This window comes from Rhizobium leguminosarum (assembly GCF_019798305.1).
Classification (GTDB): domain Bacteria; phylum Pseudomonadota; class Alphaproteobacteria; order Rhizobiales; family Rhizobiaceae; genus Rhizobium; species Rhizobium leguminosarum_U.
Genome location: NZ_JAAXDD010000012.1, coordinates 57,011 through 114,681 on the forward strand (window position 1 = coordinate 57,011; position 57,671 = coordinate 114,681).

Consider the following 57,671-nt stretch of genomic DNA (forward strand, 5'->3'; position numbering starts at 1 on the left):
AGATGGGCAAGCTCGCCGGCGAGCGGCTTATCGCCCGCATCGAACGCGCGCCACTTGCCGTCGAACACCTGCGCGTCAGCACGAGCCTCGTGGTGCGCGGCTCCGTCGCGACGATCAGCCGGTGAGATCTCCTTTAGAACGGGATGATATTAGGCCCGGCTGGGCCTAATATCATCCCGTTCTAAATTAAATATTTGGAGCATGATGTCGTCCGAAAACCGCTCACACCTTTCGGCAGCATGCTCTAATCGTAGAGCTCGCCATGACCAATCTGCTCCCTGGCGGGTGCATCGCTGATTGAGGGGTCGTCGGCCGGATCGGGATCTCTCTTGTTGGCATCGCTCAGAAACTGCGCGGCCTTAAGCAGTGCCGCGGTGATTTCTTCAGTGCCCCATCCGGCTTCATTGGCGGCTGCGATCACCCTCTCCAAAGCGTCGCGTGCGGCAGCGGTCGCTTCTTCGAAGCGTTGCGCGGGAAATTCGGCCTTCGGTGGTGGAAAGGTCATCGGTGTTCCCTCCATGTGTCTGGCAGTTGGAGGATGAACGCAGGCCGCGGGAAATGGATGCACGACTATGGTGATTTAAGCCGCGGAAGCCAGTTCGGATTCGACCGAAAACGGTCGACGATGACTTTCCCGCATCAGATGACGGTCTGCAACAGAAACGGAGAGCGCTCCACTGGACGCTGGGCAAGAATCCTGAGCATTGCGGGGCCTTGTATGCCAGTCGTCGTGCGCGAACGACCATCGTGATAGACTACGGTCATGACCTGATTGAGAATATCGTACCTGATCTGTGCAATCGTTCGGGTGTGAACCGGAAAAATGAATTCGTCGGGGCCAATTTCCAGCCCGGTAGATTTCAAGGTCATCGCGATGCCTCAGCAACAATAGCAATTTCGGCCCGACCGATGGTCTGAGCCCAACGGCGCCTATCAAGCACATATTGCTGCGACGGTCGCGTGACATCGGCGTGACACGCAGAATCGAGATATTCAAATCCAGGCCGAGGGTCTCATAAGCCGTCGGTCGGAAGCCTGGCGATTAGCCGTCAGTGCAACGTTCCGCAGATTGCGTGCACGTGGGCACCTCTTAGCGAATATTCTGCCGAGCGGACCAGCGAGCGGACGGCCTCGTCCACGTTGAAAACAACGTCTCCGAGTCGCTCGATCTCATAGTCGAGCTCGTACACCTCTACCTCGTCAAACTCTTCACTCTGCAGCATCCGCCGCATCGCCTCGATCAGACGCTCCGTCTGCCTAACGATATCAAGTGCACTTCTCACGATAATATCGAACATGTAATGCCTCGCTGATGATGGAGCGTCGGGCATATCGATGATTCTCGCAATCCTGAAATCTTGCTAGAGCCGGTCGCGGACCGAGTCATAGAGGTCGCGCAAATCGTCCAGTGCCGACCGATAATGATAGCGCCGCGGCGGCTCTGCGCGACGTCCGGCGAGGATAAGCGCGAATGCGCCGCATACAGCCGCCACCGCGACCAATGTCGAGACTGGATGACGCTTCACCACCGCCCGCGTCTGGCGCATTGCGTCGTCGGCATTCCCCTTGGCCGATTGGGCGGCAGTGGCTACCCGCTGCTGGAGCGCGTCGATTTGTTTTCGCAACGCGCTCAGGTCTTCGTGCAGATCAGACTCTGCCTGCCGTGGAACGCCGACGGAGGCGGTATTTGTATCAATGATGGCCTTCGGCACGGGTTCGCCAATTTTGGCTCCCTTGGTGTCGAGTGTTTTCGTTTCCGTGTTTTTGCGGGGCGGCATAATCATTCTCCTTCCTAATCTCTCGAGCGGGAATGCTCGTTTAGTCGTCGTCGAGCGCGAAAACCGGGCGGTAATGGCGCTGCGCGATGACTAAGCTCCGGTCAGGCTGAATGACGTAGATTTCCTCAACCTCGCGTCCCCATTGATCGGTGAAGGTGTGGGGGAAGGACGAACCTGCGGGCGACTTCGTCAACTTGGTGCGGGGCTGGCCGCTATAAGTGATGCTGCCAGGAATGGGAGCGAGGCCTGACGACGAATAACCGCCTGCACTGGTCGTGCAGCTTGTCAGCACAAGCGCGAAAACCAGCGCAAATCCTATCCTTAGCTGCATCGGAACCTTCACTGCTTCCTGTCCCCCGAGTGTTGCTCGTCTTTCGCCAAGGTAACCAGGGTTGAGGGACTTTGTTCCAGAATTTGCCTGAGACATGAGACAGGCGAGGCTCCCGATTGAACCGGAACAACCACGTCATCGCGTAGCTTGGTCAGCAAAGGAGATACGCTGTTGCGGATCGCTGACTGGCGCAGCGCAATCGACGATCCGTAAGGGCGCCAAGGCGCCGGAACTTGTCAGCGGTGTTAAATCAGGAATCGCACTGATGAAAGAATAGGATTTGAACGAGGGACTCTGCAGGAAGAACAATCCGCACGCAGCATGAGCGCCCCGGCGGTGCTGGCGCCAGGACCGAGTCGGCAGCGGCATCCGCCGCAGCCGCTACAGCTCATCGCTGCGACGCTTCACGGCATGCTTCAGCGCAATCAGATGTTTGCGCCGCTCAAGCATATAGTCGGCATAACCGACGCAGATAAACAGCAACGTCGGGCCGGCGAAGATGACGATGAGAGCCAATGCAACAAGAATGAATGCGGTCGTCATGGTCTGTTTTCCATCATATTGGTCATGTGATGCGGAGGGACCACGCCTTCGGCTGATCAGGTTCCGCCGCTACGTCTGCCCCTCACTTTCGCTGCGGGTCGTGGCTGTGGTGGCGGTCATGCTCACCGCCACCGCCGGAGACCTTGCTTTGCGTGCGCCTGTCCGGCTCCGCCGGCGGCTTCGGTATTTCGAGCGGAGCCTTCGCGTTCTCATGCGACGCGCCGGGGCCGCCCTGACGGATGGTCGACGGGCTCTTCTTCGATGTAGACATCGGTGCCTCCTACCGGTCTTGCTGGTAACCCTGATGGGTCGTATTGATCTTGGTGTTTCCTTGCTGGCCGTTCTTGTCGGGATTCTCGCCGCCGCTTGCCGTCACGGCATGCTCTGCATTGGTCTTTGCCGGCTTGCCTGCACCCTTACTGCTGGCATTCTCGGCTGGAACAGGGGGTAACCTGCTGCTCATCGTGCCTCTCCTCAGTCTGGATCTCGGTTGGAGCTGTGATCCGAATATTGTTCGGTTTGAATTGTCTTGCCGTCGAGGCCGCGCTCCTTGGAGTGCTGCGCCTTGTCACGGTTCGAAAGGACCGCATTTTCGGGAACCTGCTCCTCGTTGAGGTCCGTCATCGCGCCGCTGCCATCGCGCTTTCCTTTCGCGCCGGCGCCAATATGTTTCCGGTCGGCATGTGCCATGGTCTTTCTCCCTTCGGTTATCAGGTCAAACAATCCAAACCCGCGGAGGTTCCGCCCGAAAGACAAATCCGCGACAGCGGAAGTGGAGGGCGCGCATCCTACGATTTGTCCAGATGCCGGCGAAGTTCGTCCTTGTGAACGAAGTGATCGGTTTTGCCGGGCTCATGATCGGGATGCGATACCTCCACATCGAGCTCATCGGGAAGCGCGAGCGCCTGTTTGGCGTTCATGATGCCCAGCGCAATACGCCCTTCTTCGGTATCTACGGCGACTTCGACCAGCTGTTTCTTAGAAATCATCTCGACGATCCTTATCCTTACCCATTCAGAATCCGCCCACCTTCCATTCGTTCCCTCCCCGCTCGATTTTGCGGCCTTTCTTCTCGCATCGCCGCCGTTACGCGCTTGAGTAGCGGGCTCGACGTCATATTCTCGAGCAACACCGACAGTTTCGGCCTCCAGTTCGGATAGCTGTCGCTCGTGCCTGGAATATTGGTCGGCTTTTTCTCGTCGGTGAGATCGGCAAGGCGCACTGCGACGAGCAGCGACGGAGTCCTGGCAATGAAGCGATAGGCGCTGACGGTCAGTTCCCGCAGCGTCTCGCGACTTGCCCGCGCGGTAAGCCCGGCGGGCAGGTCGAGGCCGGCGGCCTTGAGCGCCGCTTTCAGGTTCCCCCGCTCGCGCTCGCGGTCTTCGAGATGTTTTTCGGTGAGATCGGGCGGCACGATGCCGTGGTCGCACCGGGCCTGAATGTCTGCGCCGCGCCACCAGCCGGCAAGGGTCTGGTGGTCGTGCGTCGAAATGCAGGCCAAAGCCAGGACGGGATAGGCGTCAGCCGGCTTAAAACCCTGCTCGTCCTGTTCATAGGAAAGGATGCGATACGAGAGAATGCGGGCCGCCGCCAGATCGTCCTGCAATCCTTTGGGGATCAGCCCCAGATCTTCTCCGATGACGATGCATCGATGCTCTGCGGACAGTTCGGCGAGGATCTGCAGAAGCGCCTCCTCAGGATAGCGGACATAGGCGCCGCCGTCCGGCCTGCTGCCCAATGGCACCAGGAAGAGGCGGCGAAGTGCTGCGGCGTGGTCGATGCGGATGGCGCCCGCATATCGCATGGCAGCGCTCACCATGCGGCGGAAAGGTGACATTTCTCCCGCCGCGATCGCGGATGGCAGGTACCCGGCGAGGTGCCAGTTCTGCCCATCTGTGGCGAAGGGATCGGGAGGGCTGCCGATCGTGGCCTGCGAGAGATAGACATCCGGCTCGCTCCATGTCGCCGAGCCGTCGACCGCCTCCCCGACGGCAAGATCGAGATAGAGCCCGATCCGCAGGCCGGCCTTCCGCGCCCGGTCCGCTGCCTGCATCAGCTGCCGGTGGGCGAGCCATTGCAACCAAATGTGGAAGCGCACATCGTCTGCGTGTCCACGCTCGAATTCGGCGACGGAGGCGCTATCGAAGCGGTGGAAATCGGGCGGCCACCGTTGCCAGCCGGCGCCCGCCCCCCGCTCGACCATGGAAAACGACAGGCATTCGAAAAGCGCGTGCAGCCGCAGGCTGTTGCCGCCTTGCGCGACGAAGGCATCGAAATCGGCCGGATCATAGGCCTCTGCGATGACGCTGCGCCTTCGCCAGACCGGCCAGAGATCGCGAAGGGCCTTCAGCTTGATCTCTGCGACGCCGACGTAGTCGACGAGATCGGTTTGGCGAAGGCTTGCCAATTGCCGTTCGAGTTCCGGGTTACAGGTAAAACCCGGCAACCGGTCGACCGCGATATAGAGCGGATTGAGATGCTGGCGGCTCGAGGGCTCGTAGGGACTGCAACGCTCGGGATCGGCGAGAAATGGCGCGTGAAGCGGGGTAAGGCCGATGAAATCAGCGCCCAGCGATCCCGCGAGATCCGCCATATCGGACAGATCCTCGAAGTCTCCTATGCCCCAGTTACGTGCCGATCGGAGTTCGTAAAGCTGCAGGCTTATGCCCCAGACGCGGGTGTTGGAAAGGAAATCCGGCAGAAATGACCCGGCGATCTTCTTAGCCGCCAGCTCAGGCTCCCGCCGCGGCGCGCGGGTCACGCGATCGGCCGCTCCCGGCACCTCGATCTTCAGTGCCGAGAGGATCTTGCGTTTGGTCTCGCCTGAGATCGCCACCTCCCGATTGTCGGGACTGGGCCTGGTCAGGCTGATGCCGTGCCGGCGGGCGAACTTGTCGAGGTCAGCAGATTTCATCGTTCGATCGCCTTCCTGTCAGCATGCCGTCAAACCTCGCCGATGCTCCAGATCACTGTCCAGGGCGCGAGATTGCCACCGTCACTGCCGCCGAGACGGAAGATCGTCTCGCCGTCGTCTTGTTGCGAGACGAGCGGCGCCGCCTCGGCGCCGAGGTTGGCGTGCAGATGAAGACGGCGGCTTTGCGCCAGGCTCCAATCCACCGCGAGCGCGCTTCCCGCCGAGCGATAGACCGCGTTTCCAGCGCCGGCGCCTTTCAGCAAAGGCACGATCCTGCGGTGCCGGAGGTCGAGAAGCGCCCTATAAAAACCAAGGACCTCGGAAGAGGCGAGTTTCGACCAGTCGAGCTTGGCGGCGGCGAAGGTCGATGGCGCGGTCGGGTCGAGAAGATCGTCGGCGTCGAAGCCCGGCAGACGGGAGAGCTCCTCGCGACGGCCTTTCCTGACCTGCTCATTCAAGTCCTCGTCGAAATCGCAGAAGAAGGGGAAAGGCTCTTTGGCGCCCCATTCCTCGCCCATGAACAGCATCGGGATTTCGGGCGCCAGCAGATAGATGGCGGCGACGGCCTTGACGACATCGGCAGGGCTCGAAGCCAGAACCCGGTCCCCCTGCGCCCGATTGCCGATTTGATCATGGTTCTGGATGAAGGAGATGAAAGCGGTTGGCTGCAGATGGCCGCTCGGTCTCCCGCGGCTACCGCCGCGATAGGACATGTGTTCCCCCTGAAACACGAAACCTTCCGCCAGCGCTCGGCCGAGCTTGCCGGCGTCACCGGCGTAGTCGGCATAATAGCCGAAGGTTTCGCCGGTGGCGGTGATATGCAGCACATGGTGTACGTCGTCGTTCCACTGGGCGGTGAACAGCTTGACTTCCCCGTTTTCGTCACGCTTCAACAGGTCACTGTCGTTTTCCTCGTTCTCGACGATCAGATGAACATGCCGGCCACCGGCCGCGGCCCTGACGCGGCGGGCAAGCGCGTGAAGCAGATGCTCGGCGCTGTCGTCCTTGATGGCATGGACGGCATCGAAGCGGAAACCGTCGAGCCTGAATTCGGTGACCCAGTAGATGGCGTTCTCGATGATGAATTCGCGGATCATCTCCGATCCGTCGCCGTCGTAGTTGATGCCGTTGCCCCAGGGCGTCTTGTGATGGTCGGTAAAGAGCGGCGCATAGGAGGGGATATAGTTCCCGTCAGGCCCGAAGTGATTGTAGACCACATCCAGGAAAACCGAGATGCCGCGTTCATGTGCTGCATCCACCAGCGCCATGAAATCTTCCGGCCGGCCGTAGCTGCTGTCCGGAGCATAGGGAAGCACGCCATCATAACCCCAGCTGTAACGCCCGGGGAATTCACTCAGCGGCATGATCTGCAGCGCGGTAACACCCAGCGCTTGCAGATGGTCGAGCCGCTCGATCGCGGCCTTGAACGTACCCTCCGGCGTGAAGCAGCCGATATGCATCTCGTAGATGACCATCTCTTCCCAAGGTCGTCCCGTCCAGTCGCTCGTCTTCCAGCGATAGAAGGAAAGGTCGACCACTTCGCTCGGCCCGTGCACATCCTGCGGCTGAAACCGCGAGGCGGGATCGGGAATTTCGAGACCGTCCGGCAGGACGAAACGATAACGCGTGCCAATACGGGCGTCTGCGACCGTGCAACGATGCCAGCCGTCTTCGGCCGCCTGCATCGGCTGCGGGTCAGCACCTTCGATCTTCAATGACACGCTTTCCTGCAGAGGAGCCCAGAGGCGGAACAGGGTACCATCTTCGGTGAATGCGGGACCGAACGTCATTTTGGTCAAGGGAAAGCCTTCATGAAATAGGGATGGAATTTGGGTAACTTTTGCGGGAGCAAAAAGTTTCTCAGGCAGCGCGAGCGCAAAGCGGCGACCGTCGCTAGGTGCCCTCCAGCAGCCTGAGAAGTATGATTCCATCCTATCGGGAGTAGGATTTTATCCCATCGTGTGCGATAAGCTTGCAAAAAGCAGGAGTGTAATCGATGCGTACAACGCAACAGATGAGCATTACGTTGCCCGTGGAAATGGCGAAACGCATTAAACAGCGGGTGTCCAACGGTGATTACGCCTCCGAGAGCGAAGTCATACGCGAGGGACTGCGGGCTTTGCAGGAACGCGAAAATGCCGTCGAGCATTGGCTGCGAACAGAAGTTGCGGCCACCTATGATGCCCACAAGGCCGATCCCACCAAGGCCAAGCCCATCGATGAGGTCTGGAGGCGCCTCGAAGCGCGCATGGACGAAATCGATCGGGAAGAAGATTGATGAAGAGCTATAGTATCCGCCTCACTGATGAGGCGGAACTGGATTTGGCGAGTATCTATAGTTTCGTCCGCAAGACATCCGCATCTTCTACCGTCGCCCGCGATTACGTGGCACGCATCAAGGCCTTTGTGAGTGGATTAGAAACGTACCCCGAGCGCGGCAGCACCCGCGATCATGTCCGACCCGGGTTGCGCATTGTCGGTTTCGAGCGCCGGGCAAGCGTGGCGTTCATGGTTGAACCCACCGAGGTTGTTATCCTCCGCATCCTCTATGCCGGGCAGCGGCTTGAAAGCGATGAGAGTTAGAGCCGGCCGAGAACCCAACTTCGATTGTCAAGCCGCCGCGACTTTGCCCGAGAGCGCCTGATCCATCGCCGCCTGAAGCTGTTCCTGCGTGAATGGTTTCTTCATCCGCAGCATCCGGCCGAGGCCATGGTCTTCGGAAAACTCGGCATAGCCCGATGCCAGGATGATGGGCAGGCCTGGAAAGGAGGAGCGAAGGTGACGCGCAAGCTCGGCGCCCGTCATGCCCGGCATGGCATGATCGGTGATGACGAGATCGCAACCCTGTCCGTCGGCAAAAAACTCCAAAGCCTGGGAAGCGGAAGACGCCTCCTGCGGCAGGTGTCCGAGATCCTCCAGCATCGCCACGGTTCCCGTCCTGACAAGGGCATCGTCGTCGACGACCAGAATGGCAAGCGGCCGTGACGCCGGTTTCAAAGGCTCCGTCGCCGAAGGCTCAACAACCGGCTGCACCTTGACGAAGGTTTCGGCAACGGGCAGCCACAGGGAAACGGTCGTGCCCTTGCCCCTGGCGCTCGCTATCTGGATAGAGCCGCCGGATTGCGCCGCCAGGCCATGCACCATCGACAGGCCGAGACCGGTGCCCTTACCGACCCCCTTGGTGGTGAAAAACGGTTCGGCGGCACGCGAGACCGTTGCCTCGTCCATCCCCTCGCCATCGTCCGATACCGATATCCTGATGTAACTTCCGCCCGCGAGCCCGGTCGGCCGGGCTTCTCCGGCCGCCGCCGCGGCCACCGTCACGGCTCCGCCGCTTTCGAGCGCATCCCGGGCATTGACGAACAGGTTGAGCAACGCCAGTTCCAACTGGTTGCTGTCGACCAGAAGGGGTGCGAGATCCGCCGGGATGCTTTTGCGGATTTCGATGCGCGGCCCCACCGCCTTGGCGAGAAGATCCTCGATGTTTTCGAACAAGCGGAGGAAGTCGACTGCCTGCGGCTTGAGTTCCTGGCGGCGTGCGAAGGCAAGCAGGCGCTGGGTCAGCGCGGTGCCGCGCTCGGCCGCCTGGATCGCATTTGTCACCAGGCGTTCGCTGCGTTCATCGGCCGGAAGCCGCTTCTTCAGAAGGTTGAGGCTGCCGAGAACCGCCATCAGAAGGTTATTGAAGTCGTGGGCCACGCCACCGGTCAGGTGGCCGATCGTGTCGAGCTTCTGCGCCTCGAACAGCTGCGCAAGCGCCTCTTCGCGCTCCCGCGTCCGTTGATCGATCCGGTGCTCGAGTTCCTCATTAAGCTCACGCAACTGCGCTGCCGAGGCCTCGAGCTCGGCGGTGCGCTGGTGAACGCGGGCCTCCAGCTCGGCGTTCAGGCGTTCGAGTTCCCTCGTCTTCCTGTAGAGATCGGCAAAGACCCGCACCTTGGCTCTCAGCACCTCGGGGACGATCGGGACGGAGACATAGTCGACCGCGCCCACCGCATAGCCACGCAGCCGGTCCGGTTCCGCCAGCATTACGGCGGAAACGAAGATGATCGGCGTATTCTGATAGCGCGGATGCTGCCGGATTATGCTGACGAGCTCGAACCCATCCTGTTCGGGCATGCAGACATCAACGAGGATCACCGCGATTTCGGTGCGCAACAGATGTTCGAAAGCTTCGCGAGCGGATTGCGCCTTGATGAGGTTTTCTTCGAGCTCTTCGAGAATGACCTCGTAACTCAGGAGCTTGGCCGGTTGGTCGTCGACGAGGAGGATGTTGACGGGGTTCATGACCAGATCCTCAGCGATGCAGCCACATGCGAAGAGCCGACAGAAGCTGCTCGGTATTGACCGGCTTCGCCAGATAGTCGGATGCGCCCGCTTCCAGGCATTTCTCGCGGTCGCCCTTCATCGCCTTGGCCGTCAGCGCCACGATCGGCAACCGCCGGAACCGGGGCTCCGAACGGATGACCTGCATCGTCTCGTAGCCGTCCATTCCAGGCATCATGATGTCCATCAGCACGATCGCGACAGAAGGTTCGTTGTTGATGACGTCGATGGCTTCGCTGCCGGTCGTCGCGGTCAGCACTTTCATCCCCCGGCGTTCGAGAACACTGCTCAGCGCGAAAATGTTGCGGGCGTCATCGTCGACGAGCAGCACGGTCTCACCGACCAGATCCTCGTCCGAGCTGTGCAGCTCTTGCAGCGTCGCCTGTTTTGCGGCCGGCAGGTCGGCGACCACCCGGTGCAGGAACAGAGCCGTCTCATCCAGGAGACGTTCGGGCGACTCCACCCCTTTGACCACAACGCTGCGCGCCATGCTGTGCAGCGCCGCGTCTTCCTCGGCGGAAAGCTCCCGGCCGGTGAACACGACCACCGGCACCTCGCCGATCTCGGCGTCGTCGCGTATCTGCTCCAGCACGTCAAAGCCGGACATGTCGGGAAGAGAAAGGTCGAGCACCACGCAGTCGGCGGCATTCTGCCGAAGGGCGGCGAGAGCCTCCGATCCGGAGCCGACGCTGGTGATATCGATGTCGTCATGTCCGAGAAGGGCGGTGACACTCAGACGCTCGGCTTCGTTGTCTTCCACGAGCAGCAGATGCTTGCGGCGCGGCTGCGCATAGGCCTTCAATCGCGACAGTGCTTTTCCCAGGCCCTCCGGCGTCGTCGGCTTGCTCATGAAGGCGAAGGCGCCGCGGGTCAGCCCGTGCTGACGATCCTCGTCGAGGCTGATGATCTGGACCGGAATATGCCGCGTCTGCGGATTCTGCTTGAGCTGGCTCAGCACCGTCCAGCCGAGCATGTCGGGCAGAAAGATGTCGAGCGAGATCGCCGCCGGCCTGTAGTCCTGGGCGAGTGCGAGCGCATCGCTGCCGCGCATCGCCACCAGAACCTTGAATCCATTGTCTCGGGCAAGATCCACCAGGACGCGGGCGTAATGCGCATCGTCCTCGACGACGAGCAGCACCGAGTCGCCGGCCGCTATCTGATGGCGATCGTCTTCAACATGTTCGGTCGGCTTTTCGGCGCGGCGGTTTGCTGCCGCCTCGGCGAATTCCACGACATTTGCCGGCGGAACGGCCTTCGGCGCAACCGCGCCGGCGCCAACATAGGTGAGCGGCAGGTAGAGAACGAAGGTGCTGCCGACACCGGGGGTGCTGCGCAACTGGATCTCGCCACCGAGCAGGTTTGCCAGTTCGCGGCTGATCGCCAGGCCAAGGCCGGTGCCGCCATATTTGCGGCTTGTCGAGGCATCCGCCTGCTGGAACGCCTCGAAAATGATGCGCTGTTTTTCAGGTGGTATGCCGATGCCGGTATCGACGACTTCGAAGGCGATGACCGAAGGCGCGTGTTTGAGCGAGGGATGGTCGGACGACCAGCCGCTCGTTGCCGATGCGACGCGAAGCGTCACACCGCCCTGTGCGGTGAATTTGAAGGCGTTCGACAGCAGGTTCTTGAGGATCTGCTGCAGGCGCTTCGAATCCGTGATGATGCTCTTCGTGATATCGGCGCTGACCTCGACTGCGAACGACAGGTTGCGATTTTCGGCTTCATGCCGGAACGGCCGGGCCATGACTTCGAGCAGGTTGCTGACGGAGATCTCCTTGGCATCGACCGAGACCGTTCCGGACTCGATCTTCGACAGGTCGAGGATGTCGCTGATGAGGTTCAGCAGATCGGTGCCCGCGCCATGGATGGTCTTTGCGAACTCGACCTGTTTGCCCGAGAGATTGCCATCCGGGTTTTCTCCCAGCTGCTGGCCGAGAATAAGAATCGAATTCAAAGGCGTGCGCAGCTCGTGCGACATGTTGGCGAGGAATTCGGATTTGTACTTCGATGTCAGCGCCAGCTCGGTTGCCTTTTCTTCCAGCGCGCGCCGGGCCTGCTCGATCTCCTGGTTCTTCGCCTCGACTTCGACGTTGCGCTCCTCCAGCTGCTGCGCCTTCTGCCCCAGCTGCTCGTTGGTCTGCTGCAGCTCGCGCTGCTGCGTCTGAAGCTCGGCGGCGAGCTGCTGGGACTGTTTGAGCAGGCCTTCGGTCTGCATGGTCGCTTCGATCGAGTTGAGGACGATGCCGATCGATGTCGTCAACTGGTCGAGAAAGGACAGCTGCAATTCGGTGAATTCGCCTACGGAGGCAAGCTCGATCACCGCCTTCACCTGCCCCTCGAAATGCACCGGCAGCACGATGGCGCTTCTCGGCAGGGTCGTGAACACGCCGGAGCTTATCGGAACAACGTTGTCGGGAAGGTCGGTGACCAGGATACGGCGGGCGTCGCTGGCGCACTGCCCGACAAGGCCCTGGCCGAATTCGAGCCGGGCCGGATGCGCCGCCTCGCCGCCTTTCGCGTAGACGGACAGCAACGACAAGACCGGCTGCCGCTCGTCGGCATCCACCTGGTAGATGACCCCCTGATGGGCGCCGACCAGAGGCGCCAGCTCCGACAGCAGCATCTTCCCCACCAGCGTCAGGTCGCGCTGTCCCTGCAGCATGTTGGTAAAGCGCGCGAGGTTGGTCTTCAGCCAATCCTGCTCGGTGTTGCGCTCGGTGGTGAGCCTCAGGTTGTCGATCATCGTGTTGATGTTGTCCTTGAGCTCGGCCACTTCGCCGCGCGCATCGACCTTGATCGAGCGCGTCAGGTCACCCTTGGTGACGGCGGTCGCCACCTCCGCGATGGCGCGCACCTGCGTCGTCAGATTGGCGGCAAGCAGGTTGACGTTGCCGGTCAAATCTTTCCAGGTTCCCGCGGTGCCTGGAACATTCGCCTGGCCGCCGAGGCGGCCTTCCACGCCCACTTCACGCGCAACCGTGGTCACCTGATCGGCGAAGGTCGCGAGCGTGTTGGTCATGTTGTTGATGGTTTCGGCCAGCGCCGCCACCTCGCCCTTGGAGGCGACGGTGAGATTTTGCTTGAGGTCGCCGTTGGCCACCGCCGTCACCACTTTGACGATGCCGCGGACCTGCTCGGTCAGGTTAGCGGCCATGACGTTGACCGTGTCGGTCAGGTCCTTCCAGGTGCCGGCGACACCCGGCACCTGCGCCTGGCCGCCAAGCTTGCCTTCGGTGCCGACTTCGCGGGCAACGCGCGTCACTTCGCCGGCGAAGGCGTTGAGCTGGTCCACCATCGTGTTGATGGTGTTCTTCAGTTCGAGGATTTCCCCCTTCACGTCGACCGTGATCTTGCGCGACAGGTCGCCGCGCGCGACGGCCGTCGTCACTTCGGCGATGTTTCGAACCTGGGTCGTCAGATTGGCGGCGAGCAGGTTGACGTTGTCGGTCAGGTCCTTCCAGGTGCCGGCGACACCGGGAACGACGGCCTGGCCGCCGAGCCTGCCGTCGGTGCCGACTTCGCGGGCGACACGCGTCACTTCGCCGGCAAAGGAGCGAAGCTGATCGACCATGGTATTCAAAGTATCCTTCAAGAGCAGGATTTCGCCACGCACGTCGACCGTGATCTTGCGCGACAGGTCGCCGTTAGCGATGGCGGTGGCCACCTCGGCGATGTTGCGCACCTGCGCCGTCAGGTTCCCGGCCATGGAGTTGACGCTGTCGGTCAGGTCCTTCCAGGTGCCGGCAACACCGGAGACCTGCGCCTGGCCGCCGAGCTTGCCTTCGGTGCCGACTTCGCGGGCAACGCGCGTCACTTCGCCGGCGAAGGCGTTCAACTGGTCCACCATCGTGTTGATGGTGTTCTTCAGTTCGAGGATTTCCCCCTTCACGTCGACAGTGATCTTGCGCGACAGGTCGCCGCGCGCCACGGCCGTCGTCACTTCGGCAATATTGCGGACCTGGCCGGTGAGGTTGGAGGCCATGGAGTTGACGTTTTCGGTGAGGTCCTTCCAGGTGCCGGCAACCCCCGGCACCTGCGCCTGGCCGCCGAGCTTGCCCTCGGTACCGACCTCGCGGGCGACGCGCGTGACTTCGGAAGCGAAGCGGTTCAGCTGATCGACCATGGTGTTCAGCGTTTCCTTGAGCTCGAGGATTTCGCCCGAGACCGACACCGTGATTTTCTTCGATAGATCGCCATTGGCGATCGCGGTCGAAACTTCGGCGATGTTGCGCACCTGCGCCGTCAGATTGCCCGCCATGGAATTGACGCTGTCGGTCAAATCCTTCCAGGTGCCGGCGACGCCGAGCACGTTTGCCTGACCGCCGAGCCGCCCTTCGGTGCCGACCTCGCGCGCCACACGCGTCACCTCGCCGGCAAAGCCGTTGAGCTGGTCGACCATCGTGTTGATCGTTTCCTTCAGTTCGAGGATTTCGCCCGACACCGTGACGGTGATCTTCTTGGAAAGGTCTCCCTGGGCGACGGCGGTCGCGACTTCGGCGATATTGCGCACTTGCCCGGTCAGGTTGGAGGCCATGGAATTGACGCTGTCGGTCAGGTCCTTCCAGGTGCCGGCGACGCCGCGCACATTGGCCTGGCCGCCGAGCCGCCCTTCCGTGCCCACTTCGCGGGCGACGCGCGTCACTTCGGAGGCGAAGGCGTTCAACTGGTCCACCATCGTATTGATGGTTTCCTTCAGTTCGAGAATCTCGCCCTTCACGTCGACGGTGATTTTCTTCGACAGGTCGCCATTGGCGATGGCGGTCGAGACATCCGCGATATTGCGGACCTGCGCCGTTAGGTTGCCGGCCATCGAGTTGACATTCTCGGTCAGATCCTTCCAGGTGCCGGCGACACCGCGCACATTGGCCTGGCCGCCGAGCCGTCCTTCGGTGCCGACTTCACGGGCAACGCGGGTCACTTCCGACGCGAAGGCATTGAGCTGATCGACCATCGTGTTGATCGTTTCCTTCAGCTCGAGGATTTCTCCCGACACCGTCACGGTGATCTTCTTCGACAGGTCGCCATTGGCGATTGCGGTCGAGACCTCGGCGATGTTGCGCACCTGCGCGGTGAGGTTCGAGGCCATGGAATTGACGTTGTCAGTGAGGTCCTTCCAGGTGCCGGCGACACCCGGGACCTGCGCCTGGCCGCCGAGCCGCCCTTCGGTGCCCACTTCACGCGCCACGCGCGTCACCTCGCCGGCAAAGCCGTTCAGCTGGTCGACCATCGTGTTGATGGTTTCCTTGAGCTCCAGGATTTCACCCGAAACATCGACGGTGATCTTGCGCGACAGGTCGCCGCGTGCCACGGCCGTCGTCACCTGGGCGATATTGCGGACCTGGGCCGTGAGGTTGCCGCACATGGCGTTGACGGAATCGGTCAGGTCCTTCCAGGTGCCGGCGACGCCAGGCACCAGCGCCTGCCCGCCGAGCTTGCCTTCGGTGCCGACCTCGCGGGCGACGCGCGTCACTTCCGAGGCGAAGGACCTGAGCTGGTCGACCATGGTGTTGATCGCTTCCTTGAGCTGCAGGATTTCGCCGCGCACGTCGACGGTGATCTTCTTGGAAAGATCGCCATTCGCAACGGCAATCGTGACGTCGGCGATATTGCGCACCTGCGCCGTCAGGTTCGAGGCCATCGAGTTCACGCTTTCGGTGAGGTCCTTCCAGACGCCGGTCACCTCAGGCACCTGCGCCTGACCGCCGAGTTTTCCGTCCGTGCCGACCTCGCGCGCGACGCGCGTCACTTCCGATGTGAAGACGCTCAGCTGCTTGATCATCGTATTGACGATATCGGCCGAGCGCAGGAACTCACCTTTGAGCGCCCGCCCGTCAACGTCGAGCGGCACGGTCTGCAAGAGATCTCCCTTGGCGACCGCCGTGATCGTCCGCGTCACTGCCGTTGTCGGCCACAGGAGATCGTCGATCAGACCGTTGATCGATCCTTCCATTTCGGACCAGGAGCCGTCCGACAGGCCGAAGCGCACGCGCGTGCTCGTTCGCCCGTCCCGGCCGACCACCTGCCCGACGTGCTCGAGCTGCTGGGCCATGCGCTGATTGGCGGCAATGATGTCGTTGAGGGCATCGGCGACCTTGCCGGCGAGGCCTGTCAGGTCGGACCGCATCCGTACGGAAAAGTCGCCGCGCCTGACCGCGACAAGGACTTCCAGAAGTGCGCTGGCGTCGTCGAACGCCATTGTTTTGTGGTCATGCCCATTGAGGCTGTCTACCGCAACGCTGTCGCGCGCGAATTCGCTGGTTTGGTTGCTCACGAAAATCCCCCTCTTCGACGATCGGTAATTTAGCGCTCAACTCGGAAAATGGTATGGGATCCTGCATATATCCTAACACAATTCACCGCCTAAAATGAGCCGGATAGTTGCAGATATCGGAAATGCTCGCTTGAAAACACCTCGGTTGGATTTGCGGTTTTTCGTGCGCGGGGGAACACTTGCCTGCCGGCTATCGTTTCAGTCCTGACAATGGAGAGCGACATGTCGAACGTCTCGAGGACAGGCAAGGAAGAGATCAACAACGCGACTAGCCCGACCACCTTCGGAAAGTCGGTCGAGAGCCAGGCGCAAATTAAGGATGCGGCTGCGCAAGCGTCGCCCGACGCTGGCGGCGAGATGCTCAACATCTACCGGTTGGAGCCGATCGCCGCACCCGACGATCCGCGATGGGACAATTCCCCCGGACATGGCACCGTCGTCGTCGCCGCCAGAACGCCCGGTGACGCCAGGATCGTCGCAGCGGCGGGCGAACTCGACTTCATGGAAGTGGATGCGGCTCCCGCCGAGGATGTGACGACGGTCCATGCCAGCGCCTTTCGGGACGACAAGCTCTACACCGTCATCGAGATTGATCGGAACAGGCGAGATGTCACGCGCGGGATCGTCGACGGTGTGGTCACCATCGACACGATCCGACCGGTTCAAACGGACTGACGTAGCAATATCCCCGGCGCGATCGGCGAGGCGCCGGAGCGTCACCATCGCAGATCCTCTCGTTTCCTCGGAGTTCTCATGAATACGGCCAACCTCCAGCTCAAGGGCCTGATCATGGCCATGGCGTCGATATGTGATGCGATCGTCGAGAAGGAACTGCTTACCAGCGGGGAACTCAATGCCGCGCTCTCGAAAGCCACGAAAGCAATCGAGGAGGACGACGACCATGAACTGTCGGATGCCAACCGCGCGGCGATCCTGTTCCCCATCCGTGTGCTGCAGCTCGCCGAGGAGGCAGGCAGGAAAGGCGAACGGTTGACGTTTTCGGACTATGCCAAGCTCGTGGCAAAGCTGACCTGAACATGTCCGATGGCTTTACCCTGATGCTGTCAACTTTGGAGCGGGTTCGCTTGGGTCCGTCACGGAGGATCGGGGCCGGCCGTTCTTCCTGATGGCCATCCAGGACCCATATGACCTGAGGCAAGGCGATGGACTTCCCTGCCACCGGATCGCACTGTCGTCTCCATAGGTTGACTTCATACCATCAACAACCATATAAATACCTTGTCAACCAAGGAGCCGCCCAATGGCCCGCCACGCATCCGGTCCCGTCACAGTGCAGGAAGAGCCGAATTCCATCAGGACCGCGTTTCTGCGACGTGCGACATCGGCGCTGGAGCGCATTTCGGCAAATGTGCCGGCAAAGGACCTCGCCGATGCGCTTTCAGCCCCGACCGACGCCGGTTCGTTGGCGCAGCTTCTCAGCCGCTCGGATATGGTGGGCGCGGCGATAAACGATCTCGATCCGCTGGTTCCGGCGCTGGCCCGCAACGTAGAGCATCGGCAAAATCTCGTCGAACGGGCCGGCGGGACGATGTCGGCCGAGGACACCGGACGGATGCTTGGCATCAGCAGACAGGCCGTCGACAAGAGGCGGCGAGCCGGCACGCTGCTTGCCGTGCGCGAGGGCAGCGACTGGCGCTATCCGCTCTGCCAGCTGGATCAAGGTGAGGTGGTCGCGGGGATTTCCGACATCGTGCGTGGTTTTGCCGCCGCTGGTCCCTGGATCGCATTGGATTTTCTGCTTGCTGCCGATACGGCTCTCGGTGGTCGGACAGCTCTGCAGGCGCTGCGCGACGGCGATCGCGAAGCAGTCCGGCGTCTGATCCGGATTGAAACCTCCGACGGCTTTGCCTGATGCCGGCCAATGCTGGCAGAGGGCCGTCGGGAGCCGCACTGCCCCCGCCCCCTTGGCTCGCCCATTCGTCATTGCCGATCGACCTCATTCCGGCCGGGCAGGTTCTCCATAGGGTCCATCGGACGCATCTCGATCCCATCTTCTTTGGACCCGGCCCCCGGATTGCCGCGACCAATCGTTTCGACAGCGCCAGCGGACGTTTGGGAATTCTCTACGTCGGGATCAGCCGCAGGGGAGCGCTTGCCGAAACGATCCTGCGCAATCCCCAGCGGTTGATGGTGTCGATGACCGAAATCACCACCCGCGCCATTAGTGAACTCAGCTGTATCAGACCGCTGAGGATCGCGCGCATGCACGGCACCGGCCTGCAGGCCCTCGGCACCGATAATGCCGTCTCCACCGGCCCTTACGAACCATGCGGGCTTTGGGCCGACGCGCTTTGGGACCATGCCGACAGGCCGGACGGTCTCGCCTACCAGTCGCGCCACGATTCGAGCGAGATCTGCCTTGCCCTTTTCGAACGTGACGACATGGCGTTCAACAGAAAGGGCACGCTTCCGCTCTCCGGTATCCTCAAGGAGATTGCCGCGATCCTCGAAGTCTACGGCAAGTCGCTGTCACCGGTCAGCCCTGTTTAAACGGCGAACGCGGCTGCAGTTCAATGGGCGATGGCAGGTTGTCTCCGCAGCAATGCGCTGTCAATTTTGCGATAAGTTGATTTATTTTGTCTTGTTTTATGCCTGTTTCTGAGGCTATACGGCGGCGGCATATATTCACGCACCGGGAATTTCTTCGTGACCAGCCTCAAATCGCTTCTGGCCGCCTGCGGCCTCTCAACCATGATCGGCCTTGCCGCAAATCCGTCTTTGGCCGGTTCGACGACCTACCCGCTGACCCTGGAAAACTGCGGCGCGCAGGTGACGTTCCAGAAGGCGCCCGAACGGGCGATCGGCCTCGGCCAGAACAGTGCTGAAATCCTGCTACTGCTCGGCCTTCAGGACAAGATGGCCGGCACGGCCTTCTGGCCGAGCAAGGTTCTGCCACAGCTCGCGGAAGCCAACGCCAAGGTCAAGCTCCTGACCGTCGAGATGCCGACCTTCGAATCGATCCTCGCCGAAAATCCTGATTTCGTCGCAGTGGCCCTGCCGAGTCTGGTCGGGCCGAACAGCAAGGTCGCCAAGCGCGAGGATTTCGACAAGGTGGCCGTTGCAACCTATCTCTCGCCCAGCACCTGCCTCAGCACCAAGGACGTCAAGGACCAGTATGGCAGCCGCGGCGAGCTGTGGAACATGGATCTTCTCTATAAGGAGATCGACGAACTCTCGCAGATCTTCGACGTCGCCGATCGTGGTCAGGCGCTGATCGCCGACTTCGAGGCGCGCGAAGCCAAGCTTCGCTCCAGCGTTTCGAAGGACGGCAAGAACATTTCCTACGTCTTCTGGTTCTCCAGCCCCAGCCCGTCGGCCGACGCCTATCTCGGCGGCAAGAACAGCGCGTCCGGCTTCATCGCCGACTTGCTCGGCGGACACAACGCGATATCAGCGGAAGCGGAATGGCCGACGCTCGGCTGGGAAGGCATCATCGCCTCCAATCCCGACGTCATTGTCGTCGCCAGTCTCGACCGTAACCGCTGGGAGCTCGACAAGCCGGAGGCCAAGATCAATTTCCTGAACACCGATCCGGCCGTCAGCCAGATCCCTGCCGTCAAGAACGAGGCGATCGTGATCATGGACGGCCAGGCCATGAACCCGACCGTCCGCACGGTCTACGGCGCCGAGCAGGTGGCCGGCCAGCTGAAGGCTCTCGGTCTTTTGAAGTGACGGACGCGGGCCGCATCTTCCGGCAGCTGGGAGCCGTCCTCGCACTGCTCGTCGCCTCTTTCTGCCTCATCGCTATCGCCATTGGCATCAGCGTCGGGATCGGCGACCTGCCGATCCCGCTTGCAACCACGTTTTCGGCCGTCACCAACCGGCTGGGATGGACCGCGGTCGAACTGAACCGCATCCATGAGACCGTCATCTGGGATTATCGTCTCAGCCGGGCGCTCGTCGCCGCGTTCTGCGGCGCGGGCCTCGCGCTGTCGGGCGCGATCATGCAATCGCTGCTGCGCAATCCGCTCGCCGAACCTTATGTTCTTGGCATCTCCGCCGGCGCCTCCTCCGGCGCCGTCGCGATCGTCATCTTAGGGATCGGCGCCGGCGCGGTCTCGCTTTCCGCCGGTGCCTTTGCCGGTGCCTTCGCAGCCTTCTTCTTCGTCGCCCTGCTGTCGAACGGCACGCGCGGCGGTGCGGATCGCACCATCCTTGCCGGTGTCGCCGCTTCGCAGCTTTTCAACGCCACGACGTCCTATATCGTCACCACCTCGGCCAATGCGCAGCAGGCGCGCGATGTCATGTTCTGGCTGCTCGGCAGCTTCGGCGGCGTGCGCTGGCCGGAATTCGCGCTGGTGTCGATCATTGTCGGTATCGGCCTCGTCGGCTGCCTATTTTATGCCCGTGTGCTCGACGCCTTCGCTTTCGGCGACGAGGCAGCATCCTCGCTCGGCGTCAATGTCGGCCGCGCGCGGATGGTGCTCTTCGCGCTGACGGCAATGATGACGGCGACGATCGTCAGCATGGTGGGGTCTATCGGCTTCGTCGGCCTCGTTGTGCCGCATGTCGCCCGCTTTGTCGTCGGGCCGCTGCATGTCCGCCTGCTTCCGGCCTGTGCCATAACGGGGGCGATCTTCATGGTGCTCGCCGACATCGCCGCACGCGCCCTCATTCCGAACCAGATCCTGCCGATCGGCGTCGTCACGGCGCTGGTGGGCGTCCCCTTTTTCTCGATCATCCTCTACCGGTTCCAGCGCGCATCATGAGCATCAAGGCCGACAACCTCATCTGGAAAATTGGCAGGAAGACCATTCTCGATGGCGTTTCCATGGAGGCGCAGCCCGGCCGGATGCTTGGCCTGCTCGGGCCGAACGGCTCGGGCAAGACCTCGTTGCTGCGGCTTCTGGCCGGCCTGAAGCGGCCGCATTCCGGCCGCGTCACGCTCGATCGGAGCGACATCGGTACGATCAGCCGCCGCTCGATCGCCCGGCGGATCGCCTTCGTCGAGCAGCACGCCACCACAAATGCCAATCTCAGCGTCGTCGACGTCGTCAAGCTCGGCCGGTTCCCGCACCGGTCGATGTTTTCAGGCTGGACAAGGGCCGACGAAGAGGCGGTCGAAGAAGCGCTGGCGCGCGCCGGCATGGCGGAGAAACGTGGCGATCGCTGGCAAAGCCTGTCGGGCGGTGAAAAGCAGCGCACCCATATCGCAAGGGCGCTCGCCCAGTCGCCCCAGGAGCTGATCCTCGACGAGCCGACAAACCATCTCGATATCCAGCACCAGATCGGCCTGATGCGGCTCGTCTCCAGCCTGCCGATCACCAGCATCGTCGCCCTGCATGATCTTAACCATGCCGCCATGTTCTGCGACCAGCTGGTCATCCTGCAGCAGGGCAGAATCGTCGCCTCCGGCGCACCGCAGGACGTATTGAGCGAAGACCTACTGCGCGACGTCTTCTCCGTCGAAGCCCGCATCGAAGCCTCACCCTATCACGCGCGTCCGCATATCCATTATCTCAGGTGAGAGCCGCTCTCACTTCACGATCTGCAACGGCAAAGCGGTTGTCTTTTTCAGTGTCTTGAGGACGATGCTTGACTTCACCGATGCCAGATTGTCGGTGACCCGGATCATTCTTTCGAGAAACTGGCTGAGATGTTCGAGGTCGCGCGTCATGACCTTCATCAGAAAGTCGGCGTCACCGGTCTGCGAATAGCATTCCAGGATCTCCGGCGCGGTCTCGATGAAACGATGAAGCTGCTCGTTTCCACCTTCCGTATGCGCTCTGAGGCTGACGAGCGTATGAGCGACGACAGTGAAACCCAGTTTCACGGGATTGAGGATGGCAACGACACTCTGGATATATTGCTCGTTACGCAGCCTTTCCAAACGGCGTGCGCACTGGGTCGCGGAGAGATTGACCTTCAAAGAGAGTTCGCTCTGCGTCAGCTCGCTGTTTTGCTGGAGAGCGGCGAGCAATTTGATATCGAACGGGTCAAGCATGGCCACCCTCCTCGGACGGTGAATTTCTGCACATTATAGCCATATCGCGCTGATTGTCTGCATAGATGCGCCATTACAGGGAGATAATCGCAGAAATTCGTCGCGAAAGTTCAGCTAGTCTGCGAGCCAGAATTACGGAAACGAGGTGGACTTGTGTTTGACGAACTGAACAGTCGGCCAGCCGACAGCCTGCTTGCTCTCATCAAGGCCTTCCAGGCCGACGATCGCCCTGGGAAAATCGACCTGGGGGTTGGGGTTTATCGTGACTCCATGGGACGCACGCCGGTGATGCGTGCCGTAAAGACAGCGGAGCAGTTTCTCCTGGAGACCCAGGACAGCAAGAAATATCTTGGCCCGGAAGGTGACCTGCAATTCGTGCGCCTCCTGCAGCCCATCATCTTCGGAAAATCGCCGACGTTTGCTCAACGCCTTGTCGGCATTCAGACACCCGGTGGAAGCGGCGCCCTGCGTCTCGGTGCTGAGCTCATCCAAGCGGCAAATCCGTCGGCAAAGGTTCTGCTCGGGACGCCAAGCTGGCCAAATCATTCGCCGATCTTCAGCTCGGCACGCTTGCCGGTAAAGGAGTACGCTTTCGTTGACCTGATGTCGCAGCAGGTGAAATTCGAAAGCGTGGTCGCCGCCTTGTCTTCCGCTCGGGAAGGCGACGTCGTGCTGCTTCACGGTTGCTGCCACAACCCGACCGGCATCGATTTCACCATGGAACAGTGGCGGCAGATTACCGAAATTCTCGTTGCGCATCGGCTGGTGCCGTTCATCGATCTCGCCTATCAGGGCCTCGGCGACGGCCTCGAACAGGACGCCGCGCCAACGCGCATGATCCTCGAGGCGGTCGATGAGGCGCTGATCGCCTATTCCTGCGATAAGAATTTCGGTCTTTATCGCGAGCGTGTCGGTGCGCTCTATGTCATGGCCCGCAATGGGGATGCCCTCAGGAAGGCCGAAAGTAACATGGCGGCACTTGCTCGAGTCAACTGGTCCATGCCGCCCGATCATGGAGCCGCAGTCGTCAGGACCATTCTCGAAAGCGAAGAGATGTCGGCCATGTGGCGCGCTGAGCTCGAAGAGATGTGCCTGCGCGTCAACGGCAATCGGGCAGCGCTGGCCGACGCCGCTCTCGATCTGGCCTTCATCCGCCGGCAACGCGGCCTGTTTTCCAACCTTTCCATGTCCAAAGAAACGGCTGCGGCCCTCCGGGCCAGGCACGGCATCTACATGGCGGATTCCGGGCGTATGAACCTCGCGGGCATGCAACCGTCAGACGCCAACGCCATCGTCGCGGCGCTCAGAGCCGAAGGCTGCCTGAAATCGTCGACGGTCGCCTGACCGAATTCACGCCATTGGAGCCTCCGGATGAGCAGGAAAGAAACGACCGGTCAAGCGATGACCCGTTCACTCGTCGCCCATGGGATCGACACCGTATTCGGCATCCCCGGCGCCCACATGTATGATTTTAACGATGCCCTCTACGGTGCCGGTGACAAAATTCGGTTCATTCACACCAGACACGAGCAGGGCGCCGGTTACATGGCCTATGGCTATGCCAAGTCCACCGGCCAGATCGGCGCCTATACCGTCGTTCCGGGCCCAGGCGTCCTCAATTCCGGCGCGGCGCTCTGCACCGCTTACGGCGCCAATGCGCCAGTGCTGTGCATCACCGGCAACATCATGTCCCACCTGATCGGTCAAGGCAGAGGACAATTGCACGAACTGCCGGATCAGCTCGCGACCATGCGCGGGATTACGAAAACGGCGGCGCGGATCAATCACCAGTCCGAAACCGGTCCTGTCACGGCCGAGGTCGTCGCCAAAATGCTCTCCGGCCGCCAGGGCCCAGGAGCGGTCGAAGCGCCATGGGACGTGTTCGGGCAATTCGGCCCAGAAACCGATCTGCCGGTCGGCACGAGAGCACCTCATCCGGCCGTCAACCCTGATCAGGTCGCTGCCGCGGGGGCACTGATATCGGGTGCCAGCAACCCGATGATCATGGTTGGTGGCGGCGCGGTGGATGCTGGAGCGGAAATCGCTGCTCTTGCGGAATTGCTGCAGTCGCCCGTCACGTCCCATCGCTCCGGCAAGGGCATCGTCGCCGACGACCACCCCAACTACCTGAATTTCGTCGCGGCCTATGAATATTGGCGGAAGACGGACGTCCTGATCGGGATCGGCAGCCGGCTGGAATTGCAATTCATGCGATGGAAGTGGCTTCCCAAGGATCTCAAGGTGATCCGCATCGATATCGATCCAACCGAGATGATCCGTCTCAAGCCTGATGTCGGCATCGTCTCGGATGCCAAGGCCGGAACACAGGCCCTCGTTGATGCGCTTGCCGGGCTGGGCCGTGAAGATCGCACGCGCGAATTTGCCGAACGCAACGAAGAGGCCAAGTCTCGCTTCTCGGCAGTGCAGCCCCAGCTCGCCTATCTCGATGCCATTCGCCAAGCCCTGCCAAGAGACGGCTTCTTCGTCGAGGAAATCTGCCAGGTGGGCTTTACCGCCCGATTTGCATTCCCGGTCTATGCCCCTCGTCAGTACGTCACATGCGGTTATCAGGACAATCTGGGTTTCGGCTTCAACACCGCCTTGGGCGTGAAAGTCGCCAATCCCGACAAGGCGGTGATTTCTGTTTCCGGCGATGGCGGCTTCATGTTCGGGGTTCAGGAACTTGCTACCGCCGTCCAGCATGAGATCAATGTCATCGCCATCGTCTTCAACAATTCGGCCTATGGCAACGTACTGCGTGACCAGAAGCAGGCGTATAAAGGCCGTTATCTTGGCTCGGAACTCACCAATCCGGACTTTGTCGCGCTTGGCGAGAGCTTCGGCATTCGAGCATTCAAGGTGACGAGCCCTGGCGAATTGAAAGGCGCGATCGAGAAAGCCCTATCTCTCGACGAACCTGTTCTCATCGAGGTTCCCATCGAGAAGGGATCCGAGGCGAGCCCTTGGCCTTTCATTCATCCGGCTCCGCACACCGAATGAAAAGGCTCTAAAGCCTTATGGCGACGGCCCTTGCAGAAAGATCGTCGACAGCGCCGGCAGCGTCAGCGACAGGGAGGCGGGCCTGCCGTGGGCGGGCGCGGGCTCAGTCGACACGGCGCCGTTGACCAGGCCCGAGCCGCCATATTCCCGCGCATCCGTCGTCATCCGCTCGATCCACACGCCGTCTCTCGGCACACCGATCCTGTAGCCGTAACGCGGCACCGGCGTGAAATTCGACATGACCAGGATCGACGAAGCGCGATCGGGTGCATAACGGAGCATGCCGAGCACAGAATTGACGGCGTCGTCGGCTGCTGCCCATTCGAAGCCCTCCGGATGAAAGTCGCCGAACTGCAATGCCGGCTCGTCCGCGTAAAGGCCGTTCAGATCCTTCACCAGCCGCTGAATCCCCACATGCTGAGGCCGGTCCAGCACATCCCAGGTCACCGACCCGTCATGATTCCACTCGCCCGGCTGGGCGACTTCGCTGCCCATGAACAAGAGCTTCTTGCCGGGATGGCCCCACATGAAGGCGAGATAGCTGCGCAGATTGGCGAATTTCTGCCATTCGTCGCCCGGCATCTTCGTCAGCAGCGAACCCTTTCCGTAGACGACCTCGTCATGTGAAATCGGCAGAATGAAGCGCTCGGAATAGGCATAGAGCATGCCGAAGGTCATCGTGCCGTGGTGATAGCTCCGGTACACCGGATCCTTCTCGATGTAGCTCAGGCTGTCATGCATCCAGCCCATGTTCCATTTGATGTCGAACCCCAGCCCCCCCTGCTCCGGTGGCTTCGTCACCCCGGGCCAGGCCGTCGATTCTTCGGCGATCGTCATCGCGTGCGGGCAGCGCTCGTGAATGATGCTGTTCAGGTGCTTGAAGAATTCGACCGCTTCCAGATTCTCGCGACCGCCATATTGGTTGGGAATCCATTCGCCCTCGTTGCGGCTGTAGTCGCGGTAGAGCATCGAGGCAACTGCGTCGACCCGCAAACCGTCGATATGGTAGCGCTCCAGCCATTCCAGCGCGCTGGCGATCAGGAACCCTTTCACCTCGTTGCGGCCGAGATTGTAGATCAGCGTGTTCCAGTCGCGGTGAAAACCTTCGCGCGGATCTTCATGCTCGTAGAGCGCGCTGCCGTCGAAGCGGGCAAGCCCCCAGACGTCGGTGGGAAAATGGGCTGGCACCCAGTCGAGGATGACGCCGAGCCCGGCGCCATGGCAGCGGTCGACAAAATAGGCGAAATCCTCAGGCGTCCCATATCGGCCGGTCGGAGCGAACAGGCCGAGCGGCTGATAGCCCCAGGATCCGCCGAACGGATGCTCCATGATCGGCAGCAGCTCGATATGGGTAAATCCCATATCGCTGGCATAGGGAACGAGCCGCTGGCTGAGTTCGACCCAGTCGAGCGACCTGTTGCCGTCCTTTTGATCGCGAAGCCAGGAGCCGGCGTGCACCTCATAGACGGAGAATGCGCCCTCCAGCCTGTCTTGCCGGGACCGGCCCTTCATCCAACCGTCATCAGTCCATCGGAACGGCGTCGACGATGCGACGATGGAGGCGGTGGATGGGGCGGCCTCGCTCGCCCTCGCCACCGGATCGGCCTTCTGCGGCAGGCAGGTCCCGTGCGCATCGATGATCTCGAACTTGTATCTTTCGCCGGCGGCGAGGCGTGGAATGAACAGCTCCCAGACACCAGCCGACGGTCTCAACCGCATCGGGTTTCGTCGTCCGTCCCAGGCGTTGAAGTCGCCGACGACGGAGACGCGGCGCGCATTCGGTGCCCACACGGCGAAACGAACGCCAGCGACGCCGTCGACCGACATCACCACCGCGCCGAGGGTCCGGCTCAGGCTATAGTGAGTGCCCTCCGATATCAGATGGAGGTCGAGCTCTCCGAGCAGCAGACCGAAACTGTAGGGGTCCTCGGTGATCTGGACAGCATCCGGCCATGTGATCCGCAGCCGGTATCCCGTCCTCGAGGCGGCCGCCGCGGCAAACAGGCCGGACGGGTGGGCGACGCTGAACGGCGTCACCACACGACCGCTCGTCGCCTCGATGAGATCGACCGCTTCCGCGCCCGGCAAGTACACCCGCACGATCATCATGCCGCCGCTTTCGTGGGGACCGAGGATCGAAAAGGGATCGCCGTGGCGCCCCTCGATCAAGGCCCAGAGTGCGTCCTGTCCAATGCCAGAGAGAAGTTCGGACCGTTCAACGTTCATGCCGTGACCCCCGCCAGACGCGATACGATTTCGGCAAAGCCGGATAGCGGGATCGGAAGCCATTTCGGCCTGTTGCGGGCTTCATAGGCGATCTCGTAGGCTGCCTTTTCGAGAAGAAAGGCATCGAGTACCCTCCGTCTTTGTTCCGGTGGCATGTCAAGCTCCTTCGATACGGCGACCGCCTGCGAATAGGCATCGAGAAAGGCCTCCTCGGCATGGCGCCCGAAGCGGGCGATCGCCTCGCGCCGGACTTCGTTCTCATGTTCGATGACCGCGTCGTTATCGAGCTGGGCGGTGGCCACGAGGTAGCTCAGCGATCTCAAAAGCCCGGCGACATCGCGGAGCGGATTCGTCTTGGCGCGGCGCTCGGTCAGGTTTTTCGCAGGCTCGCCCTCGAAGTCGATGATGACCGCATCGCCTTCGCTGACGAGGATCTGGCCAAGATGGAAATCGCCATGCGTGCGCGTGATCAGCGTATGGCGAACGCTCTCCGCCAGCGTCGCGGCGAGCTCGACGAGTTCGGAGCGGCGCTCGAGAAGCGGTGCTGCAAGCAGGTCGATCGCGGGATCGGCATTCTCCGCGCGTTCGTCAAGCTTCGACAGGGCATAGGCGACCTCGCCGGCAACAGCCTTCTTCATCGCTTCGACCTCACTGTTGCCTGACACCACCGGACTGAAGGCCTCGTCGCTGGTTTCCCCGGAAAGCACCACATGCAGTTCGCCGAGTCTGAGGCCGACCATCGCGACGAAGCTGATCAGCGGCTGGAAGACGTCGTCGCCCGGTTGCACGGCAGGGTCATTCAGCACGAGTTCGTCTGCCCCGCGTCGGAGATTGTTCAACATCCAGTTCCAGGCGTCGCCCTGGTTGCGGATCGCGCCCTGGACGATGATCAAGGTCGAACGGCGTCCGCCGGAATCGGTATGCGCGACCTCGCCGAGCAACGGGGCAGTGTGTTCATAGCCGGCGCGGGTGAGAAAGCGCGTCATCTCGACCTCCGGGTGAATTCCCGGAAAGATGTGCCTGATCAGTTTGATCATCGCGACGTCGCCGACAATCAGCGAGCTGTTGGACTGCTCGGCCGAAAGCCAATGGACCGCAAGATCGTCGGTGACGGCGAGGCGGTCGAGCCGCTCCGTGCCGAGAAATTCGAGAGTGCCGGTACGGCCGGTGATGCGCGAGCGGTCGGCAAGCCCGCGCAGGATGCCGCGTGCCATCGCCTCCAAGGCAAATCCGTCCGTCAGGAAGCCGACGCGCCGGCCCTGGCGAACCCGTGCGAGCGCCAGTTGCTGGGTCAGCGCGGATGGCTGCGCATCGTCCCAGGCGACTGCCAGCGGCAGCTGGTAGGATTCGCTGTAGTTCGGCAGCACGGCTTCCAACTCGCCGAGAACGATACCGTCGGCAAAGGGGATGGGCGTTGCGGAGATCAGGCGTGCTGCCTGAAGCGCCTGATCCTTTGCCCCGAACCAGCGCCGCTTCGCGAGGTAGGCAGGCAGGATTTCGGTGCTGAGGACGCGCGCATGCGCGGGTTCATCGACAAGATCGAGCAGGCCGCGGCGGATGACCATGGTCACCAGATCGGGAAGCTGTTCGGGGGGTGCCGTGCGCCATGCCGGCGGATCGGCATCGGCCGCCAGCTGGAACCAGAAGAAGCCATAAGGCGGCAATGTCAGGAGATAGGTCAGCTGGCCGATCGGTGGGAAGGGCGACATGCCGGTCAATTCGATCGGCACGCGGCCCTCGAAACTCGACAGGTCGAGTTCGACGGCCTGGGGCAGCCGCGAGAGGTTTGCGACACACATTAAGGTCTCGCCGTCATATTCCCGGAGATAAGCGAGAATCTTGCGATTCTCCGGCGAGAGGAACCGCAGCGAACCGCGCCCGAAGGCCGGATGCCTGCCGCGCAGCGCCAGCATCTTGCGCGTCCAGTTGAGCAGCGAATGGGCATCCGTGCTCTGCGCCTCGACGTTGACCGCCTCGAAACCATAAAGCGGGTCGGCAATCAGCGGCAGGACGAGGCGCGCCGGGTCGGTCCGGGAGAAACCGCCATTGCGGTCCGGAGACCATTGCATCGGCGTCCTCACCCCATCCCGGTCACCGAGATAGATATTGTCGCCCATGCCGATCTCGTCGCCGTAATAGATCACCGGCGTTCCCGGCATCGAGAGAAGAAGCGCGTTCATCAGCTCGATCCGCCGGCGGTCGCGCTCCATCAGCGGCGCTAGGCGCCGCCTGATGCCGAGATTGATGCGAGCACGTTTGTCGGACGCGTAGGTCTCCCAGAGATAGTCCCGCTCGGCGTCGGTCACCATTTCGAGCGTCAGCTCGTCGTGATTGCGAAGGAAGATCGCCCATTGGCAGTTGTCGGGAATCTCCGGCGTCTGGCGCAGGATATCGGTGATCGGAAACCGGTCCTCCTTGGCGATTGCCATATACATGCGCGGCATCAGCGGGAAGTGGAAGGCCATGTGGCATTCATCGCCCTCTCCGAAATATTCGCGCGTGTCCTCCGGCCACTGATTGGCCTCGGCAAGCAGCATCACGCCGGGATGGGTGGCATCGAGCGCGGCGCGTATGCGTTTGAGGATGGCGTGGGTTTCCGGCAGGTTTTCGTTGATCGTCGCCTCGCGCTCGACGAGGTAGGGGATCGCGTCGAGACGAAAACCGTCGATGCCGGTTTCCAGCCAGAAGCGCATCACCCTCAGCAATTCCTCCATGACAAGCGGGCTGTCGAAATTGAGGTCGGGTTGATGGGAATAGAAGCGGTGCCAGTAATAGGCGCCGGCGACCGCGTCCCATGTCCAGTTGGACTTTTCCGTATCGATGAAAATGATGCGCGTTTCCGGAAATTTTTGATCGGTATCCGACCAGACGTAGAAGTCGCGCTCCGGCGATCCTGCCGGCGCCTGGCGGGCGCGCTGGAACCAGGGATGCTGATCGGAGGTGTGGTTGATGACGAGCTCGATGATGACGCGGATATTGCGCTGGTGGGCAGCGTCGACGAAATCCCGGAAGTCCTCTACCGTTCCGTAATCGGAGCTGACACTGCCATAGTCGGCGATGTCGTAGCCGTCGTCGCGGCGCGGAGAGGGAAAGAAGGGCAAAAGCCAGATAGCATTGACGCCAAGGGCTGCGATGTGATCGAGCTTTTGGTGCAGGCCGGCGAAATCGCCGACCCCGTCACCATTGGCGTCGTAGAACGACTTGATGTGCAGCTGGTAGATGATCGCGTCTTTGTACCAGAGCGGCTGGTTCATACCATCAGGATTCAACGTGTCCATTCATGCCTCCGCTGCGCGCACGCGCCAGATCGCAAAGGGCAGGATCTGAGGGTTGAAGCTCGCTCTCTGCCATTTGCCATTCCATCTGAACCGATGCCCAGCGACCAGATCTTCGGCGTCGAGCGCTCCACCGTCTCCGAGCGACCACTTCCAGAGCGGCAGCTCGACGTCGCTTTCCTGAAAGTTGTGTGGATCGAGACTGATGGCGATCAACAGGACATTGTCGCGGGCGCGGCTCGCCTTCTCGAAGAACAGGATGTTATCGTTCCAGGCGTTCAGCAGTGTCAGCCCGAGATGGGAATGCAGGGCAAGATTTTCGTTCCGGATGCGGTTGAGCATCCTGATCTCGGCGATGATATTGCCCGGGCGGTCGTAGTCCCAGGCGCGTATCTCATACTTCTCGCTGTCGGCATATTCCTTGCGCTTGGCATCGGGACGCCCCTCGCAAAGTTCGAAACCGTTGTAGACGCCCCAAAGCCCGGACAGCGTGGCGGCCAAAGCCGCCCGAATCAGGAAGGCGGAACGCGGCGCGTTCTGGAGGAAATCCGGATTGATATCGTGGGTATTGACGAAGAAATGCGGGCGGAAGAAATCTTTCGGCGCCGTCTCCGTCAGCTCCCGCATATACTGCTCGAGCTCCCACTTGGCATTGCGCCAGGTGAAGTAGGTGTAGGACTGGGAGAAGCCGATCTTTGCCAGCCGGTACATGACCTTTGGCTTGGTGAAAGCTTCCGAAAGGAAGACAACCTCAGGGTGACGCGCCCTAATATCGCCGATAAGCCACTCCCAGAACGGAAAGGGCTTGGTGTGCGGATTGTCGACGCGAAACAGCTTGACGCCCTGGTCCACCCAAAGCTGGACAGTATCCCTGAGCTCCACCCATAGTGAAGGCAGCGCATCTTTTGTGTAAAAATCGACGTTGACGATGTCCTCGTATTTCTTCGGCGGGTTTTCGGCATATTTGATCGTGCCGTCCGGACGCCAGTCGAACCAGCCGGGATGCTCCTTCAGCCAGGGATGATCCGGCGACGCCTGGATCGCCAGGTCGAGAGCAATCTCCAAGCCGTACCGGCCCGCCTCCTCCACCAGCCGGCGGAAATCCTCGAACTCGCCGAGCTCGGGATGGATGGCATCATGGCCCCCCTCCTCGGAGCCGATGGCATAGGGGCTCCCGGGGTCATCTGGCCCTGCTTTCAGGCTGTTGTTGCGGCCTTTCCGGTTGGTCGAACCGATCGGATGAATCGGCGGGAAATAGAGCACGTCGAATCCCATGTCACGAATGGCGGGCAACCTCGGGATGACGTCGTCGAAGGTGCCGTGCCGCTCCGGATCGCCGCTCTGCGATCGCGGGAAGATTTGGTACCAGCTGGCAAAGGCAGCCGACTTGCGTTCCGCATCGACTGCGCTTGCCGTCGAGCGAAGCCGAAACGGCCGCTTGTCCGCCTTGTTCATCAATTCGGATGTTCGGGCATCGAGCAGGATCGCCGTGCGCTCGGCATCGGAAGCGCTTTCAAGGCGGCTGACGAGGGCCTTCAGGTCGGTACCGAGCGCGGCACCTGCATGCGCCTCAGCCGACCGAACCAGATTCAAGCCCTCCTGCAACTCTAGCTTCAGGTCCAGCCGGGCATCGTTCTTCTTCGTCAGTTCGTAGCGGAAGATTGCAAACGGGTTCTTCCATGCCTCGACGGCAAATTCGTAGCGTCCAATGCGCTCCAGCAGGAATTCGGCGCGCCAGCGGTCGTTTTCGACCAGCTGCATCTCCGTCTCGTTCCAGCCTGCCGCATCGAGCGGCCGCCAGAGCAGGACCGCGGCGATCGGATCGTGGCCGTCGCCGAATATATCGGCTTCGACAGTGATGGTGTCGCCGACCACCCGTTTGACGGGAAAGCGCCCGTCATCGACCCGCGGCAGGATATTTTCGATGGCGAGCCGCGGTGATGCTATCGCCTGCGCGACGTCGAGGATCGGCTGCGATGTGATCGGCGTCGGCGCCTTGCCTTCGACCACCAGGGTTTCCCCTGCCCGCAGCCGCAGGGCCGTGCCGTCGGCTGCGACGGGAAGAAACCCGGAGGCCGCTTCGCGCAGTGCGGTTACCGGAGCGGGCGCACTTTTTCGAAGGTCCCTGTTGAGCAGGATGAACCGCACATTCTCGGCGCTGCGAAGGTCTTCGGCCTCAGATTGCACCAGCGCTGAGACCGGTCCGTTGGCGTTGCGGATGAGCCGAAGCGATGAGGCTAGCACAGGGGGAGCCTTGTCGATCTCCGTGTTCGCAAGCCGAATTTCAGAGGAGATATCGAAGGCCAGATCATGGCGCAGCCCGCGCAAGCCCGTTCCGTTCCCATGGGTCGGATCGAGCGGCGTGGCTGCGCCATATTCGAAACCCATCGGAACCATCAGGCCGCCGCCGAGCGAGGCGGCAAGGCGCAGCGCCCTGACGGCGCGCCGTTCGAGGACTTCGCGGCTCTCGGTTCCGTGCGCGATCCGCCTGCCGAATGGCGGCTCCGGAAAAGCGATCTGCCAGCCGAGCGGCTTCTGGACCCGGTGTTCTTCGATGAACCATCTCTCGTCGAAATCCCACCAGGCCATAGATGAAAAACATCCATCGAAGCCTGTATTCTGGACCGCGCTCCTCGCCCCAAAATCAGTGCCCGGCGTCCAGGCGAGGAATTGCGCGTCCGCCTTGTCGCGCACGGCGGAAATCAGCGATTTGAAAGCCGCCGGCGCAATGCGATCAATCCCGAGCGCGCGGTAGCCGCAGAGGCCGAGACCGGCCAGCCCCCGCAGCCGTTCGGTCCATTTTTCCAACAGCCGGGATTGAGACTCCGCGTCCATTGCAGTCATCGGTTCCGCCGGGTCCAATGGCGAACGTCTCGGATCGACCGGGCGAAAGCCTGCCTTGGTATCTGGGGCCTTTCCGTCGAGAATCAGGTCCATCATCAGGGTGACGCCGCTATTGCGGGCGGCCTCCACCAGGCGACCCACCCCATCCTCGACTGCACTTCCCAGCGACAGTTGAGGATCGAGTCGATAAATATCCTGGAAGCAAAAGATGCTGCGCGCCCCGCCCCGGTCGAAGAGCGGCGCCGTCAGCACACGATCGAAACCGGTATCCGCAGCATGGTCGAAAACCTCGCGCCACGCGTCGATACCCTGAAGAAGGAGTGGATTGACATAATAGATCCGGGGTGGGGTGCTCAACACACCCTGGTTTGGAGAGAATGACATCGGCCGCCGCTCGAGTTTGGTTTGAAGGCAAACTTCTGTTGCCGGACGTTGTTCCACCGAAAGTTTCAATTCAGGTTGCGCCAGACATCGCCGGCCGCACCGGCGAGGACCGATGGAACGCGCTCGATGTGCGCGTCAAAAGCCTTGAACTGCGCAGACGGACCTTGAAGGTTCGCGACATAATTGAATAGTCTTGCGCTTTCTGGCGATGGCTTGGCTGCCGACGGAGGCCGCCCCGCCGCGCTGAAAGAGCAGGCCCCGAACGGGACTTGATGTATCGGAATGAATTTCTGCGATTGCAATAAAGGCAGTCAGACGTGAACCCATCGGTGGAATTATGTTCATATCCCGAGCTCGACGATCGAATCGTGATCGTCAGGGTGGGGGACGAGGTTGATGCTGTGTTCGTCCGGACCGAAAGGTTCAATGTGCTGATCGATACGCTCGGAACGCCCGAACTGTGCCTGACGGCGCTGGACCTGCTCGGGGAACAGATGAACGCTCGTCCGCTGATCGTCGTCAATTCGCACATGGATTGGGATCATTTCTGGGGGAATGCCGCCATTGCGGGGCGCGCTCCGATTATCGCGCATGGCGCTACGCTCGACCGTTTACGCGACCCTTCCGCACAAGAAGTCCTGAGAGACAAGGCAAGCCAGGATTCGAGGTTTCGGAACGTCGAGCTCATTGGTCCTGACATTACGTTCTCGGGCTCGATGACCCTCAACGGCGGCGATCTGACGCTGGATCTCATTCATACGCCGGGACATACGCCCGACCATGTCGCCGTATGGATTCCCGAACTTCGCATCTGCCTGGCGGTCGACGCGGTGGAATACCCCATCCCCGAAGTGTGGAGCAAAAATGCAGGCGACCTGCGCTTGATCCGTTCCTCGCTCGAGCGGATACGTGACCTCAATGCAAGGCTGGTCATCCCGGCGCACGGTCGGACGCATTCTCCTTCGGCGGTGGATGGCAACCTCGCCTATTTCCAAGCCCTGGCCAATCGTGTCGGCAGCTTGAGCGAGAGACGGCTGGCGGACCCGCAACTCGGCGGTTCAAGCGGCCTGCGGCTTGAAGACTTCGTCCCCATTCTCGACGGAATGCCTTCCGACGTCGTGGCGTTCTACCGGAACTGCCATGAGACAAATCTTGGCGCCACGGTTCAGGCCCTTATCGAAAAACTGAACTCGCATAAAGAACGTCTGGAGGCCGGAACTTGAAACTGTTGGAGGGCGGACGAACCGGGCAGATCTGGCAGGACGGCAATCCCGTGATCAGGCCGTCCGGCGCATGGACGCCAACGGTACACCGGTTTTTGCGCCATCTGAGGAGCAGAGGCTTTCCGGGAGCGCCGGATCCCATTGAAATAACAGGAAACCATGAAGTCGTCAGTTATGTCGCCGGGCGCGTCTGCGAAGACTTGAGCGACCAGTTTGTCGGGTCGGAGCGCATGCTGCTTTCCGCAGCTAGGCTTCTGCGCGATTTTCATTCGGCATCTCATGGGTTTCTGGAATCGGATTGCGAGGTCCAGGCATGGATGCTGCCGCCGCAGGAACCGCGCGAGATCATATGCCATGGAGATTATGCGCCCTACAACATCGCCACAGCAGGTCATGAGGCTATCGGGATCATCGATTTCGACACCGCCCATCCCGCACCGCGCCTATGGGATCTGGCCTATTCGGTTTACCGCTGGGCGCCGCTCTCCGATCCTGACAATCCTGATGTGATCTTCGGCCTGGACGATCAACTGCGGCGGGCGGAGATTTTCTGCACGGCATATGGGGCGACGATGCAAGAACGGCTCCAACTGCCGGAGATGATCTGCCGACGGCTTAAGGCGCTTGTCGATTACATTTTGCCAAGTGCGGCGGCCGGAGATGAGACATTCGTGGAGCACGTGGCGAGAGGAGACGCCCGGCTGTATCTCAGCGATATGCAGTATGTTCGAAGCCATCGGGATCGGCTGCTGAAGGCCCTGTGCTGACGCACCTTCGCCAACTCGAATGTCCCGCCTGCCGCATGCCCACCCCTACAGCCATTTCCTCCGGCGGAAGAAGCCGAAAAGGACAAGGCACAAGGTGGCGATGACGCCAAGCACGACGAAATAGCCATACTGGGTTTTCAGCTCCGGCATATCGCTGAAATTCATCCCGTAGATGCCGGCGATCGCGGTGGGGACGGCAAGGATGGCCGCCCAGGCGGCGAGCTTGCGGGCGATCGCCGTCTGCTCCGACTGGCCGATCATCACGCTCGCCTCGAAGGCGAAGGCCAGCACCTCGCGCAGCGCGTCGATATCTTCCTGAACGCGGCGCACATGGTCCGTGACATCGCGAAACAGCGATTGCAGCGTCGGATCCATGCCGGGAAGATCCGTGTGCTCGTATCGCCGGCAGACGTCGACAAGCGGCACCACGGCGTTGCGCAGCCGCAGCAGCCTGCGCCTCAACAGGTAAAGCCGCTCGATATCGGACTTTGCCAGCTGTTCGCGCAGCACCAGATCTTCGATATTCTCGACCTCGTCCTGCACGACCTCGATGACAGGCATGTAGTTGTCGACGATGAAATCGAGGATGGAATAGAGAATGTAGTTCTCCCCGTGGGCAAGGGCCGCCGGCGTCGCCTCGCATCGCTGCCGTACCGCCAGATAGGAGGACGAGTCGCCGTGACGAACGGAGACGACATAACCGCGACCGACGAACAGGTGCGTTTCGCCGAAGATGATTTCGCCGTCCTTCATGTGCGCGGTCCGGGCGACGATGAACATCGCCTCCCCGTAGATCTCCAGTTTCGGGCGCTGGTGCGGCTGCGCTGCATCCTCAATCGCCAGCGGATGGAGATTGAACTGCGCCTGGACCTGGCTCAGCAGCACTTCATCCGGCTCGTGCAGACCGATCCAGACGATCGCATTCTCCCGGCCCCGCCATTCGCCGGCCTCCTCTACCCTGATGTCGCGAATGCGTTGTCCGTGCTGGTAAACGGCGGCAGCCACGACGCCGGGACGTTCATACGGAGGCGATGTGGAACCGCTAGCCCCCTGCGCGGCAATACTGTCCAGATCCTTCAGCCGTTCCAAATCCTGCCGTCCTCCCATTCCTGCACGGATCACATATCCGCAGCCAGCCCCTCCGCCGGTCAGGCGCTCAGCCGATCATAATGCTATTTCGTGAAACATGCATCATCCGCATCGGTGCGGGGTCCGACGTGGCCAGGCGCCGGGCGCCGCTGAAACAGGCGACAGCAGGAAATCCGACATGAAAGCCGCCCGGCGATTGCCGCGCGGCTTTCATTTGCTCAGGACGCGAAGGCGGGATTGCGCCGCGCGCCGATTCTCAACACGAAATAGATCGCCCCGCCGATGGCGACGCCGAAGAACCAGCCGTAGGTGCCCCACCAGTCCGGCAGGATGGTGGTGAAGGTCGGCAGGATCGAGGAGAACAGCGCGCCCACCACAAATGCGATGAAGGCATTGCCGTGCCATCCGTTCTGGAACCGGAACTCGCCATTCTCATGATAGAGCGCTTCGACGTTCAGTTGGCTTCTCCTAATGAGATAGTAATCCACCATCATGATGCCGAAGATCGGCCCCATCGTCGATCCGATGAAATTGACGAAATGCGCCGCACCCGTCTCCCAGGGAGCAAACGGGTACAGCACAAGGGCGATCAATGCGGCGATATATCCCCCGCGTTTGAAATTGATCTGGCGCGGGAAGACATTGGCAAAGTCGAAGGCCGGCGACACGAAGTTCGCCACGACGTTGATGCCGAGCGTTGCGATCGCGAATGTCAGCGCCGCAAGCAGCGCCAGGAACCAGCTGTCGAATTTCGCCGATATCATTTCCGGATGCAGCAGCACCTCTCCGTAGACGGTGAAGGCGGCGGTGGTCGTCACGCCTGCGACGAGGCAGAACGCCAGCAGGTTGATCGGAAGCCCCCAGAGGTTGCCTTTCCTGAGCGCCTTTTCATTCGTTGCGTAGCGCGAAAAATCGCAGAAATTCAGGTAAAGTGCTGCGAAATAGGTGATCCAGGTGGCGGCCACGGCAGCTAGCGCTGCAATCGAACCAGGCTCACCCGGCACGCCCGCATCCTTGGTCTTTTCGATCAGCACGTCGCGCGGGATTTCGGACCCGAAGGAGAAGGTGCCGGACTTGACGACCAGATAAACTGAAAGGACCAGCATCATGATCCAGACGGCCGGACCGGCCCAATCCTGGAACTTGCGAACCGTTTCCATCCCGCGCTGAATGATCAGCAGCTGCAGCGCCCAGACGATGACGTAGCAGATGACCTCGAGCGTCGAGTGACCGAGAAAGTGACTATTCTGGTGAAAGGCGAGCAGGCTGTCGTTGCGGATGAGCAAGGCAACGATAGCGCCGGATGCGGCGGCGGTCTGTGCCCCGTACCAGAAGCAGGCGACCACCGCTCGGACGAGTGCCGGCACGTTCGCCCCGAACGTGCCGAAGGAGGCGCGCGCCAGAACCGGAAATGGTACGCCGGTGCGCACGCCGGCATTGCCGACCAGGCTCATCAGGCAGAAGATGACCAGAGATCCAATGCCGATGGCGATGACGAAATTGACGAAGCTGCCGCACAGCAGGAACAGGCTCGCCGCCAGATAGTAGCCCCACAGGCTGTGGACGTCTGATGTCCAGACGTTAAAGATGCTGAATGCACCCCATTTGCGCTCCTCGGCGGGTGCAAGATCCTCGTTGTATAACGAGGGAGACGGATTTCGTACGCTCATGAATGCCCTCCCATATCCCAGAGGCCAAATCGGCCACAGGCGGAATTCTGCTCTTCATTTGTGCAGCTGACAATTTAATAGTCACATTGTACACATCTCTTGACGATGCCTCAGGATTAGCCATGGGCACCCGCCCGGACACCAGCTTACATCATTGCGCGACGACGACACGTCCGGCCAAGCGAAAAGGACTTGCGACTGCGGCGCCGGCGGCATCGAAGACATAGGCGCCAACCTCGCCGGCGCTCGACCGTCTTCCACTTTCGAAGGAGGCAAGCTGCGCGCCGAACTTGGCGAGCGATGCGTAGCGGTCGTGCCCCAGCCCGTCGGACGCCTGGATCGACGTGATGTCGATGACCCGAAGCCTTTCCTTCAAGGCGGCATCCCTGATGACGGGATCGTCGATATCGAGGCGTCCGACGCGCGCCCGCTCTCCCGCTACGAAGCTCGATGCCACCAGCGCCCGGTCGTCCTTCGAAACGAGAAGGGATATCGGGATCGGCATCCGACCGATATCCTTCAGTTGGGACCGGAAAACATCGACGTCGATGTCGGGGGCGGCCAGGATCACCGCCAGTTTGCCGATGACGTCGTCGCGATGCTGCAGTTTGAACTGGCGCACCGTTTCCATGACCAGGAATCCGCCCATGCTGTGCCCGAAAAGGATGATGCGTTTGACCTTCCCGGAAGCAGAGAGCGAGGTAACAAGCGAGTCGAGGTCGCTGCGCGAGGAAAGGGCCGCATCGCGGTCGGCGACATAGCCGGCGACGGCGGCGGCCGAAGGCCACGAAAACAGAATCGGAGAGCCGGGAATATTGGCGTCCGCAGCGATCTGCGCAGTGCGAAACAGCGCCTCCTGATAGCTGTAGTTGTAGCCATGGACGAAGATGCCGACGGTACCATCGGACTGCGTGGAGCGGAGCGCCTCCTCTACGAAGGCGTCCCTTGGAAGCTGCTTGCGTCTGATGACGGCAAATTGGCGTTCGGGATCCGGCATCGAGGTCGGATATGTGATCGCGGTGTCCTTTCGGCCGGGAGGGACCGAAAACGCATATTGCTCGTAGGTGAGATTGTCAGCCCAGGTGCTCCCGAACCCGCCGCGCACGGTATCAGGGGTCCTGTTCGTCGCAGCGAGCACGTTCACCCGGCTTGGGGCGGCTTCTTCGGAATGAAGCGATGTATTCAGATGAGCTGGGAGATGAACGGGCTGATGGACCGGGTTCAACACATCAGGCGTCGGTCTCGTGGCGCAACCAGCGAGCATCGCCAGGCCGATTGCGACCAGCATCGCCTTGGCTCTCATCGGAAACCCCTTCAAACGCTGTTCCGTCATCGAGCTCTCTCCTCGGAGGCCAGGGCATGCAGCGACCGCCGCGGCGGCGGCCGCATACGATGGACCTAAAAGCCCATGCTCATGCCTTTGCCGCGGTTTCGGCCTGAACACCTTCATCCCTCGGAATCCTGAACCACGCGACGTAGAGCGCAGGCAGGAACAGCAGGGTGAGCGCGGTTCCGACGACGATGCCGCCCATCATGGCGTAGGCCATCGGCCCCCAGAAGATCTCGCGCGAGATCGGGATCAGCGCCAGCGTGGCCGCCGCGGCCGTCAGCATGATCGGCCGCATGCGGTGTTCGGTGGCCTCGATGACCGCTTGCCAGGGCGCCATTCCTTCGCTGCGCAGATGCTCGATCTGGACGACCAGGATGACGGAGTTGCGGATCAGGATGCCGATCAGCGCCAGCACGCCGAGGATCGCGACGAAGCCCATGGGAGCATTGCTCAGCAAAAGTGCTGCGACCACGCCGATCAGGGCCGTCGGAGCGACGGCGAACACCAGGAAGAGGCGGCTGAAGCTTTGCAGCTGGATCATCAGGATCGTCGCCATCGCAAACAGCATCAGCGGAGCGACCGCTGCGATCGGCCCCTGCGCCTCGGCGCTGGATTCGACCGCGCCGCCCACTTCCATCTTGTATCCCACGGGAAGGCCTTTCTGGAACTCTTCCACCTTGGGCTTCAGCTGGTCGACGATCGTGGCCGGTTGCGTCGGACCGACGACGGCCGCCTTGATCGTTATCGTGGGTTGCCTGTCGCGACGCCAGATCGTCGGCTGCTCGAGCTCGTAGCGGAAATTCGCCACGGCGGAGAGCGGCACGACCTTGCCGTTGGAGGTGGAGAGCTGCAGATTCTCAAGCGTCTGGATCGAGTCGCGTTCGGATGCCCTGGCGCGACCGATGACGTTGACCAGGTAGATGTCGTCTCGAATCTGGGTGGCCGTCGAGCCTTCGACGATGCCGTTGAGGGCAGTGGCGATGTCTTCGGAGGATACGCCGAGCTGGCGCGCCTTGTCCTGCAGGACATCGACCTTCACCACGCGGGACGGCTCGTTCCAGTCCAGGACCATGTTTGCCAGAAGCGGGTGCGATCCCATGACGCCGGCAAACTGCTGCGAGAGGTCGCGGACCTTTTGAATATCGGGGCCGCTGATCCGGTACTGGACCGGCTTGCCCACCGGCGGACCGATGTCGAGAAGCTTCACGAAGGCGTCGGTGCCGGGGAAGGTTTTCGTCAGATAGTCCTGCAGCTCCGCCCGCACCTTGTCGCGCACGTCGAGCCCTTTCGTGACGATGATCGTTTGTCCGAACGACACGTTGGGCGTCTGCACGTCGAAGGACAGGATGAAGCGCGGCGCGCCCTGGCCGACATAGGTCGTCCAATGATCGATATCCTTGTTGTCAGCCAGCATCTCCTTTTCGAACCTCGCCATCTGCCTGTTGGTTTCGGCAATCGAACTGTTGTGAGGGAGGTTCCAGTCTATGATGAGCTCCGGCCTGTCTGAGTTAGGGAAGAACTGCTGTTGCACCAGTCCCATGCCGCCGACGGAAAGGCCGAAGACGCCGACCGTCAGAATGATGGTGACCCAACGCCAGCCCATCGCCAGCCCCAGGAGCCATGAGAAGACGGACGCGAAGCGGCCCTTCTTCTCATGATGCGACTTCATGGTCTTCGGCAGGATCGTGACGCCGAGAAGCGGCGTAAACAGCACCGCCACCACCCAGGAAACGATCAGCGAAACCGCGATGACCACGAAAAGCGTGAAGGTGAATTCGCCTGCGGCGCTGTCGTTGAGGCCGATTGGAATAAAGCCCGCAACGGTGACGAGCGTGCCAGTCAGCATCGGAAAGGCGGTCGACGTGTAAACATGGGTGGCCGCCTTCCTGAGATCGTCGCCCGCCTCCAGGCGCGCCACCATCATCTCGACAGCGATCATGGCGTCGTCGACAAGCAGGCCGAGCGCGATGATGAGTGCTCCGAGCGAGATGCGCTGAAGCGAAATGCCGGAATATTCCATCACCACGAAGGTGATCGCCAGGACGAGCGGAATGGAGATCGCCACCACCATGCCGGCGCGAAGACCGAGGCTGATGAAGCTGATGACCAGGACGATGGCGATCGCTTCGAAGAGCGCGCGGGTAAACCCGGACACCGCTTCGTCGACGACGGCCGGCTGATCTGAAACGCGGTGGACGTCCACGCCGATCGGAAGATCAGCGACGACGCGTTTCATCTGCGCGTCGAGCCCCTCGCCGAACTCCAGAAGATTGGCGCCCTGCTTCATGCCGATCGCAAGCCCGATCGCCGGCTGGCCGTTGAAGCGGAACAGCGCCGACGGCGGGTCCACGTAGCCGCGCTTGATCGTGGCGACGTCGGTCAGCGGAAAGAAGCGGTCGTTGATCCGAAGATTGATCGATCTCAGACTGTCCTCGGAGGTGAACTGTCCACTCACCCGCAATGCGATGCGCTCCGGCCCGGCGTCGACGAAGCCGGACTGCGTGACGGCATTCTGCGCCTGCAGGGTCTGGATGACCGACTGCTGGTCGATCCCGAGCGCTACGATCTGCCGCGTGGAGAATTCGAGATAGATCGCCTCGTCCTGGGCGCCGACCACAACGACCTTGCCGACGTTGGGCACGGTCAGGACCTCGGAGCGGGCGTTTTCCACGAGATCGCGAAGCTGCCGCTGGGTAAGGCCGTCACTGGTGAAGGCGTAGATGTTTCCGAAGACATCGCCGAAGCGATCGTTGAAAAAAGGACCGACAACGCCTGTGGGGAAATCGCCCTTGATGTCGGCGATCATGTTGCGGATGCGCAGCCAGGTGGGCGCGACATCCTTTGCCTTGGTCGTCGGCAGCAGCTCGACGAAGACTGTCGTCTGGCCGGCAACGGTCTCGCTCTTGGTGTAATCAAGCGATTCCAGTTCCTGGAGCTTTTTCTCGATCCTGTCGGTCACCTGCCGCGTCACCTCTTCGGCGGAGGCGCCGGGCCACTGGGCGGTGATCACCATCGTCTTGATCGTGAAGTTCGGGTCTTCCTCGCGGCCGAGCTTCACGTAGGAGAAGGCGCCTGCGAGAATGAAGACGATCATGAAGTACCAGACGAGCGAACGGTGTTCGAGCGCCCAGTCGGAAAGATTGAAGGACTTCACTGGCTGATCTCCTGGTCGATCCTGATGGTCTGGCCATCTTCAAGTTTATGCACGCCTGCCACGACCACCCTTTCTCCGGGGGCGAGCCCTTCGCTGACGCGGACGGTGCCGCCGTCTTCGACGTCGCCGTCGATCTTCACGCGGCGAAGCGATACCTTTCTGGCCGGCGCATCGACGATCCAGACGCTCGGGCCGTCGCTGCCGGCAAGGATTGCCGAGGAAGGCAGGACGATCTGCGGATCGGCTGCAATGGTTGCCGAGGCTGAAATGACGGAGCCCAGCCGGAAGGTGGCGGGGGGACCGCTCAGGGCGATCTTGGTCCTGCTCGTGCGGGTGGACGTCTCCGCCTCTGGCGCTATTTCACGCACGATCCCGGACGTGCGGATGGTCGGATCGAGCTGCAGCGTCACCTCGAAGGGCGCGCCGATCTTCAGTTTCTGGGCGGCTGCCTGGGGCACGTCGACCACGGCATCGCGCTTGTCCGGCCGTGCGATGGTGACGACCGTCTGGCCGGCCGACACCACCTGTCCGACCTCGGCCGAGGTCGCCGTCACCACCCCGTCGAATTCCGCCCGAAGCTGCGCGTAGCCGAGTTGCTCCGTGGCCTTATCGAGATTGGCCTGCGCCTTGGCGACGGCGGCCGCGGCCGTCCGCCTTGCCTGTTCGGCCTCTTCGAGCGAGGCTTCGGTGCCTGAGCGCGACTCCAGCAACGCGCGCTGGCGCTGCTCTGTGGTCACCGCGTTCCTGAGCTGGGCGTCGCTGTTCTCCACGTCCGACTGCGCGTTGCGCACGGCAAGCTCCAGCGCCAGCGGATCGATGGCGGCAACGACATCATCCTTCTTGACGAGATCGCCGACATTGACGTTGCGGGCGATCATCCGCCCGAGAATCCGAAAGCCGAGTTCGGTCTCGATCGTCGGTTCGATCGTGCCGGTCAGGCTCAAGCTCGAAGACGACGTTGGCTTGACTGTCATCGACAGCACGGGACGGGGGGCTTCGTCCTTGCTTTCCTCCTGCGGCGTGCAGGAGGAGATCAGGGCCGTACCCATCATCAGTGCGACAATCTTGGGACGAATAATCACTTGGAAGCTTCCTTGACATAAGACACGATTTCACCCGGCCTGAGGAACTTGGTTCCGTCGGCCACCACGATCTCTCCTTCCGACACGCCTGACTTGACGATGAAGCTGCCGGTCTCGTAGCCGGAGACATCCACCGCCCTTGCCGAAACCGCAGACGATGCGGGATCGACAATCCAGACGGCCGGCTTGCCGTCCTTGGATGTCATGGCGGACCAGGGAAGCTGGATGACGTCCTGCGAGACGTAATTGAATCTTCCGACGACGGGAGCGCCGAGGGGGATCGCAGCGTCGCTCGATATCGCGACCTTGACCTTGATGGTTCCGGTGGAGGAATCGATCGTCGGCGAAATCTCGCGAACCTTTGCCGTAATCTTCTGCGAGGGGTTCGACAGAAGGGCCACGGTCCCGTCTCCGTCGATCGGCCGCAGGAACGCGCTCTCGACCACTTCAAAGACGGCATCCCGGTCGCCGTCATGGGCAAGCGTGAAGACGACCTGGGCCGCCTGCGCCACCTGCCCGACCTCGGCATTGCGGGCGGTAATCATCCCGTCGGCGTCCGCCTTCAGCTCTGTGTAGGACAGAGTATCCTGAGCGGTTTCCAACAGCGCCTGCGCCGACTTCGTCAATGCCTGCGCGGTCAGAAGCGCCTCCTGCGCCTGGTCGAGTGCCGCACGCGTCGTCACCTGCGTTCGAAACAGGCTCTGCTGGCGGTCATATGCGAGCTGCGCCTGGGTTTGCTGCGCCTCAGCCGACTGAAGATTGGCAGCCGCCACATCCAACTCGGCCTTCTGCTCTTCCGGATCGATCCGCGCGAGGAGCTGCCCTGCCTTCACGGACTGTCCGACTTCCACCAGCCGCTCGACGATCTTGCCGCTGACGCGGAAGGACAGATCGGTCTGGACACGGGCGCGGACTTCGCCGGTGACCGCGCCACCTTGGACCACCGGCTCAGGCTTGGCGACGACGACGCCGACCTGCCGTGCGGTTGGCTCGGTCGGCCCGCGCTCATCGCTGCATGATCCGAGCCCGATGGCGCATGCGATCGCTGTGGCGACCAGAATGGTTCTCATAGTTGACCTCTTGCTCTCAACGGCAGCTGCTATATAATTGACTGACGCATTAGTCAATGAAACTTTGCGCCGCAGGGACGAGGGCCTGCGCAACAAGGGAAGCGAGGCAAATGGCAGCTCAGAAGAAGATCACGCGCGCGGAACAGAAAGCGCTGCGGCCCATCCAGATCCTGGATGCCGCCTTCGAAGAATTCGTGAGAAGCGGTTTCACCGGCACGCGCGTCGAAGACATCGCCGACAGGGTCGGCGTCACCAAGGGTACGGTGTATGTCTACTTCGAGACCAAGGAAAAGCTTTTCGAAGCCATGATCCACCACTTCTCCGTGCCGTTTCAGGAGCTGCTGGGGATCACCGAGAGCCTCAGTGGCAGCGCAACCGACCGGCTGATTTCCATTCTCGGCCTGCTCTACGAACAAATCGCCGAGGATCGTACGACCCGCGAGCTGACGCGGCTCGTCATTGCGGAAGGACACCGGTTCCCCGACCTGATCGACCGCCACCACGATCAGTTCATCGAGCCGATCATCGCCAAGGTCGACGCTCTCATTCTCGAGGGTGTGGCGTCGGGGGAGTTTCGCGAAATTCCGGTTGAGTTCTCCGACATCGTGGTCGCGCCCATCCTGACGACGACCGTTCTGCGGCTGATATTCGACGACCGCCGGGTGCCCACACCCAATAAGGAGGCCTTCCTGCGGGCCTATTTCGACCTGCTGCTCAATGGCCTGCTTGCCAAACCTCACTGATCGCGGAATGGCGAAAAATACCGCGCCAGGCACGTAGCTTTTCTCAAGTTTTTATGTGAAAACATCGAGTTAGCTACGCCTTCGAAGGCACGACCTCAATTCGTGACGGAAACAGTGGAACGCAAAGTCAATCTCAAGGATGTCGCGCGCGATGCTGACGTATCGCTGAGCACGGCCTCGCACGCGCTGAACGGAACCGCGCCGCTGACAATCGAGGTGCGCGAGAGGGTTCTGGATTCGGCAAAACGCCTGGGTTACCTCGACCGCCGGAGGAAGAAGGCGACGATCGCGACCTTGCGCGTCCTGCTTCTCGCCATTCCCGACGATGCCGCGCCGGAGAGCGACCTCAACCTGGTGAGCTGGACGATCCTCAACGGCCTTCGCAGGGAGTGCGAGCGCCGCGGCATCAGGATCGTACCCTTCGTCAGCACCGGCCGGCGTATCGACGGCGCCCAGGTCAGGCAGATCGCGCTGTCGGAGCGCGCCGACGGCATCGTGGTCCTGAACGACGATCAGCCGGAACTGATCCGTAGCCTCGCCTCCCCTGATATGCCCGTCGTCATCGTCAACGGCGAAGACCCGGCCATGCTGGTCGATACGGTCACGCCCGAAAACCGTTTTGGGGCAAGGCTCGGCATCGAGCACCTGCTGGGGCTCGGGCATCGCCGCATCCTGCACCTGACCTGGAAGGGCCGCACGACGATCCAGCGCCGATATGACGGCTTTTCCGATGCCTATTTCGCCGCGCGGCTTCCGGTGCCTGACGATATGATCGTCGAGGCAGAGGGCTATGAGCCCCGGCACGGCGAGGTTGCCATCAACGCACTGCTCGACCGCGATGCCACGATGAAAGGGGCGACCGCCGTCTTCTGCGCGGCCGACAATCTGGCGCTCGGCTGCCTGAAGGCATTGGCCGACCGCGACATCCGCGTGCCCGAAGCCATATCAGTCCTCGGATTCGATGACATCGTTCCCGGCGAGTTCAGCCGCCCGCCGCTGTCGACGATCAGCGTTCCCACAGACAGACTCGGCGCTGCCGCCTTGGCGCTTATCGAACAGCGGCTGATCGCCAACGACCCGCAAAGACCGGCCCATCGCCTGGAACTCGGATGCCATCTCGTCTTGAGGGGTAGCGTCGCGCCGCCGCGCGAGAATGCAACGCATCGAGCCTGATCGATGCGTTGCATTCGGAGAGCACGATGACCAAAATCCTTACTGCAGCCCTATCGATCTCATTGTGTATCATGATCGATGCTTCGATAGCCGTTGCGTCCGACGCTAAAGAAACCTTGCAAATTCCCAAGATCTCTAGTGCAGTGAAACTTCAAGACTGCAACCAGTATCGTGATGGAGAACGTGCCGCGTGCGAAGCGACCACACTCAAGCTTGGATACTTTAGCTGGGGCCTCGTGTTCGCAGCGCAAGGCTATGATCTAGCTCCGCGGATATTGCGCGGCGATCTCGGAGCGTTCAGTGACTTTGTAAAAAACGATCCGACTTACTCAACGCAGAGATCGGCGGTCGAGGCCTTCTTGAACAAACCTTTCAAAATTTGCGCCTCTGACGACTGCGGAAAATACCTGGGCCTATCAGAACGGGAACTAGAGGCTAAGTCGGCGGAGTTCAACGAGAGTCGACGGTCGATGATTTGTCTTCTCAAACGAGACCGGTCGAAAGACAAGGCGGGCGGCGCGCTCCACGATCGGACATTGCTCACCAATGTCTGGCAAATGCAGCGCGGCCTGATCCCATCCTGTGCGCCGGTATCGACTGCTGTTGAAGAAATTATTAGGCGCGCCTTCCGTGGTTAGCTAGCGCAGGCGCTCAGCCTGCAAGCGCGTATCGCGCGGGCTTTCTCCAAAGGCGCTGCGGTAGACAATGGAAAACCTGCCGGCATGAGAAAAACCCCACATCGCGCAGACTTCACGGACAGATCGCTGATTCATCGGATCCCGCAACTGGTCGCGGGCTGCCTGCAGCCTGATCGTGCGCAAGTAACTGCCCGGTGAAGTTCCCCTGAAGGCCTTGAAGCCCGTTTGCAGCGCACGAAGTGAAACACCGACGTCATCCGCAATCATCGTCATGGTGAGAGGCTCTGCGATATTGGCGTGCATATAGTCGATAGCACGTCGGACATGCCAAGGCGCGACCAACGATACTTTGTTTTTTTCCAGATAGCCGGAAAAACGGTGAGAGCCAAATCGGATCACGAGATTGGCAAGCGTTTCGCTCATTCCTGCCATGGCAAGCGGTGAAGACAGAAGCGGGCCGTCATTGAGCATGCCCTGCACGATCGTCTGCGCCAGGCTACCGATAAGCTGGCCGGATGGTGTTGCGAGATCCAGAACGGGTTCTAGGTCAAGCGAATCGAGGATCGGCGTTTCCACCAGTGAAACCAGCATTCGTCTCACAATTTTCCAGTCCAGGAACAGCGCATCCGAGCGGTGCGGGCCGCCTTGAACGAAACGATCGCCTGCCTGATGGTTGTTGGCCATGAGAAGATGACCCGCCTCACTCTCAATCACCCTTTTTCCAATGGACAGTCGAAAGGATCCGGTGTGCGGGATGTAAAACGCGAGGTGTTGCGGCGTCTCCTCGAGCGTTCGAATCGTCCAGGAACTCTGATAAACCGAATGAAGCGCCGTAAATGGCCCGCTTGTTCTCAGGTCCGCTGCCCAAGCAAAAGCCCGATCTTTGCTCAGCGGCTTGGCGCTAAAGGCTCCGTAGCCTGCCGAATAGGCTTGCACCATCGACTCGAAGTCCCTGCCTTCATGCGTCGGCGCAAACCCGTATGTCTCACGCTCAGGAGCGCGCGCCGTGTTCTCGGATCTCAACGATATCTGCAACTCGGTTCTTTCCCTCTCCACACCCCCGACTGGCTAACCGCCTATCAAGCGCTCCATCTCGTTTGAAATCGCTACGCCGCCGATATGTGCCTTCCAAAGGCTGGGACACGATCCCCTTTGAAATGCCATCAGCCTGACTGGCTTGGCCAATCTCGATGAGGTAAGCAGGGCCGGCAAACCGGGGATCGAATTCCTTGTTTGACAGAAGCAGAATGCCCTCCCTATGTGGTTCACACTCACAGTGTAAATCAAAACGAACCGAAAATGAAGTATGATCCTCTAGACCATGTTGCCGCGCATTTTTTGCGAGGCACACAACCTATGCGCGTAGCCTCCCGCAACGAGCGCGACCTGTTGCGGCTGATCTGGAAGTCTCCGGGGATAGAACGCTCCGACCTGACAGAGCCGCTCGATCTCACCCAGCAATCGTTGCACCGGATCGTCGCGCGGCTTCATGAGCGAGGAATGCTCGTCTTTTCCCATTCGGAAACCCGGCGCCCCGGGCCCCCCAGCCCTGGCCTTACTCTTTGCAGAGACTGGTGTCTGACGCTCGGCATGGCCGTGAACGTCGGTTCGATCGGCCTCTGCCTCATGGGTTTCGGAGAACCTTTGGACCACATGGAAATTCCGCAGGAGGGATCGTCGCTCGCCGCGGAGGTGGAGCGGATCGAAGCGGCGGTCGAAGAGCTCCTTGCCCGGCGAGGAGCCGAGCGGCGCGACGTCCTCGGCATCGGTCTGGCAGTCTCTGGCCACCATATGCTGGACACGGCCTTCAACTGTCCTCTGCCGCTTGCTCATTGGTCATTGATCGATTTGGCGCCTTTGCTCGGAGAGCAGCTCGGCCTACCGGTCTGGGCAGACAATGTCGCCAGGACCGCCGCCTTGGCGGAAGCAATTTTCGGTGTCGGCCGTGATGTCGCTGATTTCGCCTATATCGCCCACCTTCACGGATACGGGGGCGGCCTCGTTTCCGGAGGCATGCCATTTCGCGGCAGTTTCGGCAATGCCGGCGAATATTCCGTTCTCTTCGGGCGTGAGGAATACGAAGATCGCCCTGCACTCAGCCTCTTGCTTCAACACCTTCAAGCCAAGGGACGCTCGAACTTGACCCTCAGGGACCTGAAGAACGAAAACCTGGTGGATTGGGATGGCGTTGCAGAGTGGGTCGACCGCGTCGCGCCGGCCCACAACAAAGCCATCAATGCGATCTGCGCAGTATTCGACCCGGCCTTGATCGTCCTTGGCGGCGAGCTTCCGCATTCACTCGCGAGAATGCTTATCGAGCGGACTGAATTCAATAATCTGCCTCGGCATGGCGCATTACGTGACGTCCCAAGCCTTGCCGTTGCACAGATCATCGATGCCCCCGGTGCAATCGGCGCGGCCTTGATCCCGCTAATCGAAACTGTTTTGTGATATGCGCAGGAGGTATCGACCGCCGAAACGCGCCGCATGAACCAAGTTCATTGCGACGCGCTTCAGCCGGGAGGTCGGCGTGGTTTGGGTTCTTCGATGGTTACAAGGAGGTCTATCTCCACGCTTCGCCGTTCACTTCATGCCCGTTCCGGCGATGCCTGTCGTGATGTACTTCTGCAGGAACAGGAAGACGACGGTGACAGGCAGCAGGCTGAGGAACGTCATTGCCAGGATATAGTGCCACTGCACCGAGAACTCTCCCTGGAACGCATTCAGACCGACCTGCAGCGTGAAATTATCGCGGCTGTTGAGGACGATGAGCGGCCAGAGGAAATCGTTCCACCGCCAGAGCACCGAAAAGATCGCCAGCACCGCTAGGGCCGGCGCCGTCAGCGGCAGGATGATGCGCCAGAAGATGCAGAATTCGCTTGCCGCATCGACGCGCGCCGCCTCTATCAGCTCGTCGGGTATAGTCAGCATATATTGCCGGAGCAGGAAGACGGCGGTCGGAGAGGCGACCGTCGGCAGGATGACGCCCCAGAGGTTGTCGGCAAGCCCGACCCCGACGATGACGAGATAGGCCGGCACCATGACGACGGCGAGCGGGATCATCAGCGTCGAAATGATGATGACGAAGACCGTCGTATCACCGGGAAATTTGTATTTCGACAGGGCGAAAGCCGCCATGGCATTGACGATCAGCGTCAACAGCGTTGCGACGAAGGTGACGAACACCGAATTCTTGAGGAAGGTCAGGAAGTTGAAGCGCGTCAACGGATCGGTGTAATTCTGCGTGGCGACCGTCAGCTTCTGCACCGGCGTCAGCCCCTTCACGTCGACGCTGACCGGTGGTCCCGGATTTGCCGGATCGACCATCTGGGCCTTGAGGCCGATGCGGCGAACCATGGCCATTTCGCGCATCTGGCCGTCGACGGTGACCTGCCAGAGGCTGAGCGGCTTGTCGAAGCCGGGCACGGTCTGTTCGACGGCGGCCCGGGGAAGCAGCGTCGGCGGAAACCGGGTGATCTCAGCCGCCGGCTTCAGCGACGAGAGGCCCGCCCAGAGGACCGGAAGCAACACCACGAAGGTTCCGCCAACCAGCCAGACCCATGACAATATGTCGGTTATATCAATGCGTCCGGCTCGGCGTATGCGCGTGAAAAAGCTGATCTGGTTCATCTCAGGACTCCATTCGCTTGCCGATGCGCAGCTGTATGAGGGTGAGAACCAGAAGCACCAGCCCCATGAGAACCGATGCGGCGGAGGCCAGTCCGAAGAGGCGAAGATCGCTGCCGAATGCCATCTGGTAGATATATTGGACGATGAAGCTGTTGGCCGTGCCGGGGCCGCCGCCATTGGTCAGCACCCAGGCCTCGTCGAAGATCTGGACGGACTTGATCATCAAAAGAATGAACACGACCAAGAGGTTCGGAGCGAGCAACGGAAGCGTGATCCTGAAAAGTGTTCGGCGCGGCGAGGCGGCATCGATGGAGGCAGCCTCGTAGAGCTCCTTCGGGATGGCCTGGAGGCCAGCGAGGAGGATCAGGGTATAAAAACCCATGTGAAACCAGACCGATACCGCGACGACGAAGAAGCGCGACCAGCCGACGTCGAGCAGGAAGATCTCAGGGGGAACGCCGATCATCTGGAAGAAGGCGTTCAGGAGCCCGTTGCGATCGAGGAACCATTTCCAGATGAGACCGATGACGACGGGAGACAGCAGGACGGGATAGAAGAACATCGCCCTGAAGAAGCCCCGCGCGACGATCGCCCGATTGAGGATCAGCGCCGTGATCAGCGCCACCAGCAATGTGGCGACGACATTGAAGGCCACGAACCAGAGCGTGTTCCAGACGGCCGTCCAGAACAGTGATTCCTGGCAGGTTCCCGGCTGTAGATAATTGACGCAGGAAAGCAGAGTGCGGAAATTATCCAGGCCGACGAAGGGACGCTCCGACACGAAAAGGTTTGTACCACCGGTAAAGGCGTAACCGACCGCGATCGCGATCGGAAGGAACGTGAAGATAGCGAACAGAACGAGGTTCGGCGCCAGGAACAGCCATGGCATACGCTTGCGGCCGAAGATGCGCTCGATCATGTTTATCGGGGCTTCGACCACTCTCATCGCCGTTTCCCCTGCCTGGGACAGCAATGCACCTGCCTTGAGCGCCGCCATGTTCAGCGCCTCCCCTGTCCGGGCCGCCGGGCAAAAGCCAGGCCGCTTTCGGGATCGAACAAATGAACCCGCCCCGGGGCGGCATCGATCAGGATGTGATCACCAGGCGCCGGCGCGAAATGGCCGGCCTCATGAATGATCATCTGCTCGTCCCGACCTGCAAGGTTGCCGTAGACATAGGTCTCGGTCCCGAGGCCCTCGTGATACTGGACGATGAACGGCAGGCCCTGCTCGCTGGAACGTGAAAAATGCGCGGGCCGGATACCGGCGAGAACGGCTTGTCCAACCGCAATGCCGGCGAGGTCGACATCGCTGACGATGCTGCCGCCGTTGCCGACATCGACGGTGACGCCGCTTTCGCCGACGCCTGATACCTTGCCCTTGATGATGTTCATGCGCGGCGAGCCGAGGAAACCGGCGACGAAGAGATTGCGGGGGCCATCGAACAGGTCCAGCGGCGCGCCGACCTGCTCGACCCGGCCGGCGCGCAGCACGACGATCTTGTCGGCCATCGTCATCGCCTCGACCTGGTCATGCGTGACATAGATCATCGTCGTCTTGATCTCGCGGTGGAGCTTGGTGATCTCGGCGCGGGTCTGAACGCGCAATGCGGCGTCGAGATTGGACAGCGGTTCGTCGAACAGGAAAATGTCCGGTTCGCGCACGATGGCCCGGCCGATCGCCACGCGTTGGCGCTGGCCGCCCGAAAGCTGCTTCGGGCGCCGGTCCAGATAAGGTTCGATCGCCAGCATCCTGGCGGCTTCGGCAATCCGCGCCTCGATCTCGGCGCGCTTGAACTTCAGGTTCTCCAGGCCAAAAGCGAGGTTTTTGCGAACGCTCATATGCGGATAAAGGGCGTAGGACTGGAAGACCATCGCGATCTTGCGCTCGGCCGGCGAGAGCGCGCTGACGTCGCGGCTCCCGATCGCGATTGCGCCCGATGTCACCTCTTCGAGGCCGGCGATGACGCGCAGCAGGGTCGACTTGCCGCAGCCCGACGGACCGACAAAGACCACGAACTCGCCGTCCTTGATATCGAGTTCGACGTCATGCAGGACTTTGACCGAGCCATACGATTTGTTGACGTTGGAAAGTTTCAGTTCTGCCATGCGCCACTCCCATCAGGTGCCGCCGTTTCGAAGACGGCATCGTTTTTGTTCCAGCCTTGCGGCAGCGGTGTCGGTCTTGTGACCCGCACCTCGTTCATCAAGATCCCGGCGACATCAGCCACGTAGAGGGCCGGCATTCCTCCCGGATAGTGCTCAAGACCGATCACCCGGCCGTCCGACCCGCGGGTCCAGGCGTTGGCGCGACCGCCGCCATCGGCTTTCGGGGAAAGGTCCGCGTTCGTCGGACGCAGGTCGTAGGACAGCGCCGTACCGAGCTGCCCAGGCCGCTGATCGATGGCGATCCGCGCCAGCTGTGCGTTCCTGATACCGGCCGACGAGGTCGAAATGACCGTGATCGCCCCCTCCATCCGGCCGGTAATGTCCTCGACGATGAGATTTTCGATGGCGCCTGCCGTGCGCTCCGCGACACGATCGACGACATTAACCGTCAGCGCCTCCCCCGAGCCCCAGAAACCATCGGGGGTCTCGCGGCACTCCACCGCAATTCTCGAAAACCTCACATTCGATATCCGGCCGCCGTCGCGGGAAAATATGCCGAGCGCCCTGTTGGAGGATGAGACGTTGCAATCCTCGAACACGACGTTGGTGACGTCGCCATGCGTTTCCGTGCCGATCTTCAGCGCACAGCTGAGGCTCTGAACGGAACAGCGGCGGACAAGAATGTTCTCGCATCGCCCGATGGCAACACGGTCAGGACCGATGCTGGTCTTCAGGCATATGCCGTCGTCGGCCGTCGATATCCGGCAGTCCTCGATGACGGCGCCGCGGCAGGCATCCAGTACGATGCCATCGGTATTGGGAAGGCGGCGGTCGTTGTCGATGGTCACGTCCCTGACCGCAACATCCGTGCAGTTGACGAAATGCAGCGTCCACATCGGCGAGCGGCAAATATGGACGGAGCTGATCTCGACCGCGTCGCAGCCTTCGAACACCACGACACGGGGACGAAATTCGGCCGGGATGAAGGTTCCCACCGTCTCGTCGTCTCCCACAATGAAGCTCTCGCAACCGGCTTCGATGCGCCCCGCCCCCGTCAGGCTGATCCGCCGTGCGTCCTTGGCGACGATCATGCCGCGGTCCGACTTTTCGGCGATCACCGAAACACTCGTATGCGCATAGGCCTCGTAGTCCGGAACGGGACGCAGGATCGCGCCGGCGGCCAGATGAAGGTCGACGCCGGATCTGAGCTGGAGCCCGCGGCAGACATGGATGCCGGCCTTGAGCTCCACGCGTCCGCCGCCCGAAGCCGACACGCCGTCGATGGCCGCCTGCAGGCGGACCGTGTCGTCGCCCTCCGCCGGCTCGATCGCGACAAGGGACACGGGGCTCATTGCCGCTCGCCGTTCTCGAGAAAGACTTCCGTCAGGAGCAGCATGGTCAGTGCCTGGCCATAAGGCGTCGGCACGTTCGGGATGCGCCTGTAGAAATCGAGGTCATGGCCCATCGGCGTGCCGTCCGAGACGCCGTGGACGACACCTTCTTCGTCGATCTGCGCCAGCACCGCCGCAAGCGCGCGCTCCGCATAGGCCCTGTCGTCCTTGTCGAGAATGCCGGCATCGATGGCGCGCAATATGCCATAGGCAATGCCTGCCGTGGCTGAGGTTTCCAGCGGCGAGGACGGATCGTCCAGAAGCGTCGTGAACATGCCGTCCGGCCGCTGGTATGCTTTCAAGGAGCGCACCTGGCTGACGAGAACGTTCGACAGGAAACGCCGGTCCTTCTCGCCGAGCGTCGGAACGAGGTCGAAGAGCTCGGGGATGGCGACCGTGATCCAGGCATTGCCGCGCGCCCAGAAGGCATTGGCGAAATTGTGCCGCCCATTGAAGGTCCAGCCGTGATACCAGAGCCCGCTGACCGGATCGGAGAGGTAGCGGGTGTGGATCACGAACTGATAGACGGCCTCGTCGATCCATTCGCTGCGCTCGCAGAGCACGCCGGCCCGGGCGAGAAACAGGCAGGCCATGAACAGCGTGTCGTCCCACAATTCACCGTCGTTGAGGCGCTCCTTGACGACGTGCTGAAAGCCGCCATCCTCGGTCTTGGGCAGCTCCTTGACGAGCCATTCGGCCCAGTCCTCGACGAGAGCGCGAAAGTCGGGACGATCGACATGCTGGACGAGGATCGCAAGCGGCAGCATCGGAGCGGTGCTGTTGATCTGGCGCGGCGGCAGGCCGCGTTCGATCTGGCCGGCATACCAGGCGACGAGCTCCTGCAGCGCTTTCTGATCATTGGTGGAAATGGCGCGCCGCAGGAAGCCGTAGAGGCCGACGCCGACTTCCCAGTCCCATTCGTCGAACTGGATTCCGGAGGCGGAACTTCCTGTCACGAGACCTTCCTTGATGCCCCTGAGCCGGCTGAACGCCGTTGCCACGCGATCGATCGTCGTCAGGAGGGCGGCGTTATCGACAGATGTTGTGTTCATGCTGGGGACCTATGTTTCAGGAGTAGAAAGGCCCGTCAGTGCCGACACCGGAGGCAGCACTGTCGTGGGTGAGGATCGGGTGCGGCTGATCGTGGGTGAAGGGCCTCGCCTCGCCGCCGATCGAAAGACCGTCGACATAGGACAGGCAGATCGCCGGGCCCCCCGGCGGTGTCAGGGAGAGACGCCGAAGCCCGGGATCGAAGGAAACCGTCGTCTGGCGCAGGCGTTCGATGAATGCCTTGAAGGCTTCGCTATTGCCGCATCCGACGATACCAGCCCAAGCGGCAAGCGGCCCGTAGGAGCGCGCCTCGCGGCCGGCGGTCGGGCCGTCGGTGATCAGCTCCAGGCCGTTCGACGCCCAGAGGGCGGAAAATCCCCTGCCCGATCGCGCGATGAGCCACCTGTCTTCGACGATCAGATCGTCCAGGCCGTCGCGGCCGATATAGGCGTGCGTCCATGCGTGCCGTGCGTCGCTTGTGTCCTCGATCAGCAGGGCGACGTCGCGATGCTGGGCAACGCGCGGCAGGATGCCGTTGCCGGCCCAATAGGATGGCCTCTGATTGCCCCACGGATCGTCCTCACCGGGATGATTGACCCACAGCCTCGCCATCGGGTGGCCGGCCAGCCTGATGTCGAGGACATGCTGCTGGTGCCCCTTCTGGCCGGTCTTGTGATCGACGACCGTCGAAAGCTGCGCTGCCTCGTTCTTGAACAGCACGAGTCTTCCGCTCTCGAGCCCCTGGCTGTAACGCGCCTCGACGCTTCTTGCCCGGGTGAGCGCCGCAAGCTCCGCCAGCTCGGCGGGCGGCTGGTAGCCGCCTGCGCAGAACATGGTCAATGCCGCCACACCATTGTTCAGCCAGCCGGTTCCAAAGGCGACCTGGGCGAAGGGCGCAAGCTCGGTCAGCGGGCCGGCGCGCAGTTCCTTGTCGTAGGCTCGCCCCTGCGACCCTGCCGGAACGCCGGCGAGCGTATGGAGGGCGATCATGCGGAAGATGAGATCGATCTGGCCGCGGGCGCGATCAGCGATCTCGCTCTCGGCCCAGCGCTCCAGCGCAAGCAGGCCGATGAAATCGATCGGGTAATAGGCGGCCGAATTCCACTCCGCCAACCCGTGGGCCTCGACGCTGTCGAACCAGCGCCCGAGGCGCCCGACGGCAAGTTCCGCCTGCTGCCGTCCCGTCCGCCCAGAGGCCGAGAACAGCTCGTCGGGCAGAAGAAGTCCGGCCAGCAGCTGGCTGGTATGGAAGCAGAGCACATGGTTCTCGCTCCAGAACCACATCGCATCATTGCCCGGCTCGTCGACCCAGTAGCGATAAGAGAGAACGGAGCGGCGGATGCGATCGACCGTGGCCTTGGGCATCCGGTCGCCATAGGCGCCGAGCAGCCACAACAGCGGCACCATGATGAAGTCCGAGCAATCCTCCCGCGCGTCGATGGAGGAAAGCGTCGCATCGACGATGCGGTCGAAGCTTTCCTGGTCGTCATAACCGGTTTCCATCATCGCGATCAGCCGCCCGGCGCGCTTGGCGCCGAAGCGGGCGCTGTATTCCAGCGCCTGCCGCTTGCGGGCGGCAAGCGACGTCTCCGATGTCAACGGCGAAATGCCGCTCATGAAGCCGGCATCGATGACCCGCGTGACCGAACCCGGGCCGCTGCCGATCGTCATATGCACGCCGTGATAACCGTCCGCAAT

Annotated in this window: 50 protein-coding genes (2 of these 50 running past the window's edge); 19 read left to right on the plus strand and 31 right to left on the minus strand. The window is 61.5% G+C overall.

Annotation, left to right across the window (positions count from 1 at the left end; translation table 11 throughout):
* Window positions 1-125, plus strand: the final stretch of a protein-coding gene (locus tag HFO99_RS21515; RefSeq protein WP_222307512.1) for a LacI family DNA-binding transcriptional regulator. Its footprint begins 946 nt before the window's first position; only the last 125 of its 1,071 coding nucleotides appear in the window; the start codon falls outside the window, past its left edge; it ends in the stop codon at window positions 123-125.
* A gap of 119 nt (window positions 126-244) precedes the next feature.
* On the opposite strand, the gene HFO99_RS21520 is transcribed toward HFO99_RS21515, so the two are convergent.
* The 12 genes from HFO99_RS21520 to treZ all read right to left on the minus strand — a co-directional run bounded on the left by HFO99_RS21520 (window position 245) and on the right by treZ (window position 7,365).
* Window positions 245-505: a hypothetical protein gene (locus tag HFO99_RS21520; RefSeq protein WP_222363469.1), complete on the minus strand. Its 261-nt coding sequence runs from the start codon at window positions 503-505 to the stop codon at window positions 245-247.
* Window positions 506-639: 134 nt separating this feature from the next.
* Entirely contained in the window at window positions 640-870 is a 231-nt protein-coding gene (locus tag HFO99_RS21525) for a hypothetical protein (protein WP_222307515.1), read from the minus strand.
* A gap of 179 nt (window positions 871-1,049) precedes the next feature.
* Entirely contained in the window at window positions 1,050-1,298 is a 249-nt protein-coding gene (locus tag HFO99_RS21530; protein WP_222331912.1) for a hypothetical protein, read from the minus strand.
* A 63-nt stretch (window positions 1,299-1,361) separates the two neighbouring features.
* Window positions 1,362-1,778, minus strand: coding sequence for a hypothetical protein (locus HFO99_RS21535; RefSeq protein ID WP_222332218.1), 417 nt, complete (start codon window positions 1,776-1,778; stop codon window positions 1,362-1,364).
* A 40-nt stretch (window positions 1,779-1,818) separates the two neighbouring features.
* Entirely contained in the window at window positions 1,819-2,109 is a 291-nt protein-coding gene (locus HFO99_RS21540) for a hypothetical protein (RefSeq protein ID WP_222307521.1), read from the minus strand.
* A gap of 381 nt (window positions 2,110-2,490) precedes the next feature.
* Window positions 2,491-2,652 carry a hypothetical protein gene (locus tag HFO99_RS21545; protein ID WP_017967429.1) on the minus strand — a complete coding sequence of 54 codons (162 nt, stop codon included), beginning with the start codon at window positions 2,650-2,652 and terminating at the stop codon, window positions 2,491-2,493.
* A gap of 82 nt (window positions 2,653-2,734) precedes the next feature.
* Window positions 2,735-2,923: a hypothetical protein gene (locus HFO99_RS21550; protein WP_077976910.1), complete on the minus strand. Its 189-nt coding sequence runs from the start codon at window positions 2,921-2,923 to the stop codon at window positions 2,735-2,737.
* 9 nt (window positions 2,924-2,932) lie between these two features.
* Window positions 2,933-3,115, minus strand: a complete 183-nt coding sequence (locus tag HFO99_RS21555; RefSeq protein ID WP_222363471.1) for a hypothetical protein — start codon at window positions 3,113-3,115, stop codon at window positions 2,933-2,935.
* An 11-nt stretch (window positions 3,116-3,126) separates the two neighbouring features.
* A complete protein-coding gene (locus HFO99_RS21560; protein ID WP_222247694.1) occupies window positions 3,127-3,342 on the minus strand; it encodes a hypothetical protein in 216 nt (71 codons plus the stop codon).
* Between the two features lie 98 nt (window positions 3,343-3,440).
* Window positions 3,441-3,641 carry a hypothetical protein gene (locus tag HFO99_RS21565; RefSeq protein ID WP_222247693.1) on the minus strand — a complete coding sequence of 67 codons (201 nt, stop codon included), beginning with the start codon at window positions 3,639-3,641 and terminating at the stop codon, window positions 3,441-3,443.
* Window positions 3,642-3,658: 17 nt separating this feature from the next.
* Window positions 3,659-5,566, minus strand: a complete 1,908-nt coding sequence (malQ, locus tag HFO99_RS21570) for a 4-alpha-glucanotransferase (protein ID WP_222363472.1) — start codon at window positions 5,564-5,566, stop codon at window positions 3,659-3,661.
* 29 nt (window positions 5,567-5,595) lie between these two features.
* Window positions 5,596-7,365, minus strand: a complete 1,770-nt coding sequence (gene treZ, locus HFO99_RS21575) for a malto-oligosyltrehalose trehalohydrolase (RefSeq protein WP_222363474.1) — start codon at window positions 7,363-7,365, stop codon at window positions 5,596-5,598.
* A gap of 197 nt (window positions 7,366-7,562) precedes the next feature.
* Between treZ and HFO99_RS21580 the strand changes: the two genes are divergently transcribed.
* Window positions 7,563-7,844 carry a type II toxin-antitoxin system ParD family antitoxin gene (locus HFO99_RS21580; protein WP_222247690.1) on the plus strand — a complete coding sequence of 94 codons (282 nt, stop codon included), beginning with the start codon at window positions 7,563-7,565 and terminating at the stop codon, window positions 7,842-7,844.
* Window positions 7,844-8,149: a type II toxin-antitoxin system RelE/ParE family toxin gene (locus tag HFO99_RS21585; RefSeq protein WP_222307538.1), complete on the plus strand. Its 306-nt coding sequence runs from the start codon at window positions 7,844-7,846 to the stop codon at window positions 8,147-8,149. Before HFO99_RS21580 ends, HFO99_RS21585 begins: the two co-directional genes overlap by 1 nt.
* A gap of 27 nt (window positions 8,150-8,176) precedes the next feature.
* Here HFO99_RS21585 and HFO99_RS21590 read toward each other — a convergent pair whose 3' ends face one another.
* Window positions 8,177-9,853 carry a response regulator gene (locus HFO99_RS21590; RefSeq protein ID WP_222363476.1) on the minus strand — a complete coding sequence of 559 codons (1,677 nt, stop codon included), beginning with the start codon at window positions 9,851-9,853 and terminating at the stop codon, window positions 8,177-8,179.
* A 10-nt stretch (window positions 9,854-9,863) separates the two neighbouring features.
* Entirely contained in the window at window positions 9,864-16,163 is a 6,300-nt protein-coding gene (locus tag HFO99_RS21595) for a HAMP domain-containing protein (RefSeq protein WP_222363478.1), read from the minus strand.
* A 210-nt stretch (window positions 16,164-16,373) separates the two neighbouring features.
* Here HFO99_RS21595 and HFO99_RS21600 point away from each other — a divergent pair, with 210 nt between their 5' ends.
* The 7 genes from HFO99_RS21600 (at window position 16,374) to HFO99_RS21630 (ending at window position 21,651) form a co-directional block, all read left to right on the plus strand.
* Window positions 16,374-16,838 carry a hypothetical protein gene (locus HFO99_RS21600; RefSeq protein ID WP_222363480.1) on the plus strand — a complete coding sequence of 155 codons (465 nt, stop codon included), beginning with the start codon at window positions 16,374-16,376 and terminating at the stop codon, window positions 16,836-16,838.
* A 78-nt stretch (window positions 16,839-16,916) separates the two neighbouring features.
* Window positions 16,917-17,198: a hypothetical protein gene (locus HFO99_RS21605; RefSeq protein WP_017967439.1), complete on the plus strand. Its 282-nt coding sequence runs from the start codon at window positions 16,917-16,919 to the stop codon at window positions 17,196-17,198.
* 226 nt (window positions 17,199-17,424) lie between these two features.
* Window positions 17,425-18,036 (plus strand): helix-turn-helix domain-containing protein, encoded by a 612-nt coding sequence (locus HFO99_RS21610; RefSeq protein WP_222363482.1) that lies wholly within the window; start codon window positions 17,425-17,427, stop codon window positions 18,034-18,036.
* Entirely contained in the window at window positions 18,036-18,674 is a 639-nt protein-coding gene (locus HFO99_RS21615) for an RES family NAD+ phosphorylase (RefSeq protein ID WP_222363484.1), read from the plus strand. Before HFO99_RS21610 ends, HFO99_RS21615 begins: the two co-directional genes overlap by 1 nt.
* Window positions 18,675-18,830: 156 nt before the next feature.
* The gene (locus tag HFO99_RS21620; protein ID WP_222363486.1) at window positions 18,831-19,856 is read left to right on the plus strand and encodes an ABC transporter substrate-binding protein; all 1,026 of its coding nucleotides are present in this window, start codon (window positions 18,831-18,833) and stop codon (window positions 19,854-19,856) included.
* Entirely contained in the window at window positions 19,853-20,893 is a 1,041-nt protein-coding gene (locus tag HFO99_RS21625) for a FecCD family ABC transporter permease (RefSeq protein ID WP_222363489.1), read from the plus strand. Before HFO99_RS21620 ends, HFO99_RS21625 begins: the two co-directional genes overlap by 4 nt.
* A complete protein-coding gene (locus HFO99_RS21630) occupies window positions 20,890-21,651 on the plus strand; it encodes an ABC transporter ATP-binding protein (RefSeq protein WP_222363491.1) in 762 nt (253 codons plus the stop codon). The genes HFO99_RS21625 and HFO99_RS21630 overlap by 4 nt, the downstream gene beginning before the upstream one ends.
* A 9-nt stretch (window positions 21,652-21,660) precedes the next feature.
* Here the strand turns inward: HFO99_RS21630 and HFO99_RS21635 are convergent, their stop codons facing one another.
* On the minus strand, window positions 21,661-22,128 hold the full coding sequence (locus tag HFO99_RS21635) for an Lrp/AsnC family transcriptional regulator (RefSeq protein ID WP_164576768.1): 468 nt from the start codon (window positions 22,126-22,128) through the stop codon (window positions 21,661-21,663).
* Window positions 22,129-22,281: 153 nt separating this feature from the next.
* On the opposite strand from HFO99_RS21635, the gene HFO99_RS21640 reads away from it, so the two are divergent.
* Window positions 22,282-23,472, plus strand: a complete 1,191-nt coding sequence (locus tag HFO99_RS21640) for an amino acid aminotransferase (RefSeq protein WP_222363493.1) — start codon at window positions 22,282-22,284, stop codon at window positions 23,470-23,472.
* A 27-nt stretch (window positions 23,473-23,499) separates the two neighbouring features.
* On the plus strand, window positions 23,500-25,128 hold the full coding sequence (locus HFO99_RS21645; RefSeq protein WP_222363495.1) for a thiamine pyrophosphate-dependent enzyme: 1,629 nt from the start codon (window positions 23,500-23,502) through the stop codon (window positions 25,126-25,128).
* 15 nt (window positions 25,129-25,143) lie between these two features.
* On the opposite strand, the gene glgB is transcribed toward HFO99_RS21645, so the two are convergent.
* Genes glgB through HFO99_RS21660 form a run of 3 tightly spaced genes read right to left on the minus strand, consistent with a single transcriptional unit; the run spans window position 25,144 to window position 33,857 of the window.
* Complete coding sequence (glgB, locus tag HFO99_RS21650) at window positions 25,144-27,354, minus strand: 1,4-alpha-glucan branching protein GlgB (protein WP_222363497.1); 2,211 nt, start codon at window positions 27,352-27,354, stop codon at window positions 25,144-25,146.
* Window positions 27,351-30,632: a maltose alpha-D-glucosyltransferase gene (gene treS / locus HFO99_RS21655; protein ID WP_222363499.1), complete on the minus strand. Its 3,282-nt coding sequence runs from the start codon at window positions 30,630-30,632 to the stop codon at window positions 27,351-27,353. Before treS ends, glgB begins: the two co-directional genes overlap by 4 nt.
* On the minus strand, window positions 30,633-33,857 hold the full coding sequence (locus HFO99_RS21660) for an alpha-1,4-glucan--maltose-1-phosphate maltosyltransferase (protein WP_222363501.1): 3,225 nt from the start codon (window positions 33,855-33,857) through the stop codon (window positions 30,633-30,635).
* Between HFO99_RS21660 and HFO99_RS21665 the strand changes: the two genes are divergently transcribed.
* From HFO99_RS21665 to HFO99_RS21675, 3 genes are all read left to right on the plus strand, one after another.
* Window positions 33,851-34,048 (plus strand): hypothetical protein, encoded by a 198-nt coding sequence (locus HFO99_RS21665; RefSeq protein ID WP_222247671.1) that lies wholly within the window; start codon window positions 33,851-33,853, stop codon window positions 34,046-34,048. The genes HFO99_RS21660 and HFO99_RS21665 overlap by 7 nt on opposite strands.
* A 126-nt stretch (window positions 34,049-34,174) precedes the next feature.
* Window positions 34,175-35,080, plus strand: coding sequence for an MBL fold metallo-hydrolase (locus HFO99_RS21670; RefSeq protein ID WP_222363502.1), 906 nt, complete (start codon window positions 34,175-34,177; stop codon window positions 35,078-35,080).
* Window positions 35,077-35,847 (plus strand): phosphotransferase enzyme family protein, encoded by a 771-nt coding sequence (locus HFO99_RS21675; RefSeq protein ID WP_222363503.1) that lies wholly within the window; start codon window positions 35,077-35,079, stop codon window positions 35,845-35,847. Before HFO99_RS21670 ends, HFO99_RS21675 begins: the two co-directional genes overlap by 4 nt.
* A 45-nt stretch (window positions 35,848-35,892) precedes the next feature.
* Here HFO99_RS21675 and HFO99_RS21680 read toward each other — a convergent pair whose 3' ends face one another.
* From HFO99_RS21680 to HFO99_RS21705, 6 genes are all read right to left on the minus strand, one after another.
* On the minus strand, window positions 35,893-36,936 hold the full coding sequence (locus HFO99_RS21680) for a magnesium and cobalt transport protein CorA (RefSeq protein ID WP_222247666.1): 1,044 nt from the start codon (window positions 36,934-36,936) through the stop codon (window positions 35,893-35,895).
* 218 nt (window positions 36,937-37,154) lie between these two features.
* On the minus strand, window positions 37,155-38,606 hold the full coding sequence (locus tag HFO99_RS21685) for an NCS1 family nucleobase:cation symporter-1 (RefSeq protein ID WP_222363505.1): 1,452 nt from the start codon (window positions 38,604-38,606) through the stop codon (window positions 37,155-37,157).
* Window positions 38,607-38,757: 151 nt separating this feature from the next.
* Window positions 38,758-39,939, minus strand: a complete 1,182-nt coding sequence (locus HFO99_RS21690; RefSeq protein WP_222331891.1) for an alpha/beta hydrolase — start codon at window positions 39,937-39,939, stop codon at window positions 38,758-38,760.
* A gap of 79 nt (window positions 39,940-40,018) precedes the next feature.
* Window positions 40,019-43,090, minus strand: a complete 3,072-nt coding sequence (locus HFO99_RS21695; protein WP_222363506.1) for an efflux RND transporter permease subunit — start codon at window positions 43,088-43,090, stop codon at window positions 40,019-40,021.
* Complete coding sequence (locus HFO99_RS21700) at window positions 43,087-44,172, minus strand: efflux RND transporter periplasmic adaptor subunit (protein WP_222363509.1); 1,086 nt, start codon at window positions 44,170-44,172, stop codon at window positions 43,087-43,089. Before HFO99_RS21700 ends, HFO99_RS21695 begins: the two co-directional genes overlap by 4 nt.
* Entirely contained in the window at window positions 44,169-45,242 is a 1,074-nt protein-coding gene (locus tag HFO99_RS21705; RefSeq protein WP_222363511.1) for an efflux RND transporter periplasmic adaptor subunit, read from the minus strand. The genes HFO99_RS21700 and HFO99_RS21705 overlap by 4 nt, the downstream gene beginning before the upstream one ends.
* A gap of 110 nt (window positions 45,243-45,352) precedes the next feature.
* Here HFO99_RS21705 and HFO99_RS21710 point away from each other — a divergent pair, with 110 nt between their 5' ends.
* From HFO99_RS21710 to HFO99_RS21720, 3 genes are all read left to right on the plus strand, one after another.
* Window positions 45,353-45,985 (plus strand): TetR/AcrR family transcriptional regulator, encoded by a 633-nt coding sequence (locus HFO99_RS21710; protein ID WP_164576783.1) that lies wholly within the window; start codon window positions 45,353-45,355, stop codon window positions 45,983-45,985.
* A gap of 114 nt (window positions 45,986-46,099) precedes the next feature.
* On the plus strand, window positions 46,100-47,158 hold the full coding sequence (locus HFO99_RS21715) for a LacI family DNA-binding transcriptional regulator (protein WP_222363513.1): 1,059 nt from the start codon (window positions 46,100-46,102) through the stop codon (window positions 47,156-47,158).
* Between the two features lie 26 nt (window positions 47,159-47,184).
* Window positions 47,185-47,796: a hypothetical protein gene (locus HFO99_RS21720; RefSeq protein WP_222363515.1), complete on the plus strand. Its 612-nt coding sequence runs from the start codon at window positions 47,185-47,187 to the stop codon at window positions 47,794-47,796.
* On the opposite strand, the gene HFO99_RS21725 is transcribed toward HFO99_RS21720, so the two are convergent.
* Window positions 47,797-48,852 carry a helix-turn-helix transcriptional regulator gene (locus HFO99_RS21725; protein WP_222363517.1) on the minus strand — a complete coding sequence of 352 codons (1,056 nt, stop codon included), beginning with the start codon at window positions 48,850-48,852 and terminating at the stop codon, window positions 47,797-47,799. It lies immediately after the preceding gene.
* A gap of 243 nt (window positions 48,853-49,095) precedes the next feature.
* On the opposite strand from HFO99_RS21725, the gene HFO99_RS21730 reads away from it, so the two are divergent.
* Window positions 49,096-50,247, plus strand: a complete 1,152-nt coding sequence (locus tag HFO99_RS21730; RefSeq protein WP_222363693.1) for an ROK family transcriptional regulator — start codon at window positions 49,096-49,098, stop codon at window positions 50,245-50,247.
* 132 nt (window positions 50,248-50,379) lie between these two features.
* Here the strand turns inward: HFO99_RS21730 and HFO99_RS21735 are convergent, their stop codons facing one another.
* The 6 genes in view from HFO99_RS21735 to HFO99_RS21760 are tightly spaced (at most 16 nt apart) and all read right to left on the minus strand, a layout consistent with a single transcriptional unit that may run on beyond the window.
* On the minus strand, window positions 50,380-51,426 hold the full coding sequence (locus HFO99_RS21735; RefSeq protein ID WP_222363519.1) for a carbohydrate ABC transporter permease: 1,047 nt from the start codon (window positions 51,424-51,426) through the stop codon (window positions 50,380-50,382).
* A 1-nt stretch (window position 51,427) separates the two neighbouring features.
* Window positions 51,428-52,423 (minus strand): carbohydrate ABC transporter permease, encoded by a 996-nt coding sequence (locus tag HFO99_RS21740; protein WP_222363521.1) that lies wholly within the window; start codon window positions 52,421-52,423, stop codon window positions 51,428-51,430.
* Between the two features lie 2 nt (window positions 52,424-52,425).
* The gene (locus HFO99_RS21745; protein WP_222363523.1) at window positions 52,426-53,532 is read right to left on the minus strand and encodes an ABC transporter ATP-binding protein; all 1,107 of its coding nucleotides are present in this window, start codon (window positions 53,530-53,532) and stop codon (window positions 52,426-52,428) included.
* The gene (locus HFO99_RS21750) at window positions 53,520-54,884 is read right to left on the minus strand and encodes a glycoside hydrolase family 28 protein (RefSeq protein WP_222363524.1); all 1,365 of its coding nucleotides are present in this window, start codon (window positions 54,882-54,884) and stop codon (window positions 53,520-53,522) included. The genes HFO99_RS21745 and HFO99_RS21750 overlap by 13 nt, the downstream gene beginning before the upstream one ends.
* Window positions 54,881-55,975, minus strand: coding sequence for a glycoside hydrolase family 105 protein (locus HFO99_RS21755; RefSeq protein WP_222247646.1), 1,095 nt, complete (start codon window positions 55,973-55,975; stop codon window positions 54,881-54,883). The genes HFO99_RS21750 and HFO99_RS21755 overlap by 4 nt, the downstream gene beginning before the upstream one ends.
* A 16-nt stretch (window positions 55,976-55,991) precedes the next feature.
* Window positions 55,992-57,671: the 3' portion of a hypothetical protein gene (locus tag HFO99_RS21760; RefSeq protein WP_222363526.1), read on the minus strand. It continues 843 nt past the right edge of the window; only the last 1,680 of its 2,523 coding nucleotides appear in the window; the start codon falls outside the window, past its right edge; the stop codon is at window positions 55,992-55,994.

What these genes read in the sequence shown, in the direction of transcription:
- HFO99_RS21660 (WP_222363501.1), bottom strand. Translation starts at nt 33,857, where the DNA reads ATGTCATTCTCTCCAAACCAGGGTGTGTTGAGCACCCCACCCCGGATC.
- HFO99_RS21560 (WP_222247694.1), bottom strand. Translation starts at nt 3,342, where the DNA reads ATGGCACATGCCGACCGGAAACATATTGGCGCCGGCGCGAAAGGAAAG.
- HFO99_RS21535 (WP_222332218.1), bottom strand. Translation starts at nt 1,778, where the DNA reads ATGCCGCCCCGCAAAAACACGGAAACGAAAACACTCGACACCAAGGGA.
- HFO99_RS21710 (WP_164576783.1), top strand. Translation starts at nt 45,353, where the DNA reads ATGGCAGCTCAGAAGAAGATCACGCGCGCGGAACAGAAAGCGCTGCGG.
- HFO99_RS21615 (WP_222363484.1), top strand. Translation starts at nt 18,036, where the DNA reads ATGCCGGCCAATGCTGGCAGAGGGCCGTCGGGAGCCGCACTGCCCCCG.
- HFO99_RS21730 (WP_222363693.1), top strand. Translation starts at nt 49,096, where the DNA reads ATGAAGTATGATCCTCTAGACCATGTTGCCGCGCATTTTTTGCGAGGC.
- HFO99_RS21605 (WP_017967439.1), top strand. Translation starts at nt 16,917, where the DNA reads ATGAATACGGCCAACCTCCAGCTCAAGGGCCTGATCATGGCCATGGCG.
- HFO99_RS21685 (WP_222363505.1), bottom strand. Translation starts at nt 38,606, where the DNA reads ATGAGCGTACGAAATCCGTCTCCCTCGTTATACAACGAGGATCTTGCA.
- HFO99_RS21600 (WP_222363480.1), top strand. Translation starts at nt 16,374, where the DNA reads ATGGAGAGCGACATGTCGAACGTCTCGAGGACAGGCAAGGAAGAGATC.
- HFO99_RS21610 (WP_222363482.1), top strand. Translation starts at nt 17,425, where the DNA reads ATGGCCCGCCACGCATCCGGTCCCGTCACAGTGCAGGAAGAGCCGAAT.
- HFO99_RS21665 (WP_222247671.1), top strand. Translation starts at nt 33,851, where the DNA reads ATGACATCGGCCGCCGCTCGAGTTTGGTTTGAAGGCAAACTTCTGTTG.
- HFO99_RS21740 (WP_222363521.1), bottom strand. Translation starts at nt 52,423, where the DNA reads ATGGCGGCGCTCAAGGCAGGTGCATTGCTGTCCCAGGCAGGGGAAACG.
- HFO99_RS21690 (WP_222331891.1), bottom strand. Translation starts at nt 39,939, where the DNA reads ATGACGGAACAGCGTTTGAAGGGGTTTCCGATGAGAGCCAAGGCGATG.
- HFO99_RS21580 (WP_222247690.1), top strand. Translation starts at nt 7,563, where the DNA reads ATGCGTACAACGCAACAGATGAGCATTACGTTGCCCGTGGAAATGGCG.
- HFO99_RS21735 (WP_222363519.1), bottom strand. Translation starts at nt 51,426, where the DNA reads ATGAACCAGATCAGCTTTTTCACGCGCATACGCCGAGCCGGACGCATT.
- HFO99_RS21720 (WP_222363515.1), top strand. Translation starts at nt 47,185, where the DNA reads ATGACCAAAATCCTTACTGCAGCCCTATCGATCTCATTGTGTATCATG.
- HFO99_RS21745 (WP_222363523.1), bottom strand. Translation starts at nt 53,532, where the DNA reads ATGGCAGAACTGAAACTTTCCAACGTCAACAAATCGTATGGCTCGGTC.
- malQ (WP_222363472.1), bottom strand. Translation starts at nt 5,566, where the DNA reads ATGAAATCTGCTGACCTCGACAAGTTCGCCCGCCGGCACGGCATCAGC.
- HFO99_RS21705 (WP_222363511.1), bottom strand. Translation starts at nt 45,242, where the DNA reads ATGAGAACCATTCTGGTCGCCACAGCGATCGCATGCGCCATCGGGCTC.
- HFO99_RS21550 (WP_077976910.1), bottom strand. Translation starts at nt 2,923, where the DNA reads ATGTCTACATCGAAGAAGAGCCCGTCGACCATCCGTCAGGGCGGCCCC.
- HFO99_RS21755 (WP_222247646.1), bottom strand. Translation starts at nt 55,975, where the DNA reads ATGAACACAACATCTGTCGATAACGCCGCCCTCCTGACGACGATCGAT.
- HFO99_RS21545 (WP_017967429.1), bottom strand. Translation starts at nt 2,652, where the DNA reads ATGACGACCGCATTCATTCTTGTTGCATTGGCTCTCATCGTCATCTTC.
- HFO99_RS21530 (WP_222331912.1), bottom strand. Translation starts at nt 1,298, where the DNA reads ATGTTCGATATTATCGTGAGAAGTGCACTTGATATCGTTAGGCAGACG.
- HFO99_RS21750 (WP_222363524.1), bottom strand. Translation starts at nt 54,884, where the DNA reads ATGAGCCCCGTGTCCCTTGTCGCGATCGAGCCGGCGGAGGGCGACGAC.
- glgB (WP_222363497.1), bottom strand. Translation starts at nt 27,354, where the DNA reads ATGAACGTTGAACGGTCCGAACTTCTCTCTGGCATTGGACAGGACGCA.
- HFO99_RS21590 (WP_222363476.1), bottom strand. Translation starts at nt 9,853, where the DNA reads ATGAACCCCGTCAACATCCTCCTCGTCGACGACCAACCGGCCAAGCTC.
- HFO99_RS21525 (WP_222307515.1), bottom strand. Translation starts at nt 870, where the DNA reads ATGACCTTGAAATCTACCGGGCTGGAAATTGGCCCCGACGAATTCATT.
- HFO99_RS21635 (WP_164576768.1), bottom strand. Translation starts at nt 22,128, where the DNA reads ATGCTTGACCCGTTCGATATCAAATTGCTCGCCGCTCTCCAGCAAAAC.
- HFO99_RS21520 (WP_222363469.1), bottom strand. Translation starts at nt 505, where the DNA reads ATGACCTTTCCACCACCGAAGGCCGAATTTCCCGCGCAACGCTTCGAA.
- HFO99_RS21540 (WP_222307521.1), bottom strand. Translation starts at nt 2,109, where the DNA reads ATGCAGCTAAGGATAGGATTTGCGCTGGTTTTCGCGCTTGTGCTGACA.
- HFO99_RS21645 (WP_222363495.1), top strand. Translation starts at nt 23,500, where the DNA reads ATGAGCAGGAAAGAAACGACCGGTCAAGCGATGACCCGTTCACTCGTC.
- treS (WP_222363499.1), bottom strand. Translation starts at nt 30,632, where the DNA reads ATGGACACGTTGAATCCTGATGGTATGAACCAGCCGCTCTGGTACAAA.
- HFO99_RS21565 (WP_222247693.1), bottom strand. Translation starts at nt 3,641, where the DNA reads ATGATTTCTAAGAAACAGCTGGTCGAAGTCGCCGTAGATACCGAAGAA.
- HFO99_RS21585 (WP_222307538.1), top strand. Translation starts at nt 7,844, where the DNA reads ATGAAGAGCTATAGTATCCGCCTCACTGATGAGGCGGAACTGGATTTG.
- HFO99_RS21630 (WP_222363491.1), top strand. Translation starts at nt 20,890, where the DNA reads ATGAGCATCAAGGCCGACAACCTCATCTGGAAAATTGGCAGGAAGACC.
- HFO99_RS21555 (WP_222363471.1), bottom strand. Translation starts at nt 3,115, where the DNA reads ATGAGCAGCAGGTTACCCCCTGTTCCAGCCGAGAATGCCAGCAGTAAG.